Source organism: Ignavibacteria bacterium (assembly GCA_017302895.1).
Classification (GTDB): domain Bacteria; phylum Bacteroidota; class Ignavibacteria; order Ignavibacteriales; family Ignavibacteriaceae; genus UTCHB3.
In genome coordinates, this window is the sequence record JAFLBV010000002.1 from 576,716 (window position 1) to 634,386 (window position 57,671).

Consider the following 57,671-nt stretch of genomic DNA (forward strand, 5'->3'; position numbering starts at 1 on the left):
CGGATCAACTAAAAATGCAGAAAACCATGAATTGGCACTTATTCTTTTCAGCAGGTTGCCATTTTTGTCCCATATTCCAAAATCGGAATTGACGGTTCCAACGATATGATCAGGTCCAACAGCCACATGCGGATCTGGAGGGATTGAATTCGACTCAGTATTTCCTTCAAAACTCTTAAGTAGGGCTACACCCCCCGCCTCGGTTGGATTTCCCCCTTCTCTGTAAATTTCCTTCTCCCCGGGAAGCTTTGCATCTGTAATAATCGACCATGGTTCACCTTTGTATCTGATCTTGTTGCGAACGGTTTCAAATTTGGGTGAACGAACCACCGGCTGGTTCGTAAATGAATTGGTGCTTACATACACACCGCTTGCGTATGAACCGGGAGCGGGACCCTGTGCGGTTTGAGGAAAAACGGTGATAAATGCACAAAACAGCAGAGAGAGGAGAAACTTCCTCATATTACCTCGATGATTAAATGTAATTGAAATTGGGGGAAAGAGTAAATTTAAATTTAACTATTTTAGTCTATATAATTTTGATTAATTTTAACTGACTTTAGAATCAAAACGACCAACAACGATCATTAACCGGGATACAACATGGATCAACACAAAATTGACAAACTGCAACAACTTATTAAGAAAAACAACCTCGACGGCTGGCTTTTTTACGATTTCAGAGGCTCAAACGATCTCGCTCTCAGCGTACTCGAGATCCCTGCCAAAGCTCATCTTACTAGAAGGTTTTTCTATTTCGTTCCTGCGGAAGGTGAACCACAAAAAGTCGCAATGGCTATCGAACTTCACAATCTCGCTCATCTTCCCGGCAGGATGCACCCTTACAGCAGTTATGAATCACTGAACAGCATCATCGGTGAGATTCTAAAAGGTGTGAAAAAAGTTGCCATGGAATATTCACCAATGAATGCAATCCCCTATCTCTCCAAACTGGATGCGGGCACTTATGAGTTCCTGAAAACCTTCGGCATCGAAATCGTCTCGAGCGGCGACCTCCTGACTGAATTCACCGCAGTCTGGACAAAGGAGCAGTATGAGGATAACATCCCTGTTGCGCACGCACTTACCGACATAGTAAAACTATGCTGGAAATTTATCAAAGAGAAAATTGAGACAACAGGCGAAACCACTGAGTATGAAGTTCAAAAACTCATCATGGACGAAATCGAAAAAAGAGGATTTGAGACCGATCATGAAGTTATCGTTGGTGTGAATGGAAATGGTGCGAATCCGCATTACTCCCCCACCCCTGAAGTATGGGAAAAGATTAAAAAAGATGATTTTGTCCTCATCGACCTCTGGGCAAAACCAAAGAAAGACAACGGTGTCTGGGCAGATATTACCTGGACAGGGTATGTCGGTACCGAAGTTCCTGAACGATATGTAAAAATTTTCGAAACAGTAAAAGATGCCCGTGAAGCTGCATTGAATCTTGTTACAGAAAGATTCGCCAAAGGTGAAACCGTCCGCGGCTGGGAAGTGGATGCAGCCTCCCGTAAAGTGATCGAAGACGCCGGTTACGGTGAATATTTTGTCCATAGAACGGGACATTCAATAACTACCAACCTTCACGGTACCGGTCCTCACAATGACAACTTTGAGACAAAGGATATGCGAATAATCCTTCCGGGCACATCATTTTCGATCGAACCCGGCATCTATCTCAAAGGTGATTTCGGCGTCCGCTCCGAAATAGATGTCTACATCCACCCCGACGGCAAAGTCGAGCAAACAGGTGGACCGAGACAATTCAAAATTGTTCCAATTTTAAAAGGCTGAATAGAGAAGGCTGAAGGCTGAAAACCGTGAACGAAGTTTTTATGTTTTGTTTTTAACTTTCATAATAGAATAAACCAATAACCTCATTACTTCATCGTAAAGAGGGAATAAATAGTCAAATTCATCCTTAAGTATTATTTCGGTTGCGAGGAGTAGTTCTAACCAATAGAGAGTCTCCTCGCATTCTTTTTGAGCAACTGCAAGTTTGTGGATAAAATCAAGATCCGATTCCGCACGGGAAGCTTCCCGGATATTTGCCCCAACGCTTGTACCCGATCGGAGTAACTGTCTGCCAAGATCATACTCATTTCGACTGAAAAGTACTTTGGAAAATTTTACAACTGCTTTTGCAGCACAAAAACTTTTCTCCTCAAGTATTCGATTTTTCATTTCTCAGATAGCCTTTTAGAATTCCATTTTCTGCCTTCAGCCTTCTGCCCTCAGCCTTCAAACTTCAGGCTCACCACCGTTCCCGCTTCTTTTTGGGATTGAATGCTTAGATCGATTTTGTTGAGGTCGCAGAAACCTTTGACCAGGAGTAAACCGAGCCCCATCCCGTCAAAATTACGGGAGTAACCGTTCGACTCCTGAGAAAATGGAGTGAATATCTCCTCGAGATATTCGGGATTCATACCTATCCCGGTATCTATGATGGAGACTGATAAAGACTGGTCGGAGTTTCTGTGGATATCTATTTCAATAACACCCTTCTCGGTGTAGTTGATGGCGTTATCGATAATATTTGAGAAAATCTGAGTGACAGAATACCTGTCAGCTCTCACTTCACAGTTGAGGGTTGTGGAATTGATAATAAACCGCAGCCCTTTAGCCTCCGCTTTTGGTTTGTAATCAGAGACTATTTTGGCGAGTACTTCATGGAAGAGATCGAATTTTTCGAATTTTGGTTTGTAATTTCCGGTTCTTACCAATGAAGTATTGACTAGAAGATCGATGGTCCTTCCCAGTCTTTCGCTGTCCTCAACCATGATGGTAGTAAGCCTTGAGATATCACGGTTGTTAAAGAAACTAAGATCATGCTCCAGTTGTTTTGCCGCCTGTTGCAGCGCATTTACAGGAGTACGAATCTCATGCGAAATCCTGGAAAGGAAATCGTTTATCAGATCGGCAGACTTGTCAGACTTGGGTTGTGCCTTCTCTTCTTTCACTCTTGGTGCCTTTTACTTGACGAGCATCATTTTACGGACTTCTGAAAATTTCGGTGTTACGAGTTGATAGAAATAAATACCACTTGAAAACTGCGACATATCTGCATTGACCGCCCAGGTTCCTGCGGCTCTTTCCTCATCCAGAAGTGTGATTAGTTCCCTTCCCAAAACATCGTAAATCCTTAACTGAACAACACTTCTTTCCGGAAGCGAAAATTGTATCCTGGTCGATGGATTAAAAGGATTCGGATAATTCTGAGCAAGCGAAAATTCTTTAGGAAGTGTCTCTCCTGGAATTTCCTTGATATCTGAGATAAAAAGTGTCGGGTCGGGTATTCCGTCATTATTCCTGTCGGGTTCCGCAAGAGCAAGATTTATCAATGAGTCAGGTCCGGCATTTCCGTTTACATCGGGATTATCGGGAGCTGAATCACCGGCACCATAGTTGAGCCCACCCGCTATGAGTGCAACAAATTTCAGTTTAACACCCGGTGGGATAAGACCCACACCGAGACCGTAGAGATCATTCCACGCGACCGCCACTTCGGCACCAAAGGCATTTTGTCCCCGCCTGCCGTTTATCTTGTTAGTCATGTTTGAACTTGTGCTGTCGACAATTTTATAGATCCCCGGAGCAGTTTGATTGTAAGCCGGGATGAAGAAATCGATAGCATCTGCAGGCCGGAACCTGAAATTCTTGGCATAGTCTCCATAATATCCCTGCTGGCCGTTGAAATTGGTCTCTCCGCCCGGTATTCCAGCATCGATATATACCATCATGGTGTTGTAAGTATCGTTCAATTTATAATCAATGCCGATGTAAAGCGAATCTGCATCCCAGGTGGTGAAGATACCGAGCAATTCATTATTTAAAGTGTCAACGGGTCTCCAATAGCTGTCGGTATCGGAATCTGCAACAATGAGCCACTCCGGTCGCCAGTCTGAAGTTCCTTTGATAATATTTCCGTCTATAACAGGTTTGCCATAAGTAGCAATTACCGTGTCGAGATTGGCTTTAACCCGAAGATTATAGTTTGCCGAGCCAAAAGCACCTTTTCCATCAGTTACTTTAAGCTGTATTGCGTAGTAACCCGTATCAGAAAGCGAAGGAGTGCCGACAATTTTTCCTGTAATCTGATCTACATTCAGGAAATTTGGCGCCTGCGCAAAAAAGAATCTCAGACTGTCTGAATCAGGGTCTGAAGCTGTCGGCTGATACTCATATCTTACAGTCGCTTTTATTGCTGTATCTGGAATTGCAGCTATCGCGGGAGGCAGATTTTTATAAACTGTAACCGCAAAAGTATCTTTCTCTGATGCGCCTCTTGGATCGGAAACAGTAACAATAATATTCGTTCTTCCCGTATCGGCAAATACAGGTGTGCCGGTAAGAAGTCCTTTGTTGCTGACGGTCAGCCAACCGGGATTGCCCTGCAAACTGTACACAAGCGCAGTGTCATTGGCATCAGATGCTTTCACCTGATAAGTAAACAATGAATTGGTATAGGCCGTCTGATCGGCTACCGGCAGAAGTGCCGGCGGATTGTTCAGTCTTTTGGTAGTGTCGGGTATATAAATTGTATAACTTCTCGGTGGTGCCCAGAGTTTTATTCTGTTTGGCGGATTGCCACCAATTCCGGCAACAACCTGTTTGTTCGCATCTCTGCCTGTATAATCTTTGTACCAGGTTCCGACAGGTTTGTCGGTATCAACCCACACATCGATCCATTGAGTCGGGTTGTCATTCATCACGATGTAACCGCCGGGCTGATTTCCGTAACCGTTTCTTTTCGCTACATAGATGTCATTGGATAGTTCGCCCTGGTTTGTGTTTCCATCCTGTCTGATATAGTAAGCGTTCAATGCTGATCTCTTTGTGGTTCCGCCGCCGAGGAAATTCTGTCTGATCCAGATTAGAGTGTCTATCTTCCCACCAACTCCGTAGTCAATATAATCTTTAAAAAATACGGAAGGTCTTCCCTCAGAGAAAAGAATGTATGCATAACCGAGTGCTTTGTCGTAAATTACAGGATCATGACCGTTGTCGATCTGGCCGTCCCAGCCTTTCCTGTCAAAATCATGATTCTCGAGAAATGTCGATACATCAAAGCCTGAAAATCCGGAATTAATAAGACCCGCCCCATCGAGGTTGTTCATATTAAATCCACCGTTTGTGGTGTTGCACATGTCTCGAAGGTTGTACCTCAAAGGAAAATCGAACATCGACACATTTGCGCCGTTCTGATATTTAGCGACCTGCAGCCAGTTACCTATCTCGGAAGTGCTGCCCCAAAGCTCTGCTACGGCATAGCCACCGGGATTTGATCCATTCAACCATTGTGCCATAAATGCAGGGTTAATCGATTTTACCGCATCGAGTCGGAAACCGTCATAGCCGAGTTCCTGCCGAAGGTATCTTCCCCACGCAATCAGACTGTCTTTAACGCTCTGCTTGTTGTGGTCAAGCCATTCTCCAAAACGGAAGATGGGATCTGTCTGCACAAACAACGGATCAACCCAGCAATTCTGCGAATTCGGGTAGAATGATGCTGCGGTCTTTTTGAATCTGCCGGGACCAGACGGGTACTGAAACAGCATATAGGCAGAGTCGGGAACGATGTAATTACCGTTGTTCAACGGGCGGCACTCATAAGGAATCTTCTGCTCGCCACCCATCATGTGCCTGACGACCGCATCAGCAAAAACCTGCATCCCAACGCTATGAAATGCGTTGATCGCATTCTTAAGTTCGGCTTTACTGCCAAATCTGGTTTCGAGGCTCCCTTTCTGATTGTAATCTCCAAAATCATAATGGTCATAAGGATCGTATCCCATCGACATCCCTCCGCCTGCCCCTTTTGAGGATGACGGGAACCAGATTGCACTGAAACCGGCAGATGCGAGTCTGGTGGAGAGAATTGCGAGTGAATCCCACCAGATTCCACCCGGAGGAGAGTTCCAGTAAAATCCCTGCATAAACACATCAGATTTTGGGGTGGTAAGAAGAGCACTTTTATCCTGTGCAGTTAGACTTGTCACCAATATAAATGCCAAAACAGCGCATAATTTCATACGATTAGCCATGAAGCGATCCGAATTTTTCCGGTTAGTGAATGGTTTTACCAAAATTAAAATAACAATCAGGAATTTAAATAATTTGAGGAAATTATTAAAGATTATTTTCAGAGCAGTTTTGGGGCAAATGCCTTTGGGAGTACATTTATGATAAAATTTTCATAAATTGAAAATCAGATAAATGAATTTTATTAAACTGCGGAGATTAAATGAATACAAAAAAACTTTACCTCACCCTTGTAATCGGATTCACTCTTGTGTTTGCCGGTTGCAATATAATCCAAAGCTTTGTAAATCTTTCCAGACTGCAATTCAAACTTCACGGCGTTACTTCGATTTCTGTGGCAGGAGTTTCACTGACCGGTAAAAAATCACTTTCAGATCTGAATGTCTTCGAAATTGCAAAAGTTACTGAATCATTCTTTAAAGGATCACTCCCCCTCACCTTTACTCTCGATCTTGCTGCGGTTAATCCAAATACGGGAAGTGGTGGCTATGCAAGAACTGATGCACAACTGAAGTCACTTCCGTTTCGTTTGGTCGTGGACAACAGGGATCTCGTGACAGGCAATATCAAAAATCCCGTAAGTATACCCGGAACAGGTGAAACCGAGCATCTGCCAATAGACCTGACCATCGATCTCGCTAAAGTGATTAAAGACCAGGGTTATGAGAGTTTGCTCAATCTGGCACTTCAGGTAAGCGGAGTCGGCTCAGGATCGAGTAATGTCTCTTTATATGCACGACCTGTCGTTTCCACAGTGCTCGGCGACATCACCTATCCTGATGAAATTAGAATAGTTGATGCCACTTTTTCCAAATAATTTTAACGAAAACATATTTTTTTTTGATCAGCATATTGCGTAATATTCAGAAAACCCCTATATTTGTGATCTAAATTTTATTGATTGCTGGTGTAGCTCAGCTGGTAGAGCAGCTGATTTGTAATCAGCCGGTCGGGGGTTCAAATCCCTTCACCAGCTCAATAGTTTGAACCGGTTCTTTTCAGAGCCGGTTTTTTTATTTTAAAGAGTGACCGTTTTCTATAAACCAAAATTCTTCAATCCCCACCCGATTCCATCAGGGACCGTAATCTCCCCGTCTTTATACTCAGGTGAATCGGCTACATTTACTTTGAAATATGGTGCCTGCGAGATATGATCTCCGGGCAGATTAACCTCTTCCCTTGAACAAAAGTGAATGTTTGAAGTTTTTCCAAGAGCAGTTTCATACATACCTCCACACCAGACCGATACACCGCTTTCATGACACATTTTTGCTATTCTGATCGATTCAAGATAGCCACCCACCCTCGGGGGCTTGATATTGATTATCAATTTGCTCGTATCAGAATTTTGTCGCCACAGTTCAATGGCTTGCCTGGTATGCATCACATTCAGGATGCTCTCATCGAGGCAGATGGGTGTTCTGAGGGATGATAACTGTCTCGAATGATCGAGAATATCATCATTTTTTCCCGGTTGTTCAATCATTAAAAGGTTATAGTTGTCAAACTCCTTAAGTACGGCCACATGCTCCGGGTTAAACAGGTCGTAACAGGCATTTGCATCCACCTGAAGTTTGATGTCGGGATATTTTTTCCTGATTGCCTCAATATATGTGACATCCTTCCCCGGTTTAACCTTTACTTTAACCCTCGATACATTTAACTCACCAATCGCAATATCGATTTTTCGGATAAATGATTCAATAGTTGGTTCCAGACCCACACTTGTACCCGCCGGAACTCTTTTCCTCGTTCCACCCCACAGTTTGGAGACAGGACACTTCTGAATTTGAGCGACGGCATCCCAATAGGCACCCTCGACACCTGCCTTTGCCATGTTGTGCCCTACAATCCACTTGAAACGGTCCAGAAATGAAATTATTTCGGTAAACGGTGGCAAACCCTTCACGGGTAGTCCATCAATCTCTTCAACGGGTTTCCCCGTGAGAGCCGAGGTGATATAATTCAGAGCAATCCCGACACTCCTGTGGCATTCGTAATCGTACCATGGGGCACTTAGAGGTGAACATTCTCCTGTACCGGTTACAAGGTCTCCCGATTCAGTTCTGAATGTTATTTCCGGGAAAAGCCTGATGAGTGAATCAAACCTTGCAAATGAGGTTTCAAAAGGAAAACTTAAATCGAATCTCCGTGTATGAATTTTTATTTGTTCGATATAAAATGGAACCCGGTTTTCAAACACATTGAGGTACGAGAGTTCTTGTGAAGCATTCATTTTCTTAAGTCCGGAATTTTTCTTAAATGTTTGGGATTGATTAGCATGGCAAAACCCGCAGTAGCCATGATTGCGAAAAACCAGTAGCTGATCTGAGTAGCGATCAACATTTCATCAAAGTTTTCTTTTTGAATTTTTGCTTCTTTTCCGACAAGGAAGAGAAAAGCAAGTCCGCAGATGATAATGCCTGTTTGCATCCCGACACTAAGCATAACATAATTTGATGCAACGGCACTCCCCTGTCTGCTTTCGGGAACTGAACCGAGCATAATTGAAGTGTTTGGCGCTGAGAAGAGTGCGATTCCTGATCCCGTCAAAATCATTGCAAAATAGATGAGATACATCGGAGTGGCCTCTCCGAGATTTGCAAGAATAACAAGCGAAAGAGCTATCAATCCCATCCCGGCGGCCGAGACTTTACCGGGTGATGTTTTGTCAGCTACAAAGCCCGCAAGGGGTGATACCAAAAGTTGAAGTACGGGTTGTATAAGTATTACTATACCTGACTTTACGGGCGACATCTCACGGTTGCACTGAAGATATAATCCGAGCAGGTACTGCGAGGCGTAAGTTGTTAAAAATGTAATAAATACTGAAATATTGGTAACCGCGTATACGGAATTCGATCTGAACAGTTTTATATCATAGATTGGCTCAGAACTTCTGTACTGGGAATAAATAAATGCGACGAGCCCTGCAGCGAATCCGGCAAACAAAATCCACCCCAGGGGTTCATTTAGTCTGTTGGCGCTTCCCTGAAGGAAAATCAATGCCAACGCATAAAAAACGATGCCCGGAAGATCAAATTTCCTTGAAGCCTCATTGTCAACTTCTCGATCGGGTACAACAAATTTAATAATCAGCAACGCAATTCCTCCGGCAATCGCTGCCGATATGAATATACTTCTCCATCCGAAAGACTGAGTCAGGAATCCGCCGATAAAATTTCCCGCAGTCGTGCCCGAATAAACAAGCCCCGATAATATTCCGAGCGCCGTTGTTCGGTATTTCGCCGGAATTGTTGTAGTAATTATTGGCGTGTTTGAAACAACGAGGGACGAAGCGGCAATTCCCTGAATCGTTCTAAAAATCAGAAGTGAGAGGAAACTGTTGGCAAAAAATATAACAAGCAGGTTGGAAATTATGAAAAATGAAGCACCAAAAAGGAGCGTTTTCTTCGGTCCAAGAATATCGGAAACCTTCCCCAAAGGAACGATACAAATGCTCGAAAGAAGGAGATAAACCGAATTTATTAAACCCAGGTCCGCTGGATTCACCACAAACTCCTCACCTATCACTTTCAGCGCAAGGTTTACAGACGCAAGAAGATACATTGACAGGAAGGAGGTGATTCCGGTGGCAATTATTATCAGAATATGTTTTGGCTTCAGAGCGGTAAACCTCTTTTCGGCATTGAGAAAATCCTGAATTCAACTTAATAAATGAGGCCGATATAGTCAACAGAAGGAATTAATTTTTCCGATTAATTGTCGATTTGTGTTCAAATTGGTTCTTTTTCTTTGTAATTCTGGAACAAAATGTTAGTTTGCATCATGATATAATCCTTTATCCTGACTTAGCTATCCACTTCATCAGAACGAGACCAAAATGATCGATCAAGAAATCGAAACCGGTAAAAACTATCATACGGTTACCATAATATTCGTTCTTCTCATCATAATTGTGACCATCACAAGTTTTTACTATTACAGTCAAACAAAACAAAACCTGATGACAGAAAAATTTGCTGAAGTGAAAGCCATTGCAGGTCAAAAATCAGAAAGAGTGTCGAACTGGATTGGTGAAAGAAAAGCTGAAGGGAAATATCTCGCAACCAACTCGGTCCTTACCGAATCAATCACTAATAACTCGTTCATGATTGATGCTGAAGGCCGGCATAGAATAACCGAACTGTTCGAACAACTGAGGGCTAATCACAACTATTCTACAATCTCGCTGATTGACCTGAAAGGTAATTTTCTTGTTCGGACCGGTGATTCGATTCAACCGGTTAACCCGGCAACTGAATTTAACGCTGCAGATACCGGCAGAATAGCAATCATCTCGACCAGGGGTTTATCCGACTCAATCCCCTATTTAACCTTTCTGACTCCGGTTTTCAGTCCTGCAAATATTAAAACAGGATATGTCTTCCAAAAAATCGATATAAGAATCGATGCAAAATTGATATTTGAAAGTGTTACGCCGGATAATGACCCATACCAGATGAAGCTGTTTTATTTTAACGACGGAAAGATTTACTCCCTGCTCGATTCATCTCAAATAACCACGGTTAATTCCGGTGAATCAGAAAAAAACTTTCCGGATGAAATATTTGAAGCCGGAAATGCCGGTAAAAGTGGCAGAATTCAGGTGAGTGGTTTTAATGACCTCTACACACTTGGTTACCTGAAAAAACTTTCAAATCTCGACATATTTGTCTATTGCGGAGTGAGTGGTGATCAACTCGAACAACCTCTGAAGCCGATTTTTTTGCTCCTCACTATTATCATCGTCATTACTATTATCCTCTCTGCTCTGGCAATCTCTCTTGTAATCAAACGGCAGGAAGTGTCTTACTCTCAAAAAATTGCCGAATCCAGAGCATTTCTCGAAAGTATCAGGGAAGGCATGTCAGACGGATTTGTAGTTTTCGATTCTGACTTGAAATTCCTGGCGGTTAATTCCAAAGCCATCTCGGTCATTGGAAAAACTAAAAGTGAGATTATCGGTAAATCAGCTCTCGATGTACTTCCCGATCTGAGAAACTCAGGTTTCTACTACAGTTTTGCAGAAGTAAAAAAAACAGGAAAACCTTATACAAGCATCGATTACTACCCTGCCTGGGATATCTATTTTCAGAACAAACTTTTCCCCGTTACGGGTGGTTTTGCGGTCTTTTTCTCTGATATTACGGGTGAAATAAAACTGAAAGAACAGCTCAAAGAAACCTACAGGCAGCTTGAGGGACTTACTCTCCACATGCAGGTCGTCGCAGAAAACGACAGAGAGTCAATCGCCAGGGAAATTCATGATGAACTTGGACAGGTACTCACCTCTCTTAAAATGAACCTCGCCATGATGAAGAATGCCATCAAAGCGGGCAATCAGGGAGACCAAGGTGAATTCCTGCTTGAAGAAATTAATACCATGGGTAAGCAGATTGATGCCACTGTAAAAAGAATCAGACGCATAATTACCGAACTGAGACCAGAAGTGCTGGATCATCTTGGATTTGTAGCTGCCATTGAATGGCTCGTAGAGGAATCTCCGGCTAAAAACCTGATCGATTACAAATTCTCTTCAAATGTTGAACATCTTGACCTTGACAAAACAACTGCCACATCACTCTTCAGAATTGTGCAGGAGGCATGTACCAATATAAACAGACATTCAGGGGCAAAAAATGCTGCAATTAAAATTGAAAAACAAAACGATAAACTTGTCGTGACCATCACCGATGACGGAAAAGGGTTTTTCGTCAATGATCTCAAAGGTGTCTCAACTTTTGGTTTGCTCGGAATGAGAGAAAGGGCTAAACTGATAAACGCTGAGCTTGGTATCGAATCGGCTGAAAACAAGGGCACCACAATATCAATCAGTGTAGAACTAAAAAATTATTAATCTTTTCTTGCTTCACAGTAAAAAAATGATTATTATTCAGTCAGGTTATCTTTTTTTAATTGAAATGTTAAATGATTAAAATATTCCTCGCCGATGACCATATACTCATTCGTGAAGGTCTGAAGCGAATAATTAATATCGAGCCCGACATACGGGTAACAGGTGAATCTGATGATCCGGTTGAGATTCTCAGAGCCACTAGAGAGAAGGAATACGATATTCTGGTACTCGATATTACACTCCCTAAAAAGAGTGGATTGGAAATCCTCAAGGAAGTGCGTGCTATCGACCCCTCCGCAAGGGTTCTTATTCTGAGCATGCATCCGGAAGACCGCTTTGCCATCAGGTCTCTAAAAGCCGGTGCCTATGGTTACCTCACAAAGGAAAGTGCAGGTGACGACATTATTCTCGCCATTAAAAAAATAGCATCCGGTAGAAGATATTTAAGTGAAAGTCTCGCTGAGACTCTTGCCGGGGGGTTGGATATCGACAAGAAAAAACTGCCTCACGAAGTTCTTTCCGACAGGGAATTTGAGATACTGAGGTTCATTGCGCAGGGAAAATCCCTTACTGATATTGGCAATGAATTGTCTATCAGCGTAAGTACGGTTGGTACATACAGAGGAAGGATTCTTGAAAAGTTGAAACTTACAAACAACGCTGAACTCATTCTGTATGTCCTGGAGAACCATCTTATTGATTAGGTCGTAATTTTACGACAATAACTATCCGCCTTTTCCTATATAGTCACCTCTTAATCCAACTTATCTTTCGGACATCATTTTTTAGAAGTCGTAATGGATATATTGATTATTGACGATGCCGACAGTGTAAGACACAATATTGTTCGAATGATACAACAGAAAACTCCTGATTTTATCATCCATCAGGCATCTACCTGCACCGAAGCAATCCAAAAAATTGAACGAAAAGTACACGATGTCGTCATTGTCGACATAAAACTGCCTGACGGGAGCGGATTTGACATTATGGAACGAATCAAAGTTCTATCTCCTTCCCCGGTGGTCATATTTCTCTCAAACTTTAGCAATTCAAAATTTAAAGAGAAAGCTCTTTCACTGGGAGCTTCCTACTTTTTTGATAAGACAGAGGAATTTGACATGCTGATGAGACTGGTACAAAACGGGTTCAGATCGTTGTAGAATTAATTCGACTCTAAAATCAACTATTTTCTATATTTACAGTTTCAGGCATTAGCTATTTTTCTAATGTAAATTATATTTTACTTGTCTTTTTCAGTTTTAAGGTGTTAAAGGAAAAGACAACCGTCGAGGATTTTGCATGTTATAATCAGATAAATTTCAGGTCTTGCAGGATTTTCAGATTTTCTGGATGTTATAAAGATATTCTTCAATATTTGAAATTTTTCCAATGAGATTTAAAATTTATCTGATTTTTTATTCTTCCGCCTCTGTGAACAACAGCGGAAACGAAACCGAGAGTTACAATTACTATTTTATAACTCTTTGGTACTAAGTAATTGATGATGATGAGATCCAGATAATGGTTTGTATCTCCCCGATACATAAAAGGCTGCCCGATCCACGAGCAGCCTTTCTCATTTTAAAGAGAATAACTATTTAAGAAGAATTATCTTCCTCACAGCAGAAAACCTGCCAGAAGTCATCCTGACCATGTAAGTTCCTGATGAGAGATTCTCTCCGCTGATCAAGCAGAAATGCTTGCCGGTGGGCAGCGACTCATTAACGAGAGTTCGAACTTTATTGCCTTGGATGTCAAAAAGATCGATAACAACACTTCCGGCTTCTGCCAATGAAAACTGCATTTTTGATACAGGATTGAAAGGATTTGGATAGTTCTGCTCAAGTCCGTAATCAAAAACCGGCGAAACCTCAACTTCAACAGCATTAAAAATTGTTGCGGTACCGTCGAGATCGATCTGCTTCAACCTGTAGGCGTAAGTTCCTGCATGAAGATTTTCGTCTGCGAATGTGTATGTTCGGGATGAGGTCGAGTTGCCATTTCCTTTAACGAATCCGACAGTGGAGAAATTGCCCGAAGCATCCCTTCTTTCCACATTAAAACCATAATTGTTTGTTTCAGTGGCTGTTGTCCATTCAAGCTTGACCGCATCATTTACTGGTGTGGCTGAGAATGAAACCAACTCAACAGGGACAACCGAGTACTTGAATATCTTTATGTCATCTACATAAAAACCATCAGTATTTAACGACCCGTCTGATCTGAAAAGGAACCTTATCATTACATTTTGACCAACATACGATGACAAATCAATCGACTCACTCAACCACGACCCGCGGGTTCCGTTGTAAAGAGGCTGTCCGACAGGTTGGAAACTTCCTGCCCCGGTTACCATCCCGGAAGCTCTGAGCGGTGTCCAGGCTCCACCGTTGTTCGTTGAGATAAGAACCTGAACATAATCATAACCTGATTCCAAATCCCACTGGGCTGAATAGCTCAATCCGGCTCCAAGCACGCCGGTCAAACTGATGCTTGCAGTTTGTGTCATTGTTGCAGTGATATTTGAACCGTAGTTTCCTGACGGTGATTCAGAAAACGATGTTGGAGGTGAAACCGATTTAACAGTCGAGAGTCCCCAGTTATTGGAGATTACCCAACCGCTTGTTGTGTTAGCACTGTCGTTCATCACTACATCGGATTGTGCCACATAGAATCTGTAAAAGGATGACGGAGGGGTGGTTCCCGGTGGATTTACTCCTGAACCACCTGCCGGAGCAGTAACAATAACATTACCCGGTGCATCCTGTGCAGCGATGTAATATTCCACAATTGTACCCAACTGTTGAGCAGGAATATAAAATGTGTAATCGCCACCGGCTCTGCTGGTCGCAGATCCTGTTACGAAAGAAAATTGTGAAAAGCCACCACTTCCCGTTGCTGTTCTGTAATAAAGCCGTGGAGCTGCAACTCCCGTTCCAACATCCAGACCTGTTTGCAGTGATGCAACAGCAGGAATTCCCTGACTGTAGGCTGCAGAGGCTACCGGTGTATGTGCAATCTTCAAATTCAGATTTAGTGCAAAACTTGAAAATGTAGCAATGGCAAGTTTCGCCATTTTGTGAAAATATGGTTGATTGAAGTAGGCTACTTTATCGTTCACAGTATGATAATAGGCATTAAAATCGTTGTCATCATCCTCGATCAAAAGCATTGCACTGTAACCTTTGCTCCAGAATGACGCGTGATCACTTGCTGTTGTACCGGGAGTTTTTTGAACAGGTACAATCCCTAAATTGAGGCTGGAATTCAATTGCACCATTTTGTTAAACAGGTCCATCGACTGAGCAGTTGCCCTGACATGCAGATTAGCCTTTCCGTCATTATTCGCATCAAAGGCTATCATGTCCATGTTAATTACTCCAAGAATCGAATCTCCCGCTGTTGAAGCCTGATTGGCGTAGTAAGCTGATCCTATAAGTCCTTGTTCTTCCTCATCCCACAACGCAAATACGAGAGTAAACGGAAATTGATATTGAGACAGGATTCGGGCAGCTTCCATTACACCTGCGGTACCGCTTCCGTTGTCATCCGAGCCGGGAGCTGTAGCGCCTGAAGGCATATCATCGAAGTGGGCACAAATTATATATTTTTGATTGGGGAACTGTGTACCTGTTTTTACACCGATAACATTCTTGCCCGTTGTGCTGAAGCTCTGCTGAGTGGCGGTTATCCCGTAACCCTGGAGTTTTTCCTGAATAAACTGCGCGGCTTTGTCATTGGCTGCATTGTTTTTATGCCGTGATACAATAGTGTATGGCTGGCCGCCGATAGTGACTGGAACATTACCCGAAAGCTCATTAACGAATTTCATGAGGGTATCGAGACTTACCTGATTTACTATCGTTTGAACGCTCGTTTGAGGAAATATGGCAGTGGAGAATACAAAAACTGCCAAAACCGAAATTGAGTATATCTTACGCATTTAGTGCCTTATTTAAAGCGGAATTGAAAACAAATTAAATTATTGATCAACATTAAAATACGGAAAAATATTATTTCTATCCCCCAAAATCTGTATCAAATTTTTATTCCGAAGCGTTTTACGAAACGGGTATTTACAGGTAAATCTAATTTCATATATTTGTAGATGTGTTTTGGAAAATTCCGGAACAATTTAATGGTATGCCCCCGTAGCTCAGGTGGATAGAGCAGCAGTTTCCTAAACTGTTTGTCGGGTGTTCGAGTCGCCCCGGGGGCACCCACTCTTACTTTAATGGAGAATAATAATGACTGAAATAATAGATATAATTGCCCGCGAAATCCTCGATTCCAGAGGTAACCCCACTCTCGAAGCTGAAGTACTGCTCGAAGGTGGAGCAATCGGAAGAGCTGCAGTTCCAAGCGGTGCCTCAACCGGTTCCAACGAAGCCTGCGAACTCAGAGATGGTGATTCTGCCCGTTACATGGGAAAAGGCGTTGAAAAAGCAGTTGATTTTGTTAACAATGAACTCGCTGAAGAACTTATCGGATGGGACGCAACCGACCAGGTCGGTATTGATGAATATATGATCGAACTGGATGGAACTCCAAACAAATCAAAATATGGCGCAAATGCCATACTCGGTATTTCGCTTGCAGTTGCAAAAGCTTCAGCAGAAGCTTTCGGACTCCCCCTCTATCGCTACATCGGCGGAACAAATGCAAAAGTAATTCCAACCCCGATGATGAATATCCTGAACGGTGGAAAACACGCTGATAACAATGTCGACTTCCAGGAATTTATGGTTATGCCGGTTGGAGCACCTACCTTCAGAGAAGGTTTGAGATATGGCGTGGAAGTTTTCCATACATTGAAAAGTGTGCTAAAGAAAAAAGGTTACAACACAGCCGTAGGTGATGAAGGCGGTTTTGCCCCCTCACTCAAATCAAACGACGAAGCCATTGAAGTAATCCTCGAAGCAATCACCAAAGCCGGATATACTCCCGGAAAAGAAATTTTCATCGCTCTCGATCCTGCTTCAACTGAAATGTGGAATCCTGAAAGAAAAACCTACAAATTCTTCAAATCGACCCAAAAAGAGATCAGTTCGGATGAAATGATCGCCTACTGGGAAAACTGGGTAAAACAGTACCCCATCGTATCGCTCGAAGACGGTCTCGCTGAAGATGACTGGGACGGCTGGAAAAAGATCACCCAAAGTCTTGGTGGAAAAATCCAGTTGGTTGGTGATGATCTGTTTGTTACCAATACAAGCATCCTCTCGAAAGGCATTGAGCTCGGTTGCGCCAATTCAATCCTTATCAAAGTGAACCAGATCGGGACACTTACTGAAACTTTGAATGCAATTGAAATGGCAAGAAACGCCGGTTACACTGCAGTTATCTCCCACAGAAGTGGTGAAACTGAAGATGTTACGATTGCTGACATTGCAGTAGCAACCAATGCCGGTCAGATCAAAACCGGATCAGCCTGCAGAACTGACAGAATTGCCAAGTATAACCAGCTTCTCAGAATTGAAGAAGAACTCGATACCAATGCGATTTACAAAGGTCTCGCTTCCCTGAATTACAAAGGTTAATACCCTCTGATTTTAAGGTATGAAGGTTGACGGCTATGGCCATCGACCTCATACCTTTCTTATTTTAAACCCTTCCACTACCATTTTACTTTAAAATTGTAACGAAAATCACAGTTTTGCAAAATTTTCTGCTTAAAAATCCATATTTAAAGACTTTTTGTTTTGTTTAATAATTAAAATTGTTATTTTAACAGAGCATTTTCATTAATTCAAGAGACAAAATGAAAAGTATAATCGTGTTTTTATTCGTTGCAACAATCGTTTTTGTAGCTTTTAACGGATGCAAAAATGATGATGCAACAACCAACCCGACAACCCCGACTACGAAAACAATGACGCTTGCTCATTTTGGCGTGGATTTTTCAGAGGGTAAGGTCGGAGATCCTGCAACACCACTTGCGAACGAAAAAATTGACGGTGAAACAATCGCGTGGTGTCCTAATGGAAGTGGTGGTGGATGGATGACGGGAATCTGGTACCGGTCGAGAGATGATAAAATTTACCGGATAGGTCCCGGCGATCTAGCTACAATAACATCCATCGATACAACTAAATGGTCAGCAAATGTCTGTGGAACTCCTCTGAAGAATGGTGAGATTTGGGCAGCCAAAGCACTCGACGGTTATGTTGTTTTCAAGGTAACAGCCGTTGCCGCCGATTCAGCGGCCATCGCAAACGGTGCTGCCAACTGGCCTGCTACTGTGGAATACAAGTTCTCTACAACTACTAAATTTAATTAGATCAAGGCTGCTTCGGCAGCCTTTTTTTATAAAAATTTCCCGGTAACGCTCTTTTTGTTTTTAGCGATCTCTTCGGGTGTTCCCTCTGCAACTATTCTCCCTCCCGCTTCACCGCCTCCGGGACCGAGATCGATCACCATGTCAGCAGCTTTCACCACATCAAGATTATGCTCCACTACTACGACGGTGTTCCCCTTGTCAACGAGTTTGTTTATTACTTTCAGAAGAACATTCACATCCTCAAAATGGAGCCCGGTTGTTGGCTCATCCATAAAGTAGATCGTTTTGCCTGTTGAGATTTTGCTCAGTTCGGTTGCCAGTTTCACTCTTTGTGCTTCCCCGCCCGAAAGAGTTGTGGCTTGTTGACCAAGTCTTATATAACCCAATCCCACATCGTATATCGATTGAATTTTTCTGCTGATTCTTGGCATATCCGCAAAAAAATCGAGTGCTTCGGTAACTGTCATTTCGAGCACATCATCAATCGATTTCTTTTTGTAAAGCACCTCGAGGGTCTCCCTGTTATATCGCCTCCCGTTACAGACATCACACTTCACATATACATCAGGCAGGAAGTTCATCTCGATCTTCTTTAGTCCGTCTCCACCGCATGCTTCACATCGTCCGCCCGCAACATTAAAGCTGAATCTTCCCGGTGCATAACCCCTCATTTTCGATTCGGGAAGTTGTGCGAACAGATCTCTTATATAAGTAAATAATCCCGTGTAGGTTGCAGGATTGGATCGTGGTGTTCGCCCGATCGGTGACTGATCCACTTCAATTACCTTATCAAGATGCTCCAATCCACTCACGCTGTCATACGGTAGTGGTACATCTTTTGTATGGTAAACATCCTTCATCAGAATCTTTACAAGTGTTTCATTAACCAGGGTTGATTTCCCCGATCCGCTGACACCCGTAATTGCTGTAAATGTTCCCAGTGGAATAGAAATATCGACCGATTTAAGGTTGTTCCCCCTGGCGCCTTTTACAGTCAGAAAATTACCGTTTCCCTTTCGCCGGGTTTCAGGAATACCAACACTCCTTCTGTTGTGCAGATAATCGAGTGTCAATGAGCCTTTGATCGAATTTTTCTTCATCAATGTTGCCGTTTCACCCATTGCCACCACTTCGCCCCCGTGCTCGCCTGCTGCGGGTCCGAGATCTATCAGATAATCGGAACTCTCTATTGTCTCTTTGTCATGTTCGACAACTATTATTGTATTATTCAGATCCCTGAGCATTTTGAGGGAATTGATAAGCTTGATATTATCCCTCTGGTGAAGGCCGATTGAGGGTTCATCCAGAACATAAAGCACTCCCGCGAGTTGTGTCCCTATCTGCGTTGCAAGTCTGATGCGTTGAGATTCACCCCCGGACAAAGTTCGGGCGCTGCGGGACAGGGTCAGATAATCCAAGCCGACATTCAACAGGAATTCGAGCCTCGACCGTATCTCCTTTAAAATCGGTTTTGCAATAATCTCATCTCTCCCCAAAAGGACATTTCCGTCAAAGAATTTTTTGCAGTCTGCAATTGAGAGTGCGGTCACTTCACTGATATTTTTTCCCGAAAAACTGACAGCGAGAGATTCTTTTTTTAGTCTTCCTCCCTCACACGATTTACATCTGCCGATATTCATGAATGATTCGACCCATTCACGGATTTTTGCAGAAGAGGTGGAGGTAAAGTAATTTTGCAGATACCCGATCACACCGGTAAATCGGTGCTTGTAGGCAACTTCCCTTTTCCCGCCATAACTGTAGAAAAATTCATACTTTTCTGTCGATCCATTCAGGATCAGGTCGATCGATTCTTTTTTAATATCCTTTAGGGGTGTGTCGAAATCAAATCCAAATTTCTTTGCCAGGGTCTCGAGCTGGTTGAATATGTAGATTGATCTTGGTTTTCCAAGGGCGGCAATTCCTTCCTGGTTGATTGTTTTACTCCAGTCGGGAATTATCAAATTCAAATCAAATTCTTTTTTCTCGCCAAGGCCGTCGCACTCGGGACAGGCACCAAATGCCGAATTGAAGGAAAATGAATTCGGGGCAAGCTCCTGATAATCTATCCCGCAATTCGGGCAGCTAAGGTGACGACTAAAGAGATGGTCTTCTTTTCCGTCATCAACCATCATTACCCCGTTTCCGTAGTTGAGTGCAACATCCACTGATGACTCAAGCCGGGACTGAACTTCAGGCTTCACAACAAATTTGTCGATAAGTATGTCGATATTATGAATCTTGTACCTGTCAACCTGAAATCCCTTCTCAATCTCTTTTATTTCACCGTCGACTCTCACCTTTATAAAACCGTCCTTAGCAATTTCTTCAAATAGTTCGCGGTAGTGCCCCTTCCTACCCCTGATAACCGGTGCAAAGAGGGAAATTTTCTTCCCCTCATATTCCCTTCCAATTCTTTCAAGAATCTGACCGGGGTTCTGCTTCTGAACCTGAGTACCGCAGTTGTAACAATTGATGACACCGAGTCGCGCATAAAGCAATCGAAGATAGTCATATATCTCGGTTACAGTTCCGACAGTAGATCTTGGGTTTCCCGAGGTCACTTTCTGTTCTATTGATATGGCAGGACTCAAACCTTCAATTAAATCCACATCGGGTTTTTCCAACATATCCAAAAACTGCCGGGCGTAGGCGGAAAGGCATTCGATGTAACGACGCTGACCTTCTGCATAGATAGTATCAAAAGCGAGGGAGGATTTTCCCGAACCTGAGAGGCCCGTTATTACTGTAAATGAATTTCTTGGTATCTCTACATCGATGTTTTTGAGGTTGTGGACGCGCGCGCCTTTTACAATAATCTTGTCTTGGAACAATTTCTTTCCGGTTTGAACGATGAAAACTATATATTTAAAACAATCTTTTCCTGAAATAAATTTCAATATGCCCGAGAAAATTCAAGCTTATTCTACTTTAAAATCAAAAGCAGACTCGAAATATAAAGAGAAGGGATCAATCTTTCTCGCATTCGCTCATCCCATAAATTCCCTCCCGGAATTCGACGAGCTTCTTTCCCGCTACAGAAAAGAATATTACGATGCGGTGCATCATTGTTCTGCTTTTCGGCTGATTAGCGGCACTATGAAATATTCGGACGATGGAGAACCTTCAGGAACTGCGGGTCTGCGAATCATGAACGCAATAGAACATCAAAACCTCAATAATGTGTGTATAATTGTTGTCCGTTATTTTGGGGGAGTAAAACTCGGAGTGGGTCCCCTCGGTAAAGCCTACTACGAAACTGCACTTGATGCACTAAAAGCAGCAGAGCAGATAACCATGCAGAGGTTCGTCAGATATCTATTTTCGGCTCCCTATGAGCTGTCATCTTTTATGTTCCGACATCTAAACGGGGAAAATGTAAAAATTAACTCCTCAGATTACGCAACCGGATTAACGCTGGATTGTTTTATTAAATCGGATTCTGTTGATGGGATTCTCGAAAACATTCTCTCCTCAGCGAATGGTGAAGTAGAGGTGATTGATGCAAAAGAGGAAAAATATTTTGAAGGCTGAGGGATGAAGGCTGAATTTCTGAGGGATGAACTCCTGAGGGATGAAGGCTGAATTTCTGAGATCCAATAAACAGAAATATTCGCGGGAGCTTAAATTCCGGATCCAATAAACAAAAGATTTGTCGGGAGATTATGATTTTTTCATCATCAGAGTTTCCTGCAGCAGATTTTTGATTTTAAATTCCACTTCCCTGCCATCAGGAGGAAGTTTCCCGTATGACCACTTGCTTTCAAATGGATTATAAGAAAACCTGATCGCCAGATCTCTTTCAATATCGTAATGATAAACATTTATCCATCGTAAATTTGCTAATGAACTGAATCCAAGAACCACAGGTTCCACCTCTGAGAGCAGCACAAATCTCTCCTTCCCGTGTTTTGATTTATTCAATAGTATCGATTTGACAATCGGATGAATCGGCAACTCAGCTAGTTTCAAAGCCGTATGCTTACAGGTATATCGAATTTCGAGAGTTGACCGAAAATTCTCCTTGTGCACAAGATAATCACCACACCAACAGTTCACTTTTTCAATTTTATTGGCTGTTGGTGCATCAATCTGTCCGAAATCAATGACCTTCGGTTGAAAGTAAAATCGTAAATTATGCTCTTCCATGCTCTTAACTGCATCACGAAGATCGTCAAATTCACGAATCCCCTTCTTTACGGGTCTGGTTGTTTTGGTCTCGGAGGTTCTGTACTTTTTGTGATTTTCCACGGGGTTTTATTTTTTAACCGTCTAAATTACGATTTTTTTTCGTGGTGGCAACCCCGTTTAAGTTTATTATTTTACACTTTGAAAAAATAAAGTTTTTGCAAAATGACCCATTCAGAAGCATGTGACATTCTCGGAATAAGAGAAGGAGCCGATCCTGATATTGTAACCAAAGCTTTTAACAAGCTAAACAGCGATATCACCAGGCAGATTGAATCCGCAGGTTCTAAATTTCTCAGAGAAACATTAATAAAGAACCGAAAAGCACTTTCAGAAGCCTACCATTTTTTGATCAAAGGTTCCGAGACCGAAGGATCACTCTCCTTTTCTGATGCATATAAAATGCTCTTGAATGATGAATCTGATTCCATCCAAATGATAGAAGACAGGTTTATTAAATTAAAAAGTGAATATGAGTTCGGCTTAAGGGCTCCAAACAAAAAGATCAGAGAAATCGCCACTGCTGATATAAAAATAATTTCAGATGTTTTCGAGCATATCATCAGTAATGTAAAAAGTCCGGCCGCAGACGAGATTCCTGGAGCTTACATTGCTTCGATTCGTGAGGATGAACGAAAAAAACTGGAACTCGAGTTCGAGCGGAAATATGATTCCCTTAAAAGAAGTTTTGATGAGTCAACAGAGAGATTCGAAGATAAAATCTCTGCGCTTTCTTCCGAAAAAACCCGCATAATAAACGACTTGACAAGACTGATTGAGCTGATTGCCACAGAACAATTTTCTGAAGCCACGCAATTGTGCCTCAAGCTTGAAGGCAAATATTCCCTCAACTTCAGAACTTCGAAACCTCAAACTTCTGATTTCAAACCTCAAACTTCTGATTTCAAACCTCAAACTTCTGATTTCAAACCTCAGACTTCTGATTTCAAACCTCAGACTTCTGATTTTCTCCCTTTGCCGGGTGATTCGGGCTTTGGGATTGAAAATATATCCTTCGATTTTGCAGAAGACCACATAGACAAGATGTTGCTCGATCAGAGCAAAAAACTCAGTCCCAAAATCGAGACACCTCCCGTAGCCAACGGTGATAATCTTGATTCCCGAACAGTTGCCGAAAAACTTTTCAGCGAGGGTAGATTTCAGGATGCACTTTTCTATTTTAAAGAGGCAAAAGGCGACCAGCCCGAAGACTACTCCCTTGATGTTTATATTCAGGAACTCGAGCACCTCGTCACTCAGGAGAACGAAGAATCGGGCAACAAACAAAAGCCACAGGAGAATTACGAAAAAGAAGCGTATGAGGAAGTGTTAAAGGAAGCAAATGCTCTCCGTGCTGCGAAGAATTTTTCGGATGCTCTCGAAATTTACAATTCTCTGCTATTAAGCGACCCTGACAATCCTTATTTATTATATTGCAAAACTGAATGTGAAGATGAGTTGAAGAGACACAGGGAAACCGGAATCAGTTCGGGTTTGACAACGAAACCGACTCAGACGGAACTCCTCTCACTAAAAAGGAACGGGGATGAGCTTATGAACAAGAAAAATTTTGCAGGTGCTCTTGAACTTTACAAGAAGGCACTAAAGATAAATCCCAAAGATATTTATCTTCAGATTGTTATCGATCAATGCACGAGGGAAATCGCCAGGTAGGTTATTGTTTTTTTAGTGTATCAACCTGCATTTCGGATACTTCGGCTTCTACTTCCAGCATAAACTCTTTGAAATCCTGTGGATTTCTCATATAAAAATCCACAGTCTTGTCATAATAAGCTTTTGTTACACCATGTTTTTTTAAAATCGATTCAAGCGCCGGTTTTACGAACATGGTTGAAGTTCCAACAGTATCCTGCGCCTTTATAAGATCAAGGTAAATGGCAACAAATTTATCGTTGGGTATTATCTCCTCTTTTTTCGAACAACCAATGAGGAGCAGACCTGAAATAATCAGAAAAACTGCTGCTAAGGCATTTTTCAACAACGGAAAACCCCTACTCACGCTTTTTATTCATCCGCTTGCTGGCTTCAAAAAGAATGTCTTTTTCTTTCGTTGTGAGATTGGTGTAGCCTGATACACTGATTTTATCCAAAATTCTGTCAATCTCATCCTGATCTATATCACTGTCTGAAACATCTTTGAATTTGGCATCGACCACTTGATCAGTCGATTTTTTTGTTTTAAAACTGAAGTTAAATCCGCCTTTATTGCCGGTTGACCGGTCGCCATACACAGTCGGACCTTCATCCTCATCATCTGCAAAGGGATTTGGGCGTCCGGAGTACCCCGAGGTTCCACCCCCTTTGAGTTTTCTTTTAAGAGGGAAATATACCGATTTATCAAAGAAAAGAAATAAAAATCCTGTTATTGCTCCACCAACATGTGCGAGGTGCGCAACATTCGAGCCCGGATTCCTGAACATAAACAGATCAAGCAGGATCATGAACCCGATCAAATATTTTGCTTTTACCGGCAAAAGGAAATAGATATAGATGTATCTGTCAGGGTTAAAGAGTGCGAAAGCAATCATGACTCCATAAAGTGAACCGGAAGCACCGATTGTAGGACCTGCTGCTATACCGAAAAGTGGAGTAAGCAGGTGAAGCAGTCCGGCTCCAACACCGGAAGCCAGATAGAAAATCAGGAATTTTTTTGATCCGAGTGTATATTCCACCTCGGTTCCGAACATCCAGAGGGCAAAAAGATTAAAAAATATGTGCGAGAAATCTGCATGCATGAACTGGTAGGAAAAAAGCTGCCACGGTCCGAATCCCTCTCCAAGCGGCCAAAGGGCAAAGAATGTTCTGAAATAGTATTCAATTGGAGTTCCCCCCGATACTATTCCGCTTAACATCATTTCCAGGAAGAAAACCACAACATTGGCAATTAAAAGAGACTTTATAACCGGAGAGATATATGAAAATCCGGCGGGACGGTAATTTCCGTTCGACATTTTTTTCCTTTATTTAATTGCAGGGCTGTATTGTAAACAGCCCCGCAGTTCAAACATTATGCATTATTAAGAACATCCACACCCGGGAGCACTTTCCCCTCGAGGAATTCGAGAGAGGCACCACCACCGGTGGAGACATGGCTGACTTTTTCTTTCAACCCGGCTTTTGCGATTGCGGCGGCAGAATCACCACCACCCACTACAGTAATTGTACCAAGTGCGGTTGCATCAACAAGAGCCTGTGCTACAGCGTTCGTGCCGGTTGCAAAGTTATCAAATTCAAAAACTCCCATAGGACCGTTCCAAACGACCGTTTTTGAATTTTTGATTGCTTCAGAAAACAATTTAACTGTTTCAGGTCCAATATCCAATCCCATCTTGTTTGCCGGTATTTTGTCTATTTTAACGGCTTCTGATGGTGATTCATTACTGAACTCCGCTGCAACCATAACATCAACAGGAAGCAAAAAGTTTAACTTTTTGGTTTTTATTGTTTCGAGAAGCTGGCCGGCAAGTTCCACTTTTTCCGCTTCGAGGAGTGAAGTACCGATTTCGTATCCCATCGCCTTGAAGAAAGTGTATGCCATACCACCACCGATGATCAGCGTATCCACTTTATCAAGGATGTTGTTGATAACATCGATCTTGCCCGAAATTTTGGCACCACCAAGAATGGCACAATATGGTCTTACAGGATTATTTAATGCACCACCCAAATAATCGAGTTCTTTTTGCATCAGATAACCAGAGACAGCGATTTTAACGAATTTTGTAACACCCTCTGTTGAAGCATGTGCCCTGTGAGCAGATCCAAATGCATCATTTACATATAGATCAGCTACTTCCGACAATTTTTTCGCAAAAACGGGGTCATTCGCCTCTTCTTCAGCATAGAAACGAAGATTCTCGAGCAACATTACTTCACCGGGTTTCAAATCATCTGCCATTGCTTTAACTGATTCACCAATGCAGTCGGTTGCGAATTTCACTTCCAAACCTAAAAGCTCTGAAAGTCTGTCAGCTACAGGTTGCAGGCTGTACTTGGGATTTACTTTCCCTTTTGGTCTGCCGAGATGGCTCATCAGGATGGCTTTTCCACCCTCTGCAATTATCTTCTTTATCGTTGGTAACGATTCGACTATTCTGTTGTCATCCGTTACCTTAAGATTCTCGTCGAGGGGAACATTAAAATCCACTCTCACAAGAACTTTTTTACCTTTTAAATCGACACTGTCAATTGTTAATTTTTTCATATTGCTGTCATTTTGATAATCTATAATAAAAAAAAGACGCAGCCGAAACTGCGTCACTAATCTTAAATCAGTTAATTATGCAATCTTTTTAAGAAGATCGATAACTCTGCATGAATAACCCCACTCATTGTCATACCATCCGACTACTTTCACCAGATTACCGTTAACCATGGTTGAAAGTGCATCGAAGATACATGAATGGTCGTTGTGTACGATATCGGAAGAAACGATAGGATCTTCTGTGTATTCCAGAACGCCCTTCATTGGTCCTTCTGCAGCTTTTTTCATTGCGGCATTGATCTCTTCCACAGTGGTTTCTCTTGAAAGGATACCAACGAAATCGGTAATTGATCCGTCTGGTGTAGGAACACGAAGTGAAAATCCATCGAGTTTTCCTTTCAATTCAGGAATTACTTTACCAACGGTCTTTGCAGCACCTGTTGTGGTAGGAATGATATTTGTGGCTGCAGTTCTTGCTCTTCTAAGATCTTTGTGAGGGAAATCGAGAACTCTCTGATCATTTGTGTATGAGTGAACTGTAGTCATATAACCTTTTTCCAGCCCAAAAGTTTCATGAAGAACTTTTGCCATTGGAGCGAGGCAGTTGGTTGTACATGATGCATTGGAGATAACAACTTCTTCACCTGTAAGGATATTGTCATTCACACCCATTACGATGGTTGCATCGATGTCGCCTTTTGCAGGAACGGTAAGAATTACTTTCTTGGCACCTGCTGCAATGTGTGGCATGCATTTTTCTTTTGTTGCAAAAACTCCGGTGGCTTCGATTACATAATCCACACCGAATTCTTTCCATTTAAGATTTGCAGGATCTTTTTCTGCAGTAATCTCAATTTTCTTTCCGTTTACAACGATGGCATTTCCATCAACTGCAACGGTACCGTTAAATTTGCCGTGTACCGAGTCATACTTTAACAGGTGAGCCAGTGTTACAGCGTCTGTAAGGTCATTTATTGCTACTATATCAATACCGCCCACATCAAGGGCTCTTCTAAATACTAATCTACCGATTCTTCCGAATCCGTTTATTCCAACTTTTAGTGACATTTTTTTCTCCTCTTCGAAAAAGAATTATTTAGACTTCCAAATTTACCTACATTTCAGCTATTTATCAATGCAATATTTTATATTTATATACTATTATCCTCTTCCATTTTTACTGTTTTCCACGGTGGGTCAAAAAAATAATAGTCAAATTTCAAGATTTATATTTGATATTGTGATAAATCTCACTAAATTACAGAAAAAAAAAGGAACTTTTAATGGACGAGCTGGATTTTCCAAAATTCGTACCTTTATTTGAAAATCTTGACGACGAAACTATCCATAAGATTTCGGATCTCGGTAAAAGAAAAATGTTTCCGAAGGACACCGTTGTCCTTATGGAGCACGAAACCGGGAACGCCCTTTTCGTGATAATGTCGGGCAAGGTGAAAGTGAGCCGCGAGAGTGATGACGGCAGAGAAGTCATACTCACCTACCTGAATCCTAATGATTTCTTTGGTGAAATGGCGCTGCTCGATGGACTCGCCCGCTCAGCCACCGTTACTTCAATTGAAGAAACAGAACTCTTTATTATAGAAAGAGCTGATTTCCTCGACCTCCTTTACAATCATCCTGAAGTGTCGATAAGTCTCCTGCAGGAACTTACTAAAAGACTTCGCGCTGCAGACATGAAGATTAAATCCCTCTCCCTCAAAGATGCTGAAGGAAAAGTTGCAACTGTTATACTTCAGATCGCTGACGAAATCGGCAAAATCCGGCAGGGTGTTGTCGAGATAGAAAAGCTCCCCTTCCAGCACGATCTTGCAAACATGGCAGGCACTTCGCGCGAAACAATTTCAAGAACCCTGCACAGTTTTGTAAAGAAAGGACTTATCGAACTCGATGGTAACAAATTGCGTATCCCAAATTATGAGGAGTTCAGGAAGTTCTTTTCTTAATTGATGAATTTTAAAGCGGATTTACATACTCATACTACCCATTCAGACGGCTGGCTCTCAGTTGAGAGCCTCTTGCGTAGAGCCATACTCCAAAAACTGGATGTGCTCGCCATTACCGACCATGATACCGTTTCCGGTTATATAGAAGCACTCGAGAAAAACAAAAAATATGGCATAAAACTGGTGCCAGGAATAGAGCTGAGCGCACAATACGAAAATTACGAGGTACATGTACTCGGCTACTGGTTTGATCCTTCAGACCCTGAACTCAATGCCTACAGCGAAACACTGAAACTCGACCGTTATCAGAGGTGCGAACGAATTGTCGAAAATTTGCGAAATGCAGGTCACGACATCACAATGGATGATGTCAAATATGAGTGTAAAGGCGATTTCTTCGGAAGGCCGCACATAGCAAAGGCATTGATCAGAAAAAAAATAGCGCGCAACTTCACTCATGCCTTCAAGGAATTTCTCGGCAACAATTCAACCTCCTACGAAAAGAAATTCTTCATTACTCCCGCAGACGCGATTGCTCTGATCCATCAGGCTGGAGGAATTGCCGTGCTCGCTCATCCCGGCTATCTCAATGATACTTCTCTGGATATAATCCTTCAGGAAAAATTCGATGCCATCGAGGCAATTCATCCCTCGCACACACTCCCTCAGCAACAAAAACTGATCGAAATCGCAAAACAACTGGGCATCCCATATTCCGGTGGATCAGATTTCCATGGCGGAACTTCTACTGAAAGAGGCTATATCGGCTCATATTACCTCTCCCGTGAAGAATTTGCTGCAGTCGAATCTCTCAAAAAGATGTAAATTATTCAGTTTTTTTATATTTACCCATTCTTTATGTTTCGGTACTTTATTTTTCCGATTTAAGGACAACCATGAAAGAAATTAACGGATTTTTACAAGCTGACGGCTTAAAATTTGCAATTGTCGTAAGCCGCTTCAATGACTTCATTACAAACAAACTTCTTGACGGCGCTGTTGACTGCCTCCTCCGGCATGGTGCAGATGACAACAACATTACTGTTGTCAGAGTACCGGGGGCTTTTGAAATTCCCTTTGTAGCGAAAGCTGTAGCCGAAAAAAGAGAATATGACGCTGTGATTTGCCTTGGTGCTGTTATCAGAGGTGCCACTCCTCACTTCGATTTTGTTGCCTCTGAATCTGCAAAAGGTGTCGCTAATGCTTCACTCGCCACTGGTGTTCCCCTCATCTACGGTATTCTTACAACTGATACCATTGAACAGGCCGTTGAAAGAGCAGGAACAAAAGCCGGAAACAAGGGCTGGGACGCTGCCCTCACAGCTATTGAAACAGCCAACCTGTTAAGTGAATTAAAAAAGTAATCACTCGCACCCTATGCCTAAATTTATCTTTACTCTACTCTTTTTAGCTTCTTTACAGTTTCTTTTTGCCCAGGAAGCTTCAAACTGGAGGATTTACTCAAACAAGAGTAATCTCTCTTCGGCTGTTTACGACGGAAAGATGATTTGGGCGGGTTCCGATGGCGGTGCCTGGGCTTTTTCGATTAACGATTCCTCCTTTTCAGAATTTACAAAAGCCAACGGACTAAATGGCTCTCCTGTAACCGCAGTCGTCATTGATAATTACAAAAAGGTCTGGTTCGGAAGTAAAAACGGTACGATCGATGTTTATGACCCGGCATCAGGTATATTCAAACGGGTGATGGCAATCGCATCCTCAGGTAAACCTCAAAGGGGAATCAATGATTTTGTTCTCTCCGGTGATACAGTTATCGCGTGTACCGATTTTGGCATTTCCCTGATCAACAGCAAAACTCTTGATTTTTACGATACCTATATAAAATTCGGAAGTATCGCCGCCAATTCGAAAGTTTATTCTGTTTACCGCGATAATCTCTTCTATGTAGCTACACAGGGCGGGCTGGCTGTTCAAAAACCGGGCACCGTGAATCTTAATGATCCAAACGCCTGGGATGTCTATACAAATATTCCCGGTTCAGGAACCACAGTTTTTCAACTGGTCACAAATGACAATGGCTCTTACCTTGTTGGCACAAACAAAGGATTATTCAAATTTGCTGCAGGTGCTTTCACTTCATTCAGTCAGATGCTCGACAATAAGTCGGTTAAAAAACTGCGGAAACAAGGCGGGATCAGTTGGATTCTCGCAGATTACTCCATCGCAGGAGGTACGAGAAGTGGCTTCTACGGATTTGAAAACGGACAACTGACTTCCTCAATTACTGACCTCAGCATAATGTACGACATCATAACCTCTGTCGACGGATTTCTTTATGCCCCCGGAATGGAGGGATTATACAGCTACAAGTTTGGCACCGGTGGAAAATTCATCTCACCAAACTCTCCCGCTGCAAATCTTTTCAGCGGAATCACCGTCGACAAGTCAGGTAACATCTACTCCGCAAGTGGAAGGGATTTAACAGGCAAAGGTTTCTACAAATTCGACGGTAGCAAATGGACAAACTATGATGTCTACAATACTCCAGTTCTCCCAACAAACTCATATTACAATACATATTCTGCAACGGATGGAAGCGTATATGTTGGAAGTTACGGGAAAGGGTTTGTAAGAATAAAACCGGACGGGCAAATAATTCCTTTTACAAGACAGAATTCGCCGCTGGTTGGCATAAGTGCCGATCCAAATTTTCTCGTGGTTTCCGCTTTTAAAAATGATTCCAAAGGAAATCTTTGGATACTGAACTTCGACGCAGGCGACAGAAAAACTCTTAATCTGCTCACCCCCGACAGCACCTGGTATGGATTTGAAAATCCACTCGGTACCGGGCTGACGAACTATTCTTATTTGGAAGTTGATCAGAACGATACAAAATGGTTCTCGAGTCCGCTTCGAAACGCAATCTATTACTTTAATGAGAAGAACACACCCTCAAATACCGCTGACGATATCACAGGTCAGTTAAATGAGGCGGGTGGCTTGAACGGACAAAAGATAAATGCTCTTGCAATAGATAAAAGGGGTGACCTTTGGGTAGGCACTGACCTTGGTGTTCAGATTGTCACATCCCTCAGCACTGTGCTACAAAACAGTTCCACTGCCAAACCCAGAGTTTCCACTGTCTTCTCGTTGAGGCAGCAAAAAATAAATTCGATAGTAGTCGATCCTGTAAACAGGAAATGGGTGGGAACAGATGCCGGACTATTTTTAGTCTCTGCCGATGGCACCAACCTGATCGCTTTTTATGATGCATCAAACAGCCCTTTGCTAACGAACGAAATTACGATCATGGGAAGCGATCCTAAATCAGGAAAAATATTCGTCGGTCAAACTGGCGGGCTGATCTCTTTCGTAACACAGGCACCTGCACCAAACGCCGATTATTCGGCTCTTTCTGTCTATCCAAGTCCTTTTAAACCGGGAAATGGAATCAATCTCACAATAGACGGTTTAATCAAAGACTCCGATGTAAGCATCCTTGATATTTCCGGAAACAAGATTACATCATTTTCATCACCGGGTGGAAGAATCGCCTCCTGGGACGGTAAAGACGACTCCGGCAATTTTGTTGCTACCGGAGTCTATATAATTGTTGTTTCCGATAAAGAAGGCAACACAGTCTCAAAAACGAAAACGGCTGTAATCCGGAAGAATTAATTCAGGTATAAGATCCAGAAGACCACCGGAACAAGTATACCTGCAGCCAGTATCCACTTCCCTCTTCCCTGAGGTCCGTTTTTTCCTTTTACCATAATCACACCGGACAAAGCCAGGAACGCCAGCAAGACCGCAAAAACATCCGCAACCCATGTCCAAATTTTCTTCGGTTTGTTCAGATGCAGAAAATTTACTTCCTTCAAAACAGGTTTTCCACTCGTGGTTTCAATCGAAAGTTCACCCGTTGCCATGTTAAAATCGATCACTTTTCCCTCAAAAAAGAGTTTTATCTTTTCCTCTGATTCAGAGAAAGTTTCCATCGGTTTTTCATTTATTTTAAGATGTGCGAGCACAATGCTGTCTATCTTCTCTGAAGCCCAGTATGCCCTTGGAAGTGTATCCGCCTTCAACACCTCGGTTGTAATGGTGTAACTTGGATTCCAGTCATCAATATGATTCACCGCAACCCCGGAAATTGCATATATAATTGTAAGTCCCGCAATAAAATAACCGATGTCCCTGTGCCATTTTCGTAAAAATATCCTGATTTTCTTCTCTCTCTCACTCATATTCTTCTCCGGAAATTAAAAAAAAAGTCTTACACCCTTTTAGAGTGCAAGACCTTGAAGAAAGGCTGTTCAGCCTCTTAAAATATTTTAGCGCCAATACCTTTAATTCTGTAAACTGTTTTACCCGATTTAATGGTGGAGGGATCAAATTTTGTTCCCTGTTCTTCAGCTTTGTGTTTCTCAGCTTCAATCAACTCTTCTTTTGTGTAAACGAGTTCTTCCACTTCACCTTCTACAAGGGCTTTGTGTCCCTTTTTGCTTACCGGGAAAACAATAACGCCATCTTCAACCTTGATTTTGATTTTCTGACCTTTTTTATCACCGGATATCTCCATCCAGCAACCTCTTTTTTCACAGACATCAAGGATTGTGCCTTCCACGAGGACTTTTTTACCAACATATTTTTTAGGAGAATCGAGAATCGTCGAAATCTTTGTTTTTGTTTTAAGAGTTGTCCCTTTTCCGTAAACATCGCCTTTTTGTGAATAAGCAACTCCGGAAAGTATGCATAATGCCAATATGAAGCTAAATACAGCTTTCATGTTTATTCCTTTTTTTAATGATTGACAGTTCAAATATAATCTAAAATCTTTTAACTCTTTTGTTTTGACAACAGTTTGATCAGAATGGTTTAACCCCGATCTCAACCCGTCTCCTCTGCAACCAGCAGTTCCTGAATGAATGCCGAGAACTTAACCATATCCAGGGGCTTCGTATAGAAAAAGTCAAATCCTTCATCAATAATCCTCATTTTATCACCATTCAGCGCGTACCCGGTTACCGCGATAAACGGGATACTTTCATAGCCGGGCAGACTTCTAATCCTCTTCATTGTATCGATCCCGTCGAGACCCTCTCCCAGATTAATATCCATAATTACTACTGAATATTTTTTCTCTGCTGCCATCCTGAGAGCAGCTTCTCCGCTCCTTACAGTATCAACCGTACAAATCCTCCTAAGGTAGAGAGCTATCACATCAGAATTTATCTTACTGTCTTCAACAAGGAGTATCTCGTTCATATTCGATTTTTGAATTTGCCTGTTAAATTGCCGTATCAGTTCCTTGTCACCGGAATCCTCATTCGGCACGCCATCAGGTTGCAGAACAATAGTGAGCGAAGTCCTTTTACCAGGTACGCTCTCAATCTTTATGGTACCACCAAGCTTCTTAAGAATCTCTTTTGTTATTCTCAATCCAAATCCACCGGTCGGCATCGTTTTGGAAATGTCGGGAGTGAAAGACCCCGCCTCCCTGAAAATTGAATCTATAATCTCTTTTTTGATACCCGGTCCGGTATCTGTCACCCTTATCAGAAGTTCATCCGACTCACCGGGTGTTCTCATCACTTCCACTCTTATCGAGCCTTCTGTTGTAAACCTGACGGCATTGTCGAGAAGATTGCCCGTGGCTTTTGCTATTAATCCGGCATCTGTGACTATTTTTATCCCCTCCTGCACATAGGTATCAAACCGGAGCCCTTTGTCCTCTGCCATCTCTTTGTAATAGGCAAATATTTCCTGAAGTGCCGCTCCGATATCCGTAAGCCTCAAATCCACCCGCCATGAATCCTTCTCCATATCGAGAATATTGGCAACCGAGTCAAGTTTCTTGATCACCCTGTCGGCAGAGTGCTTAATCGACTTCAACAATTTTCGCTGATTGTAGTCGGTAACTTCAGTTATCAGTATATCAAGGAATCCTGTTATCCCGTTCAAGGGATCCCTGATTTCCAGCCCAAGATTTTCGAGAATCGCCACTTTCTCCCTGTGGAGCAGATCAAAGTGATCCCTTTGCTTCCTGATGTCACTTTCAAGCTTTTTACGCGAAGTCACATCCTGCTTAAATGCAACAAGTTTATCAATAGCTCCGCTTCTGTCTTTTATTGCAGAAATGGAAGCAGAATCCCAATAGTGGCTGCCGTCTTTCTTTTTGTTGATTATGTCACCCTGCCAAATCTCACCCGAAAGAACAACTTTCCACAGATTTTCATAGAACTGTGGTGGTAGAACACCCGATTTAAGTATCGAAGGTTTCTGTCCCAGCATCTCCTCCGGCAAGTAACCTGTAATATCGGCAATTCGCTTATTGATATATTTGATGATGCCTGAAGGGTCGGTTACGACAATTCCGACAGGTGCCTGTTCAATAATTTCACGGAAGAAATCTGATTTAGTAAGTTCTTCATAATGCCAGGTCAAATCATGTGCCACACCGGTAATCATTGCAGGATTACCCGCTTTGTCAAAATTCACTTCAACTACCGACCTGATATATCTGATCTTCTTTGTTTCAGGATCAATTATTCTGTAATCAACCGAGTAGCCTTTGAAATCATTTATCAATGAAGTGGCGGCTTTTTCAACTTTTTCCCTGTCTTCAACCGCAATCAACTCGTTCATCTTCGTTTGAAGGAATTTCAGTTCCTCGGGGTCGTCACGCATAACCCGCCTAATTCCGAAAAGATCGAAAATGTCATCACTGATCCATACTTTCCCCTGATTAAGATCAATTTCCCAGTTTCCCGAAAGAGTCAGTTTATTTAACCGTGACATTCTTTCATAATTAACCCTGTCTTCAATGAATTCCTTCTGCACTTCCCCGGGATAACGAAGAAGCAAAATCCACCCGATGTGACTTTCATCCTCCGCCTTCACTGGCGAAATAACGCCTGTGATTGAACTTTCACGAACACCGAACTTTAACCGTGCAGTATTACCGAGACGGAAGTTCAAACCCGATGCTCTAACCTGTTCAAGAATTGATTTAAGATTCTGTCCTGTGTCAAGATCATCTATTTGTACAATATCAGTAATCTTTTTGTTCACAAACTGATCATAGGAGAGATCGAGAGTCACTTCGGCACTGTAGTTAAGATAGGTCACCACTCCGCTTTTATCTACCATAATCAACGGATCACCAACCGCAGCTATCGCAGAGCCAAGGTCTTTGTTGGATTTGGTCAGGCTGTCGATTTCGGAGTATCGTAGTGAAAAATCCCTCTGACTTGCGAAACACCCAAGAAGGAGCCCGTTGTTATCGTAAATGTTTACAAACTCGGTCTCAATCCAGATCTGCATCCCGGGGGAAATCTCCTCCGAAGTTTCGAGGTGCAGCCAGCCGGTCTTCAAAAGTTTTCTCCAGGCAGACTTCCCGCTCTTTACATCATAATAGAAATATCTCTCGGGCGAAACACCCATAAGATTTCCGTGGAAACCGGGATTTAATTCCGTTGCCCGTTTGTTGAAAATGGTGATCTGTTGAGTTTTGAAGATATGTTCGAAGAGCTGGGGATCCTCATTTTCGGGGTCCCATTCGACAGGTTGATTCAGCATCATGGCAAAAAAGCCGTCGGGTGATGCTTCAAAAAGAAGTCTTAAGATATAATTGGTGTAGGGCTCGGTGTGAACCGAACTTACTTTTGGCAGTATTCCGTCAGAATTTTTGGCAGGGTTTATCACTGTTGCCCTTCTTGACCTTGCTTCGTCCATAAAACTCCCTCTATTCCTTAATGTAAACTGAGGTGAAACCAATCCCCTGCGATTCAGGGTTATGTGACCAGCTTTTGTCATTTCCGGTACTGATAAAGTAAATTCCCGGTTTTAATTTAATATCAGGTTCCACTTCCCAAAGTGCAGATGCTACATTATTCCGCCCCTGCTTTCCCTCAGCCTGCCACTTCCCGATCACTTTTCCCGGTCTGTCGGTCAGAATTATCTCACCCGCTGGGGCTCCCTTTCCGTCATTCCAATGGTAAGTTCTGATTTTTGCTATCTCAATCTCTGAATACACTTCAAACTGAAAAGGCATCGCTGCCCCCTGAGTTACAGGAGAATTATTCTCATTCGAATAAGCCTTTTTCACATTCGAGGAACAGCCTGCAAGCAAAAGAGGCAAAAGGAAAACAAACACTTTATATTTCATTAATGGCATACCGCTAAAATTCATACAATCCGAAAAGATAATTTACTTCATTTAACTGAAATAATTAAATTATTTTTAGACCGGTGCGGAATAGATCACAAAATTCATACAGGTATTAGGGATTAGGTATCAGGTATTATTTTTTTGATTGGAGATGGAGACTACCTCACCGATGCCAAGGGGATGCGTTTGGCACAGTCCCTTTCCTGAACCACCCCCCTTGCCCCCCATTCTTCTAAAGATGGGGGAAAATAAATTGTGAATTGTCGCTGGTTCTACGAACATTTAACCCCACTACGGGGGTAATCAAGGTATAACCATTTTAATCTACGAACATTCAACCCCACTACGGGGGTAATCAAGGTATAGTCGTCTTAATCTACGAACATATAACCCCACTACGGGGGTAATCAAGGTATAGTCGTCTTAATCTACAAACATTCAACCCCACTGCGGGGGTAATCAAGGTATAATTGTCTTAATCTACAAACATTCAACCCCACTACGGGGGTAATGAAGGAATAATCGTCTTAATCTACAAACATTCAAACCCACTGCGGGGGTAATTAAGGAATAATCGTTTTAATCTACTACGAATATTCAACCCCGCTACGGGGGTGAGATCGTTTCCATCCTTTTTCATCTTGATTATCGTGTTCAAAAAAGATGTCGTCACGAGGTATCACCGGTCGGGTGGACAATCGAGACGATTGTCGCTCCTTTTCCGAAATCGAAGTTTTTCGTATGTCCGTGAAATCCGTGGGACTATTCCCTATCCGTGGGCATTCGTTGAATCCGTCTCATCCGTGTGCCATTTCATATCCATCGCAAAAGGGGCAGCTCATAGTTCATAGATCATAGTTAATAGCTAATTAAGGCTCAGTTTCTTCTCCAGGGTTTTGTTACCCACACCATGGCAAGCGCTGCACTTCTGGGTTTTGAAGGAGACTTCAATACCACCGGGATGGGTGAATTCGAGTCCGGTCATTGATATTTGCGATCCCTTTTGCGGGGTGGTTTGAGCAAGAAGGACATGACAACTGTTGCAGTCGTTTGTTAGAACTTTCCCGTCGTCGGTGACATGTTTTCCGTCGTGGCAGCGGAAGCATCCATCGTAGTTCATGTGCCCGAGGTTGTTCGGATAATGTCTCCAGCTCACCCTCATTTCGGGGAAATAATTGCGGGAATAGATTTTTTGCACTTCTTTAATCGCTGTGGCTATTTGTTTTCCGTTTTTCTTTGCGATATCAGGATAGTTGTTTTTATAGAAGTTCGTTATTGTGGACGCAATTTTTGACTGTGCCTCGTCCTTTGTCTGGTAGGTGGCATCAAGTGCCTGAGTGGTTACACTTTTGATGTATGGAAGTGTAGAGTCAATCACACCTCGGGACATCGAGATATTGATAATGCGGCTTGGCTCGTTATAGATGTGTGCCGGTCTGTTGTGGCAGTCGATACAATCCATTTTCCTTATTTCTTCACTTCCTTCCGTTGCTTTTTTGGACTTACCTCTCACCTTGTAAATCGTTTCCTTGCCCGTTTCTTTGTTTACGGCTTTTACCCAGTCAATTGTCTGACGGGTATGATCTGTAGCCGTGTAGTAAATGTCATTGGCTATGTTCATGTGCCAGTGGATACCGTTTCTGTTGCCAAGTTCGGTGTTTCCCCCACCCACTCTCATAAGGAGTGTAAGCGAAGATTTTGTGTTTTTTTCGTCTGACAGATAGTAGTCGAGATCAACTTTCTTTTCGCTGAAGAAGTGTTTGGGCCAGTGGCACTGTTCACATGTTTCCTGAGCTGGACGCAGATTCTCGATCGGTGTCGGAATCGGTCGCGAGTATTTGTTGAAAGTAACCGAATAAAGCTGATATGAACCCGATATTTTGGCTCTTACAAACCAGCCGGCTCCCTCGCCTATATGACACTTTACGCAACCCACTTTGGAGTGTGGCGAATTTTTGTATGCGGTATATTCCGGTTCCATTACTGTGTGACAGACTGTACCGCAAAATTCATCAGAGTCGGTGTATTCATACGCCTTAAAACTTCCAAAAGCAGAGAATAGAAGAAGGAAAATGGTACCAACCGAGAAGAATATGGTGGCAGCAAGGTGCTTCGGATCATTAAGATCAATTTTCGGGAATTTCCTCGCTTTGAAATCGATTTGTTTTGACCTTTTGTGTTCTCTGTACCATCCGTAAGCGATGATAATCAGTCCCGTTATAAGAAAAACAGGCAAAATCACGAAAGCGATGATGCCCATGTAGGGCTTGTGAACTTCGCTGAATGACTCAATAATCATGAGGAAGATTATCAATCCAAAGCTTATCCCTGCGAGAACTGCCCCGCCGATTGAGATTGGATTGTAAACGGAAGTTGGAAATATCTTTTTCATCTTGGCTCTTTCAAAATTTATTTATCGTTCCGTGAAGTATCTGATTTCTTTTTTCTGCGAATGTAGAGGAAACCGATGATCAATCCGATTCCAACTACAATAAAAGCAACAAGAAGAAATGTACTGCCTCCGGTGGAAGTGGATGGCTCCTCTTTTTTCTCAACCGGTTTCACAGGTTTATCCGCAACTTTGTGAATTGTACCCGAGACAAAATCAGTTTCTGCTCCAGGATGACACTTACCGCAGGTAGCCTGCAGATTTTTCTTGTTTACGGCAGAACCTGCATCCTTTGAATTGATGATCTTGTGTGGTCCGTGACAACTTGCACAGTTCGATACGGTCACCTTGTTGTCTTTTACTTCGATACCGTGATAGTTATTCTTCGAAACTTTGGTTTTGTTGTTCGAGAGGGCATAATCAGGCGAAATTTCGACAGGTTGATGGCAACCTGCACAGATTTTCTCAGTCTTCACTTCGGCGGTTTCATGTTCATTGTGACATGAGGAACAAACGGGAGCATCCTTCACTTTTTTAGTAAAAGCATCATAATGGATGCTTGCTGAATAATCAGCCTTAATATCTTTGTGGCAGCCTCCACAGGTATTTGGTATGTTACCGGCATACACATTTGATGCCTGATCTTCTTTGTTCTTTATTTTATGACTGCCATGACAATCGACACAGGAAGCAGCTTCCCCGTTACCGCCTTTTATCAGGCGTGAGTGGGTGCTTGAATCAGCGTTTGAGATAAACTTTTTATTGAAAGCAAATCTTGAAGTGACGGCAGTTATATTGTTATGACATGAGAGGCACAGGTTCTGCTGAGCAGATTTGAGTCTTACTTTATCTGTACCGTAGCTTCCCGTCGTTATCTGTTCTTTGTGGCAGGTAATACATCCCGGCTTTTCATTGGCACCATTTCCATAGCCGTGGGCGCTGTAATAGAAATCCCCGTTTTGAACAGTATGGCACTTGGCGCAAACTGCTATCGAATTGGTTCTTCCGATATTTTTGAAAGGTTTTGCATCATGGGTCCCGTGACACAATCTGCAGCTTACATCTTTTCCTTCCGCCAGTGGTTTTGCATAAAACATCTGAGGGTGGAAGAGGTGTCTTATTTTTGCATCCTTGTGGCAGGTCATACAATCGATAGGCTGGATGTTCTCCTTGTGAGGCATTTCCTCTGGATTAAATCCCGCGTGACACGAAACGCATTCAAGCTTTTTATGAGGTGAGGCAGCTAAAATCTTCTCATCAACGAACAGTGATCTCTGTTTCCCGTTTCGCTCCATCGTCAGTGTGTTGTCTGAATGACAGGCAAGACAGTCATCATTTGATGAAGTGGAAAACTTTCCTTTGTTGTCGGCAATCAGATTGATCTGAAAAAAGAGTATGATCAGGAAAAACGATGCAGACAAGTAAAGATGTTTGAAGTTTGTCATAGTTGATCTTTAGTTTTATTTAAGAAAACGATTCGATTGTTATCTGCTTTATGAAATATGAAACAACTTGTTCCGCAATAATTATGCCAAATTAAATCGCCTAAAATTAGATTGTTTTGGCACCTGCGGTTGAATGACATCTCACTTTTAAGAAAAAAGAAGACTTTAAATTCTTATTTGAAAGAATGACCGGTTTTTCCTTCACTTTCTAAGAGATTAAATAATGGGAATTTTGGGTAAAGAGGAATTTTATCTTTTGCAGAAAAGATATTTTATGTATAAATTACGCTCTGAAATCAACAATATCATTAAACGCTTTTCCGGAGCAAACAGAATGCACAAAACCTATCTAACATTTGATGACATAAGCATTATCCCGAGAGTAAAATCGACAATCAACAGCAGAAGTGAGGTGGATCTGAGTGTCTCTCCGGTGGCCGGTACACTCTTGGATGCCCCGATTGTTGCCTCCCCTATGGATACTGTTTGTAACGGAAACATGGCCGCGAAAATGAATCAGTTTGGCCTTGTCGGGCTTATCCACCGGTTTCAACCCGTCGAGAGTCAGAAAATCGAGCTAAAAAACGCTATCGATTTGGTTATCGACTCGGAACTGAACAGCCGTGACCATATAAATCTGGGGGTTGCAACCGGTGTCTCAGGTGACTATCAGGAACGACTGAGAGAGCTTGACTCAATCATGAGAAACTACCGGTTGAAAGAGAGAAAAGCAAAATTTTCGTTCTGGGTCTGCTTTGATACCGCGAACGGATTCTCCTCTCTCATGGAAAATGCCGTAAAATGGTACAATTCCGCATATTCAGGCTATATAACCGTCGCCGGCAATGTCGCAAGCAAGGAGGGATACCTCTTTCTCAGTGATCTTGGAATCAATGTTGTTCGAGTGGGAATTGGTGGCGGATCAGCCTGCAGTACTTCGATTGCAACAGGAATTGGCGGAGGTCTCATCTCGATTCTCGAAGAAATAAGGGGTGTGAAACAGGAACACTGCCTCGTTATGGCTGACGGTGGTATCAGGTATTCAGGTGATGTGGTGAAGTCACTCGCTCTCGGTGCAGACCTCTGCATGCTTGGTCGACTTTTCGCAGGATTTGATGAGTCACCCGGAGCAATCATTAAGGCAATTGACGGTAAAAAATACAAACTCTTCAGAGGGCTGGCATCAAAATCCGCTTCTGAAATTCTGGGACAGCAGAAAAAAGCTGTGGAAGGAATCGAGACGCTCGTGGAATATAAAGGAAGTATCGACGAGTTTGTTCAAGAATTTTTATACGGCATCAGATCCGGCTTAAGTTACTGTGACTGCCGCAGTATTGGCGAGTTCAGAAATTATGTGGATACTACCGAAGATGTCATTGTGGTTAATTCCCAGAATGCATTTATTGAGAGAGTCCCGAAACTGGTTTAATCCAATAATGCAGTAATCCAATAATGCAGTAATACTGCCGGTTAAATGGAAATTGTGGACTTTTTTGTTTTTTCATTTGTGAGAAAAAAAGTGTTGAAAATCTAAATAATGAGATTTTTTTACTGTTGAATTATTATACAGTATCTGATGATACCGGCTTATTTTGGATAAAAGATTACCTCGTACCCGTATTATATATTTATACCGGCTTTTAATCGACATTTTTGCACCCCCCTTTCTTTTAAGTTCTCTTCGGTTATTTTTTTTGATCAATTGGAAGACGATGGCACAATTTTTGCTTATTTAATGCAAATTCAATTAATGCACTTTAATTCCGTTTGAACCATGAAAAAAATATCTCTTTTACTCCTAATAGTTTTCATATCCACAGTTCATATTTATGCACAAAAATCGAATGATGACTGCCTTGCCTGTCACAGCGATGAATCGTTGAGCACAACCCGAAACGGGAAGCCGGTATCCCTCTTTGTCGAGGGAGGAAGATACCAGGCATCGGTTCACGGTTCAATGGAATGTATGGATTGCCACACAGGTTTTAACGGTGAGGAACTGCCTCACAGAGCAGGCAACAACATCTACAAAGTTGACTGCAGTGGTTGCCACGATGTAAAGGCATTTAAAAGCAGTATCCATGGGGTAAAGAATGTGGAATGCTGGTCGTGCCACACAAAACACGCCATACTTCCCGCTTCCAACATGACTAACGGAAGAGTTGAACTTTGTATGACTTGCCACACCTCGGGTGGTGTAAAACAGTTTACTACCGGCGGACACTTTAAAGCTTACAAAGCCGGAAACAAAGTAAACTGCGTTACCTGTCATGGTAACAGTTCCCACGAAATTAAAAAGACTGCATTCAATAAATTTACCGAAACTCAACTTTGCAACAAGTGTCACGCAGTTCATAAAACACAATTTTCTGTTGAGCTGCATGCACAGGCAAACCAGGCAGCATTTCCCCGCTGCACAAGCTGCCACGGCGAACACCTTGCTGCAGTGAACAGATTTTCACGGAACTCACAGGAATGCATGAATTGTCATATGAATGCATCCATCTTCCACCCGAAAAACAACGAAAAGCTTGTTGATTTTATCAAGACCTATCAGACGAGCGTCCATGCACACCTCCAGGCTAATGGTGTTGAAGCTGCATCATGTGGCGATTGCCATGGAAACCACACTGCCGAAGGACTTGATGCTACAAAAAACAGAGTTAAAAGAGAAAATATTAACGCTATGTGCGGCAGATGCCATCAGGATGCCATGAAAGAATTCAATGCATCTGCGCATGGTCTTGCTGCTCAGAAATACAAGGATGTTGCTCCAGTTTGCACTGACTGTCACGGTGAACACCAGATTTCAAGCGTAAAAAGTCCCGAGTTTGCGAAGATCAAAATCAAAGAAATGTGCATGAACTGTCATGTGAAGAATGAAAAAGTTCTGAAACTGACAAAAACAACCAAAAACGATATTCAGCATTACGAAAATTCTGCACACTGGAAAGCTCTTAAAGCCGGAAATGAAAAAGCTGCTGTGTGTTCTGATTGTCACACGGGACATGCAATGCTTCCGGCAAAGGATCCAAATTCCTCAATTAACAAACATAACATTGCAGCTACATGTGGCAAGTCCGGCTGCCATGTAAAACAAAAAATTGATTACAACGCCAGCGTCCATTTCAAATCACTCAAATCAGGTAAGGACGATTCCCCGGGTTGCGCTGACTGTCATGGTAATCATCAGATTGAGAATACTGACCGATTTCTGAATGAAGGTTTGAAAAGCCAGTTTATCGCTAAACTATGTTCTGATTGCCACGCAAGCGTTCAACTGGCAGAAAAATACAGCTTTTCACAGATTAATGCTGACAGTTACTACAAAAGTTATCACGGTCTCGCTGTAAGAGGCGGATCGAAAACCGCAGCCAACTGTGCAAGCTGCCATCACTATCATGATATCAGACCAAGCTCCGATCCCCTTTCATCGATTAACCGGGCAAACCTTTCGAAAACATGCGGTAAATGTCACCCCAACGCGAAGATCGATGATGAGTTCGCCAAAGTACATGTTACCAACACGGAAGAAGAATCTATACTTCTTTGGATCGTAAAGTCAAGCTATATCCTGATTATTTTCGGAACCATCGGAATAATGTTCATACACAATATTCTTGATCTCTTCCGTAAACTGCAGGAAAAGAAGAAACACAAACACCAAATCAAGAAGCTCAAAGAAGAAGGCAAATATTATGTAAGGATGACCAAAAACGAGAGAATTCAGCACTTCTTCCTTCTGACATCTTTCATTGGTCTCGTAATTTCAGGCTTCGGCCTCGTTTATCCCGATGCTTTCTGGGTAAGAGCAATCAGATATGTCCTCGGTGAATATGCATTTGAAATCAGAGGTCTGTCACACAGAATCCTCGGCATAGTCATGATAATTGTCTCTTTCTATCATGTATGGTATCTTTTCTTCCACGAAAATGGTAAAAAACTGTTGAGAGATTTCCTCCCTGCATGGCATGACTGGGATGATGTGAAAGTAAACTTTAAATATCTCACTTTCAGAAGTGAAGAAAAACCTGCTTTCAGAAGATTCAGCTATATGGAAAAAGCTGAATACTGGGCCCTCATTTGGGGTACCGTAGTAATGTCGCTTACGGGTTTGCTCCTTATGTTCAACGACTTCTTCCTCGCGAAAGCACCAAAGATCTGGTTCGATGTTTCGACTTTGATCCATTACTATGAAGCATGGCTCGCCACACTCTCTATCATTGTATGGCATTTTTACTATGTTATCTTCAGCCCGGAAGTGTATCCGCTGAACACTGCGTTCATTACAGGCAAGATGAGTGAAGAGCTTATGGAAGCTGAGCATCCTCTGGAACTTGCAAGACTAAAGGCGCTCGAAGAAGAAGAGAAGAAAGCAGCGAAGGAGGAATCAGGAGATGACGGAGAAAACAAAACCGTCCCTGAGGAGAACTAAAAAAACAAGTTTGTATTGTTGATGAAGAATGATTGAGTTAGATGTTAAAGGCTGTCAGAAATGGCAGCCTTTTTTATTTTAAACTATTTAAGCAATACCATTTTACCGGATAATACACTTCCGGCTGCCGAGATTTTATAAAAATAAATTCCGCTTGGAAGATTTGTACCGTCAAAATCAATGCTTTGCTTGCCCGAATCACGCTGAAGATTTTTTATTGCTCCAACGATTTCACCCGAAGAATTGTAAACAGTGAGCGAAACCTCCGCTGCAAACGGCAATTGAAATGAGATTTTGGTGGATGGATTAAATGGATTTGGATAGTTACCATCGAGTTTGAAGGAAGATATGCCTCCATTTTCCTCAACACTGGTTACATTTCTGCTGATATTCACAACAAATTTGGGACCAAATGCCCACAAGTCATACTCGTTGGGGATGAAATCATGGTTTGTACTCAACCCGACCGAATAAATTGTATCCTGAGTTTTATTGACGGGAGCAGTGTAGTAAAAATCCCACCAGATTGATTGAGCACCGGAGGGAAACGCCTTCGGGTACATTTGAGTAAGTTCATTGTCAAGCAAGCGGGATGATGAATCAGCAGCACCGAGTGTTCCAAAACGGGATGCAACATTATATCCCCCACCGAGAGCCGGTCCACCGGAGACATATACTCTGTAAAGTGCAGTCTCACCGGGTCGAAGTGAGTGTGGACCCTCGACCCTGGTAAAAACTGTTGAATCCTGAGGGATGGTGTGACAGACACATCCAAGCCCGTTAAGCTCGGTACATGAAATTACATCAGTATCTGTTGATCCATGTTTCGGCGGGTCAGTAATCGTAAAACCGATAAACAGTACCGAGATAAGAATTACAGAAATCTGAAAATACTTCATATTACTTCGAAAGCACCATTTTTCTTGTAAGAGAAGCACCATCTGTCTGCAATTTGTAGAAATATAATCCACTCGGTAGATTATCAGCTTTGAAACTGACTGAATGCTCACCTGCCGGCATTACTCCATTTACCAAAGTTGCAACTTTCTCACCAAGAGAATTGTATACATTCAATAAAACACTCCCAGCTGACGGCATTCTGAAACTGATCACCGTTGAAGGATTGAATGGGTTGGGATAATTCTGGCTAAGCGAATATCCGTTAATAGCCTCAACTTCAACCTCAATTACATTTGAATATTCGAACTCACCTGAAAAGTCAATTTGCTTCAGTCGGTACTGAATTTTTCCCTGAACAAGATTGAAATCGGTAAAAGAATAGCTGTTCGGCAGGGTTGTCGTACCGTTCCCCTTCACTTCACCAATCACTTCCCATTTGCCGGTCAAGTTTTTCTGAATCTCGAAACCACGGTTGTTTAATTCCGTAGCGGTTGTCCAGGACAGTTCCACACCGTTGTTTTTCCGGGTAGCAGAAAATGATGTCAGTTCAACAGGTACGACCTGTGAAATCTGAATCGGGAAATTCGGAGAGAAATTCCAGTTATCGAGATCGGTTGGAGATCCGTCACCATTCACACTGTTACCCGCTGCATAAATTGTGTCTGTACCCGGAGAAGCAGGGGCAGTATATTGAAAAGTCCAATATACCGAGTCAGCACTTCCAAATACCTTGGGTGCATTATGTGTGAGTTCAGTCATGATTTTTTGTGCACCGGGATCAGTTGTTGAAAGGACACCAAATCGGGCAGCGACATTAAATCCGCCTTTAACTGCCGGCCCACCCTTAAGTGAGACAGTATAATTGTTTGTACTACCCGGAGTAACCTGATTTGGTCCCCAGATTCTGACAAAAACCGTTTGAGTGGAAACGGGATTATGACAAACGCAACCTTCACCATTTAATCGTGTAATTCCAACAATTCCTGTACTGTATTGAATTCCACCATAAACTATTGCGCAAACAAGGAAGAAAACTGAGAAGTAGTAGATAGATTTTTTCATATCCGTCTCTCTATTTGATTAATGTGAGTTTTTTGGTTAAAGACCTGTCACCTGCCTTCAGAGTGTAGAGATACACACCGGAATTTAGATTTGAAGCGTCAAACTCTACGGAATGGTTTCCGGCAGGAAGTGTCTTGTTGTTTATTATTTTGGCTACTTCTCTTCCCGTGATATCGAAAATTGAGAGAGTAACGTCTGTCTGTTCGGTAATGGAGAATGCAATATTAGTGGTTGGATTAAATGGATTTGGATAATTTTGTGAAAGCGTAAAGACTGAGGGAGTCTCGGTCGTTACTTCGATGGTGTTTGAATACTCAAATTTTCCGTCGTAATCCACTTGTTTCAATCTGTAAAGATAAGACCCTGTCACACCCGGTTTATCGCTGAAGACATATCTTCGTGGGGTAGTGGTGGTTCCGTGTCCCTCCATCTCACCGACGCGGATCCAGGTATTCCTGTCCGATGCGAGTGCTCTTTCTATTTCAAATCTTGCATTATTGAGCTCTGTGGCAGTCGTCCACCCCAGGTACACTTCGTTGTCTATCACCGAGGCATAAAATGATGACAGTTCGACGGGCACATAGGGTACCGTTGCCTTGTAAATTCCCGGTGACTGTGCTGCGAAAATTGTGAGAGTGTCAATAATATTTACGCTGTAATTACTTGCTGATAGTGAGGTTGTGATCCAGTTCAGTCCGCCGTCTTTGCTCACATAGATATTACTTCCTGAGTATCTGCCGGTCATAATAAAATCTGAATTCTCGGGGGCAATGTCAACACCCCACATGCTCAAACCGTTGAAAAAAGGAATTGCTGTCCAAGTCAGACCAAAATCGGTCGATTTCAAAAAACCACCACCACCACCCCATTTTGTAGCCCACGCGGTCCCCTTTTTCCTTAAATCCACTGCTATAGTTGGAATCTCACCGGAAGTAACATAAACCTGTGTCCATGTCACACCATAATTCGTTGAGCGGAAGATACCTGTGGTATTGTCACCCGCAAGGATTATGTGCGAACTGTCCGGAAACACTTCTAAATCGCAAGGAGTGGTAAAACCTGAAGCTGTACCAACCTGAGTCCAGGTTGATCCAAAATCATATGATTTGTAGAAAATATTGTTGCTCATTGTATAGATGGTATCAGGATGAGACGGGTCGGGAGTCATCGGTATACCAAAAAATGAAAAATTTGCATTATCGAGTGTAACCGTCCATGTCTGACCTGCATTCGTTGTCTTAACAATTTTGTCTGTGGACGCCTCTATTGCAGCTATCATGACCTGATTGTTTTTAGCTGTAGTGATAATATTCTTTACCCTTGTCGAGCCGGTAATAGATGTACCCCAGGGCGAAAATGTCTCGCCTCTGTCGGTACTTCGATATATTTGAGCACCTGTTCCGTAAAAGATTATGTTGGAATTGTTTGGATCACTCGTAATTGGATCCCCAAGACTTGACCCGCTTTGTTTGAGGGTCCATGTGTAAGTTTGTGCAAATGCTGCCGAAGAGAATGCAGCCAGCAGAAAAAAGAAAATGAGTTTTCTCACGATCATGCTCGATATTTATTATGTGATATGGTAATTATTCGGTAGGAGAATTATAATTTTCATGGATTAAAATAAACAATTTAAAATTATCCACAAAGTAATCAGGAATAAAAATTTGACTTTTTTTTAAGAAAACTTAAAATGAATTGGTTCTGAAGAAGGAATCGACCATTTCCCTGATTTTTATTTTAAGTTTTTCGGGTTCAATTATCTCAATCTGGTCCTGCCACCGCAAACACCAGCTCGCAAGTTTCTTATTGACCGGACCTCTGGTTTTCAGAGTAATAAAACCATTTTCGTCTTCTCGTAATTCAAAGGACTGGAACCAGATTTTTGAATAGATGCTGTTTCTGCAGGCAGCACTAAAACGCAATTCGATATCGTAGAGAGTATCAGAGGCTTTTTCTGCTCCCAAAGAGAAAGTAGCGGGCAGCACCTCAATTTCTTTGATTCTGCTTAAATAGAAAAACTTTTCGATATCCTCTCCCTCTTTCACCGCAATAAGCGCCCAATTAAAATCTGTCAATCTTAACTCAACAGGCTTTACTGTGTAGCTGTTTTCGATGTTGTCGGTAATCCGTACATATCGAAAGCTTAAAAGTCTCCTCTCATCCACAGCTTTTGCTGCTAGAGTTAGAACCTGAAAGAAGTTTTCCTGAAGAACTCCCGTTACAGCTTGAAGTTTATCATAGAGTAGTTTTCTGTTAAGCTTAAATGCGAGATACTCTGCAAGATATCCTGTTAGAATATCTTTTTGGGGGTTGTCGGCAATGAACAGGATTTTTTTTCTGCTGTATATTGGCAAACCAACCGAACGGTAATATTTCAAGTCGCGATTTATAGTGGTATCACTGACTTCATACTCCAGACTCAGGTCGATTAATGTCAGAGGTTCCCTGTTCATAAGGCGGGCAAGAATCTCGGTTCGTCTGATATTGTCGTTAATGTATTCTTTCATGATTCTCTTCTTCGAATGTCAAGGGTTCGCTATAGCAGAAATACTTAAAAAAAATTGTCATTCAATGAGACAAAATTCAGTAGATAACCTGATTAAGTTAGTATAGTAACAAATTAAAATTAGCAATAATTTAGTAAGGGTACCCGGGGGTTAAAGGGATCGGGTCATTGGGGAGACAAGGGGAACAATTTAAGGGCTGCCTGTCATCAGGCAGCCCTTTAATCTTGTCAGTCGGAGTAAATCCCATGCTCCGAATAAAATGAAGACTATTTCCAGAGTCCCCTGCTGTTTTCGCGTGCGAATCTAAACGCTTCACGAAACTGCTCTTCATATTTTACATTCGGGGCAATCGTTAGCGGATAAGCATAACCCTCCCTGATGATTATTTCGTTCAACATTGTTCCGTCCTCGAGATATACATAGCAAAGAAATCTGCCGTATTTATCCCTCTCTTGTGCATCGAACTCCAGCCGGACCTTGTCGCCTTTTTTGATCAGAGAAGCCATAAATTCCTTGGCCTTTTTCCCCATCGCAACAATTGTCTCCTGATCAAGGTTTTCTTCATCACTTTGTTTTTCAGCTCTTTTATTTCGTCTCGATTCAGGAGTGTCTATTCCAATCAGTCTGATTTTTTCTTTTCTTTCATTGAAAAAAACAGAAAATGTGTCGCCGTCTGTGATCTTATCTACAACAGCCACATCTTTGGCATCCTTGGTACCTCCACAACCTGCAAATAAAAAAGCAATCGCAACAACCAGTAAATATTTATTCATTCCCATATCAAACCCCGTTTATTAAAAAAACAATCAAACTAATTACCCGGACAGCTCATAGATCATAGTTCATAGATCATAGCTAAAGAATGGTTTCCGCCCCGTTTTTACCAGAGACATAAAGATCATAAAATTTGGAAGCGATATTAGCCGGATTATGAACCGGGTTTGAAGCATCGACGATTCCACAGACTGTAACAGTACCGACAATTATTCCTGACCCCTCGACAGCTTTTGAAAGAGAGAGTGCAAGATTTCGGATGCCGGCTTTACCAATTCCCAAAGAGGCGTAGTTCGGATCAGGATACAATGCAAATCCACCACCGGTCAAGAGGATGCAACCGGTTCCCCTCTTTTTCATCCCGGGGATCACTTCTTTTGCAGAAATAACAGCTCCGATTACATTCATTTTAAAATCATGAATCATTCCCTCTGTTGTATCATCCAAAATATTCACACCCTTTATGTTGGCAACATTGTACAAGAGAACATCGGGTGTCCCCAATTCCTCCTCAATTCTTTTGAGTGCATCTTTTAATGAGAATTCGTCAGCAGCATTTCCTATGTAGAATTCAGATTTGATACCATCAGCTTCGAGCATATCTTTGTATTCACGAAGTTTTTTACCATTTCTGCCGACCATCGCAACAATAAAATTTTCCTTGCCGAATTTCCTTGCGACACCAAAGGCGATACCGCCTCCCATTCCAACAATTACAATTACTTTCTCCGTCATAAATGTATCCTTCTAATTAGAAAATTTCTAACCATTAACTATAAAAACTCATAACTAATAATTCAAAACTAATAACTAACTCCTTCTCGTCGGCTCCCATGTCGATGTTTTTTGCATCGTAAAATAGGCAAATGTACCGAACAGAAATGCAGTGATTGTTCCGTAAAAATAGTAAAACAATAGAAACGGGGACGACTTAATTCCCAACCTGCCAAGAACAAAACCAAGAAATGCCATCACCAAACTGGAGAGAATGGCCACAAGGATGATTGAATAAAAATTCCAAAACACAGAGCTCAATACAACCCCGGCGAACATGATGATCAGCAAAAACGGGGTCATCCATCTGAGTATTTTATGAGACCAGAGGAAAAAAGCTGCGACATTTCCGAAAGGAAACCAGAATTCCGAGAGGAAACGCAAGCTGCCCAAATTGCTTATCTGTATCCGTTTTTTTCTCTTAAACTCATCCTCATTCGATGGGGAAGGCTCCTCGAGTGCGAAAGCACTTTTGTCGTAATTGAATTTATGACCCTTCGCGAGTACCTTCATACAGGTAACAAAATCATCATTTAAAGGCAGACCTTCGGGATACTCGAAATAAAGTTCTCTTCTGATGGCATAAATTCCTCCATTTGCTCCAATCAGTTTTCCCAAAATACCCTCTTGTGCCTTCAACCACGATTCAAAACTCCAGTAACTCCCCTCCTGATTCCCGGAAACGCTCTCTTGAAGATGAATTTCTCCCGATACACCCCCGACACGCCTGTCATAAAAATTCTCCGCAAGTCTTTGCAAAGCATTCTCATCGAACATCATATTTGAATCGCAAAAAACGAGGATATCACCTTTGGCTTCCTGGTAAATCCAGTTAAGAATCCCTGTTTTTCCACGCCGTTTACCTGAATGAAAGAATTTTACATTGGGATGTTCTGCTGAAATCGCTGTAACAATATCTCCTGTTTTATCTTTCGAGTTGTCGCTGCCCACTATAATTTCAAAAGTTCCTGCCGTTATCTTCGAATTAAGCAGGCAGGCAAGAGTTCTGGCGATCACTTTTTCTTCATTATATGCAGCTATCAGTACCGAAATCAGCGGTCGGTCTTCATCCGGTTGCAAAGGATGCTGACGATGCAAATCGTTAATATCTGATGCAGATTTTGACTTCCGATTCCTTGTGGAAGTTGCAAATGCCCACACCAAAACAGGATACAAAACATAACTGTGAAAGAGCAGGAAGAAAGGTAGAAAAAACAATATTTCGGGCATTAAGTCTCTATAAAAAAAAATTAACCTGATACCAAATTTACTCAACTTTTTGCATTCCGTTCTTATTCTCAACATATTTCATCCGCCTGATTTATATTTGTATTGAAAATCTTAATTATTTTGTGTAAAGAACCATATGAATATTGCAGTTATCGGAACAGGATATGTAGGTCTGGTTACAGGAACATGCTTTGCAGAAGTGGGAAACAATGTTATCTGCATTGACAATGACCAGAAAAAACTTGAAAAACTAAACAACCACAAAATTACCATCTACGAGCCCGGTCTCGAAGTTGTTTATGAGCGGAATTTTATCAACGGAAGACTTTCCTTCACAGATGACCTGCCTTCCGCAGTTCGCGCCTCCGATATTATTTTTCTCTGCCTTCCGACTCCACAGGACGAGGATGGTTCTGCCGATCTTACCCATGTAATGAATATAACCATTCGAATCGGTGATATACTGCAGGGAAACAACGATTACAAATTGATTATCAACAAATCAACCGCCCCGGTCGGGACAGGTGAAAAGATTAAAAGCATCCTCACCGAAAAGAAAATAAAAAATTTCGATGTTGCTTCTAATCCTGAATTCCTTCGTGAAGGATTTGCTGTCGAAGACTTTATGAAACCCGATCGTGTAGTAGTGGGTTCAGATTCTCCCAGGGCTCTCGAACTGTTGCGTGAACTCTATGAACCGTTCGTAAATCAGGATAATCCGTTAATCGAAATGGATATCAGAAGCGCGGAAGTTACGAAGTACGCTTCAAACGGCTTTCTCGCCACAAAAATTACATTTATGAACGATCTCGCAAGGTTCTGCGAAAAAGCTGATGCAAACATCGACCTGATTAGAATGGGAATGGGTGCTGACGGCAGAATAGGAAAAAAATTCCTTCTCGCAGGCATCGGTTATGGCGGTTCCTGTTTCCCAAAAGATGTGAATGCGCTGATAAAGACTTCAGAGGATTTTGGAGCAAAACTGTCAATCCTCACTGAAGTTGATAAAATTAACAAGACTCAAAGACTTCACTTCTTCAACAAAATAAAGAAGCACTTCAAAGGTGACCTAAAAAACAAAAAACTCGCTGTCTGGGGACTGGCATTCAAACCCGACACAGATGACATGCGGGAAGCCCCCTCTGTAACCGTAATCAGACTCCTCCTCAACGAAGGAGCTGCAGTTACTGCTTACGATCCTGTAGCTTCTGAGAATGCAAAGTTCTATCTTGGCAACAGTATAGTATATGCTTCCGACAAGTATGAAGCTCTCAAAGGTGCAGATGCACTCGTAATCTTTACAGAATGGGCAGAATTTAAGCGGCCTAAATTTACAATTCTGAAAGAAAATCTCGCGAATCACACAATTTTTGACGGCAGAAATATTTTCGAACTCAAAGAGATGCAAAAAGAGAACTTCAACTATTTCTCGATTGGCAGAAAAACTATTTTGAAGGCTGTTGAATGAGAAAAACAGCGGTTGTTACGGGTGGTGCCGGGTTCATAGGTTCTTTCTTATGCGAAAAGCTCTTAAGTCTGGACATGAAGGTTATCTGCCTGGACAATCTGATCACAGGTAACATAAATAATGTCGGACATCTCTTTGGCAATGACGGTTTTTCTTTCATCAAACACGATGTTACAAACTTTATTCATGTGCCGGGCAATGTCGATTATATTCTTCATTTTGCTTCTCCTGCTTCACCCTTGGATTATCTGCAGTTCCCTATTCAGACTCTGAAAGTGGGTTCACTAGGAACTCACAAGGCACTTGGTCTCGCCAAGGAGAAAAATGCAGTGTTTCTGCTTGCCTCCACTTCAGAAGTTTATGGTGATCCCCTCGTCCATCCTCAATCTGAAGATTATTGGGGAAATGTAAACTCTGTCGGTCCAAGAGGTGTCTATGATGAAGCAAAAAGATTTGCCGAATCACTCACGATGGCTTATAACAGATATCATTCAGTAAGGACAAGAATAGCCAGAATATTCAATACATATGGTCCAAGGATGAGACTAAAGGATGGCAGGGCGCTTCCGGAGTTCATCCAGCAGGCGCTTACTGGGGAGCCGTTGACAGTTTTCGGAGACGGATCACAAACCCGCAGTTTCTGTTACATAGACGATCTTGTTGACGGACTGATTAAACTGTTACTCTCCGAAGAAACCGGTCCTGTAAATCTTGGAAATCCCGATGAAATCACAATAAAGGATTTTGCAGAGGAGATAATTGAACTAACTGACTCAAATTCTGTGTTGATGTATATGGATTTACCGGAAGACGATCCAAAAGTGCGACAGCCTGATATTTCCCGTGCATTGAAAATTTTGGGCTGGAGTCCGAAAGTCGATCGAAAATCAGGCATCCTGAAAACAATCGAATACTTCAGGCAACAACTGGAGCATTCAATAACTCACTGATCAGTAAACAAACATTTGCATTATTGAATAAAAAGAAATGACATTAATTCCTGTAAACCAGTACGGCGATAAGATTTTAAGAAAAAAAGCTGTCCCCGTCCAAAAAATTGATCCTGAACTTGTAAAATTTGTAAAAGACATGTTCGAAACTATGCATAATGCATACGGCGTTGGTCTGGCAGCAAATCAGGTAGGCTCCAACAAATCTGTTTTTGTTGTGGATATTTCAGTGATGAAGGAATTCCCGGATGAAAAACCGAGAGTCTTCATTAATCCGAAAATCATCGACAGATCCGAGAAAACCTGCTCCTACGAGGAAGGCTGCCTCTCAATTCCTGATGTTAGAGCCGATGTTATTCGACCCGAAAAAGTAACAATTTCATACAAGGACCTCGATTTTAACGATCAGGTAATGGAAGTTGACGGATTTTTATGCAGAGTGATCCAACACGAGTATGACCATCTTAACGGCATCTACTTCACCGATTGCATCGATGAAACCGAGCAGAAAAGGCTAAAAAAGGAATTAATCAGGATCAAGAACAGAAAAATTGAAGTTGAATACCCCGTTACACCACGGGAACGCGACTGATGCGAATTGTCTTTTTCGGAACCCCTTCCATTGCCGTAAGGTGTCTTGAAAAACTTCAGGAGTCAGGGAAAAACATTGTTGCAGTAGTTACAGTAACGGATAAGGAACAAGGAAGGGGTAAAAAGATACTTCCTTCACCCGTCAAGGAATTCGCACTCCAAAATTCAATTCCTGTCCTTCAACCAGAATCACTGAAATCAGAGGAGTTTTTTAGCGACCTTCGGGCTCTAAATGCCGACCTGTTTATAGTGGTGGCATTCAAAATTCTCCCCCGCTCAATCTTCTCAATGCCAAAATATGGAAGTTTCAATCTGCACGGATCGCTGCTCCCAAAATACAGAGGTGCTGCCCCGATTCAATGGGCAATAATAAATGGTGATGAGGTAACAGGGCTAACAACTTTCGCCCTCGCTGACAAGGTTGATACCGGAAATATTTACCTGATGAAAAGTGTGGTGATAGAACCTGAAGACAACTTCGGATCACTCTATGAAAAAATGTCCGCCACTGGTGCTGAAATGGTGCTTGAAACTGTTGAAATGATTGAGTCCGGAAATTACACCCTGCTCCCGCAAAACGATGAACTTGCAACTCCCGCACCAAAAATCACCAAGGAGACATGCCAAATAGATTTTAACAATTCTGCAATAAATATTCACAATCTTGTCAGAGGACTCTCCCCATCACCCGGTGCTTTTTTTATACATGACGGGAAACATTTCAAGGTGTTCAGGACTTCACCGGCAGATATGACACTTTCACCCGGTCAGTTTACAACCACAAAACATCAGATTTTTGTTGGTACAGGGCAAGGTGCTCTCGAAATTTTAGAAATTCAGCCTGAAGGCAAAAAGCGAATGAAGGCCGATGAGTTTTTAAGAGGATATAAGCTCTGATTCTTTTATGGAAAACGACTTTTCTTCTCTGAAACCCTTTGAATTAATTATCCCCGTCACTCCCGAACATATTGATCTCCTTAACCATGTAAACAATCTTATTTATGTCAACTGGATTCAGGAAGCTGCCGTCACGCACTGGAACACTTGTGCGGAACCTCAACTCAAGGAATCGATAGCTTTCGTAATCGCCCGGCATGAAATTGATTACAAGTATTCTGCAAGACTTGGCGATACAGTCGTAGTCAAAACATGGGTTGGAAAAACCAGGAAATACCTCTTCGAAAGATACACCAGGATTTACAGACAATCAGATTCGAGGGTTTTCGTTGACGCCCTTTCTCTATGGTGTCCCATTGATCTCAAAACAATGCGACCTGTCAGACCTTCTCCTAACTTAATCTCGAAGTGGTCTGTTACCGAAGGCTAAAACCAATCAAAGATGGTTGAAGGCTGAAAACCAATCAAAGATGGTTGAAGGCTGAAGGCTGAGATCCATTGAATTAAACCTGTATAACTCCCACCTTGAATTCCTCAATATCGGGATTGTTATTCGCTGCTTCCAAACACCGGGAAATATATTCTCTCGTTCTTGCAGGATCAATAACTTCATCAATCCATAGCCTGGCAGCCGCATAAAGAGGAGAAGATTTGCTGTCGTAAGAATCCCTTATCTCATCGTGCATTCTGAGTTTTTCTTCCTCGCTGAGCTCTTTCCCTTTTTTTTGCAGTTGCTTGATCTTAATATCCAGAAGCACATTGGCAGCCTGACTTCCGCCCATCACGCTGATTTTTGCAGCAGGCCACGCAAAGATAAATCTCGGATCATAAGCCTTCCCGCACATTGCATAGTTACCGGCACCGTAACTGTTTCCGGTGATTATGGTGATCTTTGGGACAACACTGTTAGCAACCGCATTTACCATTTTGGCACCGTCTTTTATAATTCCCCCGTGCTCGGCTTTGCTCCCAACCATGAAACCGGTAACATCCTGAAGGAAGAGAAGTGGAATTTTCCTCTGATTGCAGTTTAAGATAAACCTCGTGGCTTTATCGGCACTGTCAGAGTAGATAACACCTCCGACCTGCATCTCCCCTTTTGCCGATTTCACCACAGACCGTTGGTTTGCTACAATCCCAACAGCCCAACCGTCGATACGGGCGTAAGTGGTGATTATCGTTTTTCCGTAGCCGGCTTTATACTCATCGATCTCAGAATTGTCCACAATCCTCGCGAGCAACTCGTAAGTGTCATATTGCTTAATAGGGTCATCAGGAAGAATCCCGTAAATCTCATTTTCACTAAAAGCGGGTGGAGATGAACGAACTCTCGAGAAACCCGCCTTCTTTGAGTCAGCAAATTTCTCTATGAGGCTTCGGATCTGATCGATACATTCTTCATCGTTCTCCATCACATAATCGGTTACACCGGAGATATTTGATTGAACAACCGCACCACCGAGACTTTCATTATCTATAACTTCACCAATTGCGGCTTTAACGAGGTGTGACCCCGCCAGAAAAACCGATCCCTCACCTTTCACTAT

The 57,671-nt window shown here is 42.2% G+C and carries 47 protein-coding genes and 2 tRNA genes (2 of these 49 running past the window's edge); 22 read left to right on the forward strand and 27 right to left on the reverse strand.

The features are described 5' to 3' along the window. Positions 1 to 462, reverse strand: the 5' portion of a protein-coding gene (locus tag J0L60_10110; protein ID MBN8546471.1) for a T9SS type A sorting domain-containing protein. Its footprint begins 2,382 nt before the window's first position; 462 of the gene's 2,844 nt are visible here — the first part of the coding sequence; its start codon is at positions 460 to 462; its stop codon lies off the left edge, out of view. 141 nt (positions 463 to 603) lie between these two features. Here J0L60_10110 and J0L60_10115 point away from each other — a divergent pair, with 141 nt between their 5' ends. Then, the gene (locus J0L60_10115) at positions 604 to 1,800 is read left to right on the forward strand and encodes a M24 family metallopeptidase (protein ID MBN8546472.1); all 1,197 of its coding nucleotides are present in this window, start codon (positions 604 to 606) and stop codon (positions 1,798 to 1,800) included. Between the two features lie 39 nt (positions 1,801 to 1,839). Here the strand turns inward: J0L60_10115 and J0L60_10120 are convergent, their stop codons facing one another. From J0L60_10120 to J0L60_10130, 3 genes are read right to left on the reverse strand one after another with little or no spacing between them, the layout of a single operon-like run. Then, positions 1,840 to 2,190 carry a four helix bundle protein gene (locus J0L60_10120; protein ID MBN8546473.1) on the reverse strand — a complete coding sequence of 117 codons (351 nt, stop codon included), beginning with the start codon at positions 2,188 to 2,190 and terminating at the stop codon, positions 1,840 to 1,842. Between the two features lie 50 nt (positions 2,191 to 2,240). Then, entirely contained in the window at positions 2,241 to 2,966 is a 726-nt protein-coding gene (locus tag J0L60_10125) for a HAMP domain-containing histidine kinase (GenBank protein ID MBN8546474.1), read from the reverse strand. A gap of 12 nt (positions 2,967 to 2,978) precedes the next feature. Beyond that, positions 2,979 to 6,038, reverse strand: a complete 3,060-nt coding sequence (locus tag J0L60_10130) for a T9SS type A sorting domain-containing protein (protein MBN8546475.1) — start codon at positions 6,036 to 6,038, stop codon at positions 2,979 to 2,981. A gap of 212 nt (positions 6,039 to 6,250) precedes the next feature. Here J0L60_10130 and J0L60_10135 point away from each other — a divergent pair, with 212 nt between their 5' ends. Both J0L60_10135 and J0L60_10140 read left to right on the forward strand, forming a co-directional pair. Then, the gene (locus J0L60_10135) at positions 6,251 to 6,865 is read left to right on the forward strand and encodes a hypothetical protein (protein MBN8546476.1); all 615 of its coding nucleotides are present in this window, start codon (positions 6,251 to 6,253) and stop codon (positions 6,863 to 6,865) included. 86 nt (positions 6,866 to 6,951) lie between these two features. Continuing rightward, positions 6,952 to 7,024 (forward strand) — tRNA-Thr (locus tag J0L60_10140). Positions 7,025 to 7,084: 60 nt separating this feature from the next. On the opposite strand, the gene menC is transcribed toward J0L60_10140, so the two are convergent. Together menC and J0L60_10150 are read right to left on the reverse strand one after the other, a co-directional pair. Then, positions 7,085 to 8,284 carry an o-succinylbenzoate synthase gene (menC, locus tag J0L60_10145; GenBank protein ID MBN8546477.1) on the reverse strand — a complete coding sequence of 400 codons (1,200 nt, stop codon included), beginning with the start codon at positions 8,282 to 8,284 and terminating at the stop codon, positions 7,085 to 7,087. Then, positions 8,281 to 9,618, reverse strand: coding sequence for an MFS transporter (locus J0L60_10150; protein MBN8546478.1), 1,338 nt, complete (start codon positions 9,616 to 9,618; stop codon positions 8,281 to 8,283). The genes menC and J0L60_10150 overlap by 4 nt, the downstream gene beginning before the upstream one ends. Positions 9,619 to 9,892: 274 nt before the next feature. On the opposite strand from J0L60_10150, the gene J0L60_10155 reads away from it, so the two are divergent. The 3 genes from J0L60_10155 (at position 9,893) to J0L60_10165 (ending at position 13,071) form a co-directional block, all read left to right on the forward strand. Further along, on the forward strand, positions 9,893 to 11,908 hold the full coding sequence (locus J0L60_10155; GenBank protein ID MBN8546479.1) for a PAS domain-containing protein: 2,016 nt from the start codon (positions 9,893 to 9,895) through the stop codon (positions 11,906 to 11,908). Positions 11,909 to 11,979: 71 nt separating this feature from the next. After that, on the forward strand, positions 11,980 to 12,612 hold the full coding sequence (locus J0L60_10160; GenBank protein MBN8546480.1) for a response regulator transcription factor: 633 nt from the start codon (positions 11,980 to 11,982) through the stop codon (positions 12,610 to 12,612). Between the two features lie 93 nt (positions 12,613 to 12,705). Continuing rightward, positions 12,706 to 13,071, forward strand: a complete 366-nt coding sequence (locus tag J0L60_10165; protein ID MBN8546481.1) for a response regulator — start codon at positions 12,706 to 12,708, stop codon at positions 13,069 to 13,071. Positions 13,072 to 13,505: 434 nt separating this feature from the next. Here the strand turns inward: J0L60_10165 and J0L60_10170 are convergent, their stop codons facing one another. After that, a complete protein-coding gene (locus J0L60_10170) occupies positions 13,506 to 15,854 on the reverse strand; it encodes a M28 family peptidase (protein ID MBN8546482.1) in 2,349 nt (782 codons plus the stop codon). 202 nt (positions 15,855 to 16,056) lie between these two features. Between J0L60_10170 and J0L60_10175 the strand changes: the two genes are divergently transcribed. From J0L60_10175 to J0L60_10185, 3 genes are all read left to right on the forward strand, one after another. After that, positions 16,057 to 16,130: transfer RNA gene (locus tag J0L60_10175), tRNA-Arg, on the forward strand. Positions 16,131 to 16,158: 28 nt separating this feature from the next. Next, entirely contained in the window at positions 16,159 to 17,451 is a 1,293-nt protein-coding gene (gene eno / locus J0L60_10180; GenBank protein ID MBN8546483.1) for a phosphopyruvate hydratase, read from the forward strand. 221 nt (positions 17,452 to 17,672) lie between these two features. Next, complete coding sequence (locus J0L60_10185) at positions 17,673 to 18,191, forward strand: hypothetical protein (protein MBN8546484.1); 519 nt, start codon at positions 17,673 to 17,675, stop codon at positions 18,189 to 18,191. 26 nt (positions 18,192 to 18,217) lie between these two features. Here J0L60_10185 and uvrA read toward each other — a convergent pair whose 3' ends face one another. After that, positions 18,218 to 21,025: an excinuclease ABC subunit UvrA gene (uvrA, locus tag J0L60_10190; protein MBN8546485.1), complete on the reverse strand. Its 2,808-nt coding sequence runs from the start codon at positions 21,023 to 21,025 to the stop codon at positions 18,218 to 18,220. Positions 21,026 to 21,092: 67 nt separating this feature from the next. Between uvrA and J0L60_10195 the strand changes: the two genes are divergently transcribed. Further along, positions 21,093 to 21,725: a YigZ family protein gene (locus J0L60_10195; GenBank protein MBN8546486.1), complete on the forward strand. Its 633-nt coding sequence runs from the start codon at positions 21,093 to 21,095 to the stop codon at positions 21,723 to 21,725. 129 nt (positions 21,726 to 21,854) lie between these two features. Here the strand turns inward: J0L60_10195 and J0L60_10200 are convergent, their stop codons facing one another. After that, positions 21,855 to 22,442, reverse strand: coding sequence for a hypothetical protein (locus tag J0L60_10200; protein ID MBN8546487.1), 588 nt, complete (start codon positions 22,440 to 22,442; stop codon positions 21,855 to 21,857). Positions 22,443 to 22,544: 102 nt separating this feature from the next. Here J0L60_10200 and J0L60_10205 point away from each other — a divergent pair, with 102 nt between their 5' ends. Next, positions 22,545 to 24,053 (forward strand): tetratricopeptide repeat protein, encoded by a 1,509-nt coding sequence (locus tag J0L60_10205; GenBank protein ID MBN8546488.1) that lies wholly within the window; start codon positions 22,545 to 22,547, stop codon positions 24,051 to 24,053. A 1-nt stretch (position 24,054) separates the two neighbouring features. On the opposite strand, the gene J0L60_10210 is transcribed toward J0L60_10205, so the two are convergent. The 4 genes from J0L60_10210 to gap form a co-directional block, all read right to left on the reverse strand. Beyond that, positions 24,055 to 24,378, reverse strand: a complete 324-nt coding sequence (locus tag J0L60_10210) for a DUF4296 domain-containing protein (GenBank protein ID MBN8546489.1) — start codon at positions 24,376 to 24,378, stop codon at positions 24,055 to 24,057. 13 nt (positions 24,379 to 24,391) lie between these two features. Continuing rightward, positions 24,392 to 25,252: a rhomboid family intramembrane serine protease gene (locus J0L60_10215; GenBank protein ID MBN8546490.1), complete on the reverse strand. Its 861-nt coding sequence runs from the start codon at positions 25,250 to 25,252 to the stop codon at positions 24,392 to 24,394. Between the two features lie 155 nt (positions 25,253 to 25,407). Beyond that, on the reverse strand, positions 25,408 to 26,604 hold the full coding sequence (locus J0L60_10220; protein MBN8546491.1) for a phosphoglycerate kinase: 1,197 nt from the start codon (positions 26,602 to 26,604) through the stop codon (positions 25,408 to 25,410). Between the two features lie 75 nt (positions 26,605 to 26,679). Beyond that, positions 26,680 to 27,672 (reverse strand): type I glyceraldehyde-3-phosphate dehydrogenase, encoded by a 993-nt coding sequence (gap, locus tag J0L60_10225; GenBank protein MBN8546492.1) that lies wholly within the window; start codon positions 27,670 to 27,672, stop codon positions 26,680 to 26,682. Positions 27,673 to 27,887: 215 nt separating this feature from the next. On the opposite strand from gap, the gene J0L60_10230 reads away from it, so the two are divergent. The 4 genes from J0L60_10230 to J0L60_10245 all read left to right on the forward strand — a co-directional run bounded on the left by J0L60_10230 (position 27,888) and on the right by J0L60_10245 (position 32,207). Beyond that, complete coding sequence (locus J0L60_10230; GenBank protein ID MBN8546493.1) at positions 27,888 to 28,568, forward strand: Crp/Fnr family transcriptional regulator; 681 nt, start codon at positions 27,888 to 27,890, stop codon at positions 28,566 to 28,568. A gap of 3 nt (positions 28,569 to 28,571) precedes the next feature. Continuing rightward, positions 28,572 to 29,393 carry a PHP domain-containing protein gene (locus J0L60_10235; protein MBN8546494.1) on the forward strand — a complete coding sequence of 274 codons (822 nt, stop codon included), beginning with the start codon at positions 28,572 to 28,574 and terminating at the stop codon, positions 29,391 to 29,393. Positions 29,394 to 29,464: 71 nt separating this feature from the next. Further along, a complete protein-coding gene (locus J0L60_10240) occupies positions 29,465 to 29,932 on the forward strand; it encodes a 6,7-dimethyl-8-ribityllumazine synthase (protein MBN8546495.1) in 468 nt (155 codons plus the stop codon). A gap of 13 nt (positions 29,933 to 29,945) precedes the next feature. Continuing rightward, a complete protein-coding gene (locus J0L60_10245; GenBank protein ID MBN8546496.1) occupies positions 29,946 to 32,207 on the forward strand; it encodes a hypothetical protein in 2,262 nt (753 codons plus the stop codon). Here the strand turns inward: J0L60_10245 and J0L60_10250 are convergent. The 6 genes from J0L60_10250 to J0L60_10275 form a co-directional block, all read right to left on the reverse strand. Continuing rightward, positions 32,204 to 32,776 carry a PepSY-associated TM helix domain-containing protein gene (locus J0L60_10250; GenBank protein ID MBN8546497.1) on the reverse strand — a complete coding sequence of 191 codons (573 nt, stop codon included), beginning with the start codon at positions 32,774 to 32,776 and terminating at the stop codon, positions 32,204 to 32,206. The two genes, J0L60_10245 and J0L60_10250, sit on opposite strands and share 4 nt — an antisense overlap. Before the next feature lie 77 nt (positions 32,777 to 32,853). Next, complete coding sequence (locus J0L60_10255) at positions 32,854 to 33,318, reverse strand: DUF4920 domain-containing protein (protein MBN8546498.1); 465 nt, start codon at positions 33,316 to 33,318, stop codon at positions 32,854 to 32,856. A 101-nt stretch (positions 33,319 to 33,419) separates the two neighbouring features. Beyond that, on the reverse strand, positions 33,420 to 36,266 hold the full coding sequence (locus tag J0L60_10260) for a PAS domain S-box protein (GenBank protein ID MBN8546499.1): 2,847 nt from the start codon (positions 36,264 to 36,266) through the stop codon (positions 33,420 to 33,422). Between the two features lie 10 nt (positions 36,267 to 36,276). Then, positions 36,277 to 36,699, reverse strand: coding sequence for a hypothetical protein (locus J0L60_10265; GenBank protein ID MBN8546500.1), 423 nt, complete (start codon positions 36,697 to 36,699; stop codon positions 36,277 to 36,279). An 868-nt stretch (positions 36,700 to 37,567) separates the two neighbouring features. Further along, the gene (locus J0L60_10270) at positions 37,568 to 39,094 is read right to left on the reverse strand and encodes a NapC/NirT family cytochrome c (protein MBN8546501.1); all 1,527 of its coding nucleotides are present in this window, start codon (positions 39,092 to 39,094) and stop codon (positions 37,568 to 37,570) included. 17 nt (positions 39,095 to 39,111) lie between these two features. Next, positions 39,112 to 40,536: a cytochrome c3 family protein gene (locus J0L60_10275; protein ID MBN8546502.1), complete on the reverse strand. Its 1,425-nt coding sequence runs from the start codon at positions 40,534 to 40,536 to the stop codon at positions 39,112 to 39,114. Positions 40,537 to 40,870: 334 nt separating this feature from the next. Here J0L60_10275 and J0L60_10280 point away from each other — a divergent pair, with 334 nt between their 5' ends. Together J0L60_10280 and J0L60_10285 are read left to right on the forward strand one after the other, a co-directional pair. Beyond that, on the forward strand, positions 40,871 to 41,965 hold the full coding sequence (locus J0L60_10280) for a guanosine monophosphate reductase (GenBank protein ID MBN8546503.1): 1,095 nt from the start codon (positions 40,871 to 40,873) through the stop codon (positions 41,963 to 41,965). 345 nt (positions 41,966 to 42,310) lie between these two features. Then, the gene (locus J0L60_10285; protein ID MBN8546504.1) at positions 42,311 to 44,971 is read left to right on the forward strand and encodes a cytochrome c3 family protein; all 2,661 of its coding nucleotides are present in this window, start codon (positions 42,311 to 42,313) and stop codon (positions 44,969 to 44,971) included. An 83-nt stretch (positions 44,972 to 45,054) separates the two neighbouring features. Here J0L60_10285 and J0L60_10290 read toward each other — a convergent pair whose 3' ends face one another. The 7 genes from J0L60_10290 to J0L60_10320 all read right to left on the reverse strand — a co-directional run bounded on the left by J0L60_10290 (position 45,055) and on the right by J0L60_10320 (position 52,218). Further along, the gene (locus J0L60_10290; protein MBN8546505.1) at positions 45,055 to 45,870 is read right to left on the reverse strand and encodes a T9SS type A sorting domain-containing protein; all 816 of its coding nucleotides are present in this window, start codon (positions 45,868 to 45,870) and stop codon (positions 45,055 to 45,057) included. A gap of 1 nt (position 45,871) precedes the next feature. After that, positions 45,872 to 46,933, reverse strand: a complete 1,062-nt coding sequence (locus J0L60_10295) for a T9SS type A sorting domain-containing protein (protein ID MBN8546506.1) — start codon at positions 46,931 to 46,933, stop codon at positions 45,872 to 45,874. Between the two features lie 10 nt (positions 46,934 to 46,943). After that, the gene (locus J0L60_10300) at positions 46,944 to 48,488 is read right to left on the reverse strand and encodes a T9SS type A sorting domain-containing protein (protein MBN8546507.1); all 1,545 of its coding nucleotides are present in this window, start codon (positions 48,486 to 48,488) and stop codon (positions 46,944 to 46,946) included. A gap of 130 nt (positions 48,489 to 48,618) precedes the next feature. Next, the gene (locus tag J0L60_10305; GenBank protein ID MBN8546508.1) at positions 48,619 to 49,440 is read right to left on the reverse strand and encodes a transcriptional regulator; all 822 of its coding nucleotides are present in this window, start codon (positions 49,438 to 49,440) and stop codon (positions 48,619 to 48,621) included. A 266-nt stretch (positions 49,441 to 49,706) separates the two neighbouring features. Further along, complete coding sequence (locus tag J0L60_10310; GenBank protein ID MBN8546509.1) at positions 49,707 to 50,219, reverse strand: thermonuclease family protein; 513 nt, start codon at positions 50,217 to 50,219, stop codon at positions 49,707 to 49,709. A 76-nt stretch (positions 50,220 to 50,295) separates the two neighbouring features. Next, positions 50,296 to 50,949, reverse strand: coding sequence for an SDR family NAD(P)-dependent oxidoreductase (locus tag J0L60_10315; protein MBN8546510.1), 654 nt, complete (start codon positions 50,947 to 50,949; stop codon positions 50,296 to 50,298). Between the two features lie 75 nt (positions 50,950 to 51,024). Beyond that, positions 51,025 to 52,218, reverse strand: a complete 1,194-nt coding sequence (locus tag J0L60_10320; GenBank protein MBN8546511.1) for a glycosyltransferase — start codon at positions 52,216 to 52,218, stop codon at positions 51,025 to 51,027. 136 nt (positions 52,219 to 52,354) lie between these two features. Between J0L60_10320 and J0L60_10325 the strand changes: the two genes are divergently transcribed. From J0L60_10325 to J0L60_10345, 5 genes are read left to right on the forward strand one after another with little or no spacing between them, the layout of a single operon-like run. Then, a complete protein-coding gene (locus J0L60_10325; GenBank protein ID MBN8546512.1) occupies positions 52,355 to 53,686 on the forward strand; it encodes a UDP-glucose/GDP-mannose dehydrogenase family protein in 1,332 nt (443 codons plus the stop codon). Then, positions 53,683 to 54,636 (forward strand): SDR family oxidoreductase, encoded by a 954-nt coding sequence (locus J0L60_10330; protein ID MBN8546513.1) that lies wholly within the window; start codon positions 53,683 to 53,685, stop codon positions 54,634 to 54,636. The genes J0L60_10325 and J0L60_10330 overlap by 4 nt, the downstream gene beginning before the upstream one ends. Positions 54,637 to 54,673: 37 nt before the next feature. After that, positions 54,674 to 55,228, forward strand: a complete 555-nt coding sequence (gene def / locus J0L60_10335; protein ID MBN8546514.1) for a peptide deformylase — start codon at positions 54,674 to 54,676, stop codon at positions 55,226 to 55,228. After that, complete coding sequence (locus tag J0L60_10340; GenBank protein MBN8546515.1) at positions 55,228 to 56,124, forward strand: methionyl-tRNA formyltransferase; 897 nt, start codon at positions 55,228 to 55,230, stop codon at positions 56,122 to 56,124. The genes def and J0L60_10340 overlap by 1 nt, the downstream gene beginning before the upstream one ends. Before the next feature lie 7 nt (positions 56,125 to 56,131). Then, entirely contained in the window at positions 56,132 to 56,554 is a 423-nt protein-coding gene (locus J0L60_10345; protein MBN8546516.1) for an acyl-CoA thioesterase, read from the forward strand. Positions 56,555 to 56,627: 73 nt separating this feature from the next. Here the strand turns inward: J0L60_10345 and J0L60_10350 are convergent, their stop codons facing one another. Beyond that, positions 56,628 to 57,671 carry the 3' portion of an acyl-CoA carboxylase subunit beta gene (locus J0L60_10350; GenBank protein MBN8546517.1) on the reverse strand. 612 nt of this gene lie beyond the right edge of the window, so 1,044 of the gene's 1,656 nt are visible here — the last part of the coding sequence; the start codon falls outside the window, past its right edge — the gene reads right to left on this strand; its stop codon occupies positions 56,628 to 56,630.

Bases quoted from the DNA above. Each gene is read 5' to 3' on its own strand.
- J0L60_10115 (MBN8546472.1), top strand. From the start codon at position 604: ATGGATCAACACAAAATTGACAAACTGCAACAACTTATTAAGAAAAAC.
- J0L60_10120 (MBN8546473.1), bottom strand. From the start codon at position 2,190: ATGAAAAATCGAATACTTGAGGAGAAAAGTTTTTGTGCTGCAAAAGCA.
- J0L60_10130 (MBN8546475.1), bottom strand. From the start codon at position 6,038: ATGAAATTATGCGCTGTTTTGGCATTTATATTGGTGACAAGTCTAACT.
- J0L60_10135 (MBN8546476.1), top strand. From the start codon at position 6,251: ATGAATACAAAAAAACTTTACCTCACCCTTGTAATCGGATTCACTCTT.
- menC (MBN8546477.1), bottom strand. From the start codon at position 8,284: ATGAATGCTTCACAAGAACTCTCGTACCTCAATGTGTTTGAAAACCGG.
- J0L60_10150 (MBN8546478.1), bottom strand. From the start codon at position 9,618: ATGTATCTTCTTGCGTCTGTAAACCTTGCGCTGAAAGTGATAGGTGAG.
- J0L60_10155 (MBN8546479.1), top strand. From the start codon at position 9,893: ATGATCGATCAAGAAATCGAAACCGGTAAAAACTATCATACGGTTACC.
- J0L60_10160 (MBN8546480.1), top strand. From the start codon at position 11,980: ATGATTAAAATATTCCTCGCCGATGACCATATACTCATTCGTGAAGGT.
- J0L60_10165 (MBN8546481.1), top strand. From the start codon at position 12,706: ATGGATATATTGATTATTGACGATGCCGACAGTGTAAGACACAATATT.
- J0L60_10170 (MBN8546482.1), bottom strand. From the start codon at position 15,854: ATGCGTAAGATATACTCAATTTCGGTTTTGGCAGTTTTTGTATTCTCC.
- eno (MBN8546483.1), top strand. From the start codon at position 16,159: ATGACTGAAATAATAGATATAATTGCCCGCGAAATCCTCGATTCCAGA.
- J0L60_10185 (MBN8546484.1), top strand. From the start codon at position 17,673: ATGAAAAGTATAATCGTGTTTTTATTCGTTGCAACAATCGTTTTTGTA.
- J0L60_10195 (MBN8546486.1), top strand. From the start codon at position 21,093: ATGCCCGAGAAAATTCAAGCTTATTCTACTTTAAAATCAAAAGCAGAC.
- J0L60_10205 (MBN8546488.1), top strand. From the start codon at position 22,545: ATGACCCATTCAGAAGCATGTGACATTCTCGGAATAAGAGAAGGAGCC.
- J0L60_10215 (MBN8546490.1), bottom strand. From the start codon at position 25,252: ATGTTAAGCGGAATAGTATCGGGGGGAACTCCAATTGAATACTATTTC.
- J0L60_10220 (MBN8546491.1), bottom strand. From the start codon at position 26,604: ATGAAAAAATTAACAATTGACAGTGTCGATTTAAAAGGTAAAAAAGTT.
- gap (MBN8546492.1), bottom strand. From the start codon at position 27,672: ATGTCACTAAAAGTTGGAATAAACGGATTCGGAAGAATCGGTAGATTA.
- J0L60_10230 (MBN8546493.1), top strand. From the start codon at position 27,888: ATGGACGAGCTGGATTTTCCAAAATTCGTACCTTTATTTGAAAATCTT.
- J0L60_10235 (MBN8546494.1), top strand. From the start codon at position 28,572: ATGAATTTTAAAGCGGATTTACATACTCATACTACCCATTCAGACGGC.
- J0L60_10240 (MBN8546495.1), top strand. From the start codon at position 29,465: ATGAAAGAAATTAACGGATTTTTACAAGCTGACGGCTTAAAATTTGCA.
- J0L60_10245 (MBN8546496.1), top strand. From the start codon at position 29,946: ATGCCTAAATTTATCTTTACTCTACTCTTTTTAGCTTCTTTACAGTTT.
- J0L60_10250 (MBN8546497.1), bottom strand. From the start codon at position 32,776: ATGAGTGAGAGAGAGAAGAAAATCAGGATATTTTTACGAAAATGGCAC.
- J0L60_10255 (MBN8546498.1), bottom strand. From the start codon at position 33,318: ATGAAAGCTGTATTTAGCTTCATATTGGCATTATGCATACTTTCCGGA.
- J0L60_10260 (MBN8546499.1), bottom strand. From the start codon at position 36,266: ATGGACGAAGCAAGGTCAAGAAGGGCAACAGTGATAAACCCTGCCAAA.
- J0L60_10265 (MBN8546500.1), bottom strand. From the start codon at position 36,699: ATGAAATATAAAGTGTTTGTTTTCCTTTTGCCTCTTTTGCTTGCAGGC.
- J0L60_10270 (MBN8546501.1), bottom strand. From the start codon at position 39,094: ATGAAAAAGATATTTCCAACTTCCGTTTACAATCCAATCTCAATCGGC.
- J0L60_10275 (MBN8546502.1), bottom strand. From the start codon at position 40,536: ATGACAAACTTCAAACATCTTTACTTGTCTGCATCGTTTTTCCTGATC.
- J0L60_10280 (MBN8546503.1), top strand. From the start codon at position 40,871: ATGCACAAAACCTATCTAACATTTGATGACATAAGCATTATCCCGAGA.
- J0L60_10285 (MBN8546504.1), top strand. From the start codon at position 42,311: ATGAAAAAAATATCTCTTTTACTCCTAATAGTTTTCATATCCACAGTT.
- J0L60_10290 (MBN8546505.1), bottom strand. From the start codon at position 45,870: ATGAAGTATTTTCAGATTTCTGTAATTCTTATCTCGGTACTGTTTATC.
- J0L60_10295 (MBN8546506.1), bottom strand. From the start codon at position 46,933: ATGAAAAAATCTATCTACTACTTCTCAGTTTTCTTCCTTGTTTGCGCA.
- J0L60_10300 (MBN8546507.1), bottom strand. From the start codon at position 48,488: ATGATCGTGAGAAAACTCATTTTCTTTTTTCTGCTGGCTGCATTCTCT.
- J0L60_10305 (MBN8546508.1), bottom strand. From the start codon at position 49,440: ATGAAAGAATACATTAACGACAATATCAGACGAACCGAGATTCTTGCC.
- J0L60_10310 (MBN8546509.1), bottom strand. From the start codon at position 50,219: ATGGGAATGAATAAATATTTACTGGTTGTTGCGATTGCTTTTTTATTT.
- J0L60_10315 (MBN8546510.1), bottom strand. From the start codon at position 50,949: ATGACGGAGAAAGTAATTGTAATTGTTGGAATGGGAGGCGGTATCGCC.
- J0L60_10320 (MBN8546511.1), bottom strand. From the start codon at position 52,218: ATGCCCGAAATATTGTTTTTTCTACCTTTCTTCCTGCTCTTTCACAGT.
- J0L60_10325 (MBN8546512.1), top strand. From the start codon at position 52,355: ATGAATATTGCAGTTATCGGAACAGGATATGTAGGTCTGGTTACAGGA.
- J0L60_10330 (MBN8546513.1), top strand. From the start codon at position 53,683: ATGAGAAAAACAGCGGTTGTTACGGGTGGTGCCGGGTTCATAGGTTCT.
- def (MBN8546514.1), top strand. From the start codon at position 54,674: ATGACATTAATTCCTGTAAACCAGTACGGCGATAAGATTTTAAGAAAA.
- J0L60_10340 (MBN8546515.1), top strand. From the start codon at position 55,228: ATGCGAATTGTCTTTTTCGGAACCCCTTCCATTGCCGTAAGGTGTCTT.
- J0L60_10345 (MBN8546516.1), top strand. From the start codon at position 56,132: ATGGAAAACGACTTTTCTTCTCTGAAACCCTTTGAATTAATTATCCCC.